Raw genomic sequence first — 57,671 nt, forward strand, 5'->3', positions numbered from 1 at the left:
GATGCGCAGATTTTGAAAGAGCGTTTTTATGTTCTGCGTAAGAAGTGCGGACAGTTCGTTCTATTTGTCGAAGAGAAAGACCTAAACGTGCGTGTGATTCTGAAAGACGTTTGATGGTTTCTCGAGATTTTGCTAAATCGGCTCCGCCATTAAACAAGTTATGACGAGCAACAACCATAGCTGTCAGTCGACCTTGAGATCCAGTTGTGGCGCTCATGTTCCGATCTTTTTCTCCTTCTAATTCCAAGGTAATTGTGGGAACAAGTTTCGAGCTGCTTTCTTTATTGGTGGATTCTGCAATTTGAACGTTACTTTTAGCAACCTTAATTGCGTTGTTGTTGTCGATAGCCATACGAACGGCCATTTCAATGGAATCAGGAATTAAATAAGCGGGGAGTTTAATGCGCTTAATTTGATCAGGTGCTTCCTTACCAACCACCTCAATAAATTTTGCTTTTGCAACTTCTAGATCAGATTGAATATTTGATTTCGTAACAAAAGTATCTTGTAAACGAGAGTCAACTTGATATAAATCCGAAATTGGAGCTGCGCCAGCTTGAACAATTTCTGCTACTTTTTCCTTCATGGATTGATGAAACCGAATGTTATTATCAGCAATTCGTAAGAGACGTTGCAGTCTGCGAATATCGATAGCTGCTGTGGCAGCATCTAGTATGGCTGTATCGGTGGTTATTCCAAGTGTTCCTCGGGCTTGTTGTTCTTGCGAGCGTGCACGAGCTACACGTGATGAAGTTGCATTCCCATCAAATAGAATCTGCCGAATGATAACAGAAGGGTCACTGCGGGTTGTGCTAATTGTTCCTGAGCTGGCAAGGGGGTTCAGGGAGTTAATACCAAAACTGCGGCGAAAATTGTCTCGTCCGACACTGGCACGTAAATCAACTGTGGGCATATATCCGGCTTTAGCTTGTGTAATAACTTCCTCGGCTGCACTTAAAGCTTGTTTGTCAGCATTGATGCTGGGTTGATGAGTTAATGCTTCTTTAATAATGCCTGAAAGACTACTTGCTGAAGACTTAATAGGTTGTTTGTATTGAGTTAGTGTATCGTGTGAAAAAGGGGAAATTTCACTCGCAATCTTATTTTCAGATTCTGCATTCGCAGCCTCATTACTCATTTTTGCCTTAATTGGGGAAGGGGGTGGTGGTAAGGAAGCCTTGCTCATCGGAGTATACCCAAGTATGAAAGACAAAGCAAAATAAGGCCCAATTTTTGTTAGACTTATTCTATTCATATCACTGCCTCTATATCCTCTTTTATATAATGATATCATTATATTAAAAATTTTATATATTTTTTTATCTAAAATTAAGATAGTTGAAACTTTTTGTGTGGTTTGATTGAGGGGTAAGGTATGATTAAGGGTGCATTTTTATGGCTAATGAACGCGAAACTGGGCCGAGAGAAAGTCTTAAGTATGGAGATGCTTTACTCCATTGCTTAGAGATTATATCGGGTTTGTTAAATTATCGCGTTTCCACGGAGTCTTTTAAAGCAGGTTTGCCTATTGGGCCAAAGGGATTTTCTCCGGCAATGTTATTGCAAGCCGCCGAACGGTTTAATTTTAAGTCAAAAATAGTCGCCCGTACACTCAATGAACTTTCTTCCCATTTATTACCTTGTATTCTCATGATGAGAGGAGGAAAAGCTTGTGTTTTGGTGGCCATAGATGAGTTTGTCGCTACAGTCTTTTTCCCGGAGGAAAAAAAAACACCCCAAACCCTACCAATTGAAGAATTAAGAGAACAATATACAGGTAAAATGATTCTTGTGGCTCATAAGCCATTGGAAAAAGAGGAATCAAGAGATACACCTCTCTCGTGGTTTTGGGATACCTTAAAAGTTTTTAGCTCAATTTATACTCAAGTTGTTTTGTCTTCAGCATTAATAAACCTTTTCTTATTGGCGGGCACATTATATGCAATGAATATTTATGATAGAGTATTGCCAAATAAAGCTTTTGATACATTACTAGTTTTGTCTATTGGTATATTTGTAATTTATTTCTTTGATTTTGCGTTGCGCATGATACGGGGATACTTTGTGGATATTGCTGGAAAAAATATGGATGTATTGTTGGGGAGCTTTTTATATCAGCGTATTTTAGGTTTACAATTTATCCACCGCCCTGCATCTGCTGGTGGACTTGCGCATTATTTAAAAGAATTTGAGGGGGTTCGAGAATTTTTTTCATCTACAACTATTGTCACTCTCGTTGATATTCCTTTTGCCATATTATTTTTGATTGCAATCGCTATGATTTCAATATCTATGGTCATGGTTCCTATTACAGCCATCGTTCTTATTTTGATTATTAGCTTTGCAATGCAACCGGCAATGAAGGGGTCCGTTAAGAATCTTCTATCTCAGATGGAATATAAGCATGGAATTTTGATGGAATCTTTGTCTGGGCTTGAAACGGTTAAATCTATGAATGCAGAAGGGAGAATGTTGCATAAGTGGGAAGAATCGGTTTCAGGAGCAGCTTTAGCTGCCAACAGAGTGTATTATATGTCGCTGCTTTCCTCTAATGCGATCTTTTTTATACAAAATGCGGCATACGTTTTTCTGATAGTTATCGGTGTTTATGAAGTTGCAGCAGGCACATTATCTGTTGGAGGTTTGATTGCGGCCACAATCCTAACCACGCGGGCAATTGCATCAATGGGAAGTGTCGTTGGGTTAACAGCACGCTTTAACCAAGCTTATGCTTCCTTAAAACTTCTTGATCTAATCGTAAATTTGCCGGCTGAGCGACCTCCCTCTATGCGATACATTCACCGCAACATTTTTGAGGGAGAAATTGATTTTATAGATGTAGAATTTGCCTATCCTGGTCAGAAATTAAAAGCGTTAAGAAATCTTTCTTTTAAAATTAAAGCTAGAGAAAAAGTAGCATTAATTGGTCGAATGGGTTCTGGCAAAACGACAATAGAAAAGTTACTCCTGGGGCTATATTACCCCAATTCGGGAACTATTTTAATTGATGGCATTGATATGCGCCAATTAGATCCCGTAGAAATTCGCTCTTCAATTGGGTACGTATCTCAAGAGATTTTCTTATTTAGAGGCACTGTTCGGGATAATATTGCTATTGGAAATGTGACAGCCGATGATCAGCAAATTTTGAGAGCTTCCAAACTTGCTGGTGTTGATGATTTTGTGCGTCAACATCCGATGGGGTATGATATGCCAATTGGTGAAGGTGGTTCTGGCTTATCAGGGGGACAGCGTCAATCTATTGCCATTGCAAGAGCCCTTCTTCATGACCCCTCAATCTTAGTTTTGGATGAGCCTTCGGCCTCTATGGATCCTGAATCTGAATTTTTGTTGATTAAACGCTTAGAAGAGCATATTCCTGAAAAAACTCTCATTGTTGTGACTCATCGTAATTCAGTTTTATCTTTGGTAGATCGTATCATTGTCATTGATCAAGGACGTATAGCAGCTGATGGTCCGCGGGATAAAATTTTAGAATTACTTGTTAAAGGATCTGTAACTCAAGAATCTCCTATAGAAGAAGAGGAGGCTGATTAATGTCGCTGCCTCCTGAACAAGATCTGGATTTTTTACCGCCACGAGTGGCTGCTCTTGTGCGTGTCGGTCACAAGAAAACATATTTGACTCAAAAAATTATTCTTCTCTTCTCTATGGTTTTTATTGTTTGGGCACATTTTTCTGAACTCCACGAAGTTACAAAGGGAACAGGTAGAATTGTTTCTTCGACTCATATTCAAACCATTAGCAATCTAGAGGGCGGTATTGTTAAGGAGATTTTAGTGCGCGAAGACCAGCAAGTTATGCAAGGTCAGGTTCTTGCTCGTTTAGATCCAACAATTTCTCACGCGAAATATATACAAGATACTGAAAATTACTATAGATTTTTGGCCACTTCTGAAAGATTACGTGCGCAAATTGCGAATAGAGAATCCTTTGTTCCCAGTCAAGACCTAATGATGAATGCACCGAATCTGGCTCTTCAGGAACAACAACGTTTTTTATCAAATAAGCTAAAAAAACAAAATGATATACAAATTGCGAAAAAAGATTTTCAAATCAAAAAACAAGAAGTTTATGAAACAAAAGCAAAATTAACAGATGCTCAGAAGCAATACGAATATGCTTCAGAGCAAGCTAAAATTGTAAAGCCACTTTATGAAAAAAAAATATATTCAAAAGTTGATTATATAAAAATAAGTAGAGATTTGGCTGAGCAGGAGGCACAACAAAAAGTATTGTCATCAAGTTTGAAACGGCTCACCGTATCCTTGGGACAAGCCAAAGATAAACTTACTCAAATTCAAATTCGCTATAAAAATGAAGACCTACTTGAACTTCGTGATGTTGAAGGAAGATTAGCCGAAGCGAGAGGCGCCCAAACTACAGATCGTGACCGTGTTATGCGTATGGAAATTCGGTCTCCCATTACAGGAACAATTCGTGATTTAAAAATACGCACTGTGGGGGGAACTGTCCAGCCTGGTGAAGCCATGATGGATATTGTTCCTTTAAACGATACATTGGTGGTTGAAGCTCAAATTGTCCCGGCAGATGTTGGTTTCATTAGACAAGGCATGGAAGCCACAATAAAAGTTACAGCTTTTGATTTCAGTAGTTATGGAGGACTTCAAGGGGTAATTGAAGACATTAGTGCAGACACAATTACAGATAAGCGAGAAGTAACTTTTTATCGTGTTTTATTGAAAACGAGTTCCAGTGTGCTTGTAAAAGATGGAAAATCTCATCCGATATTGCCAGGTATGCAAGTTGAAGTGGATATTTTGACAGGGAAGAAATCTATTCTTGCTTACTTCATGAAGCCGTTTACAAGAGCCCTATCAAACTCAATGACGGAACGTTAAGACTTATTAAAGGGACAGATCCTTCGTCATATAGCATTCATGCGATTTGGCATAATTATGTGGGAAAGCGTTTCATAACAAATCGATTGATGGTCCAAACTGTAGGAGGGTAAAGACCTATAGTGAGTAACATACCTGGAATGAGGGGTAAAATGCCTGTCCATTCATGTTTTACAAACGATATGAGAATTGCGTATATAAAAGCATCAACGACCACAAGTAGCCCAAACCCTGCCCAGATCCAGTGGAATCTTTGGTGATATAAGATTCGCTTTTGGGTCATGACAAGCATATAGGCAATAAGCAATCGTAAGGCTGAAAATCCAAGTGGGTAGGCATAAATTCCATCAAGAATTAAACTTATTAAAACCAATTGCTCAACAGGAAGTAAGTCTGATCGATAGAAAGACCAATAGTAAAGAATAATAAGAAGCGGTGTGGGATAAATTCCTATTTTTTGCCAAATGGGAAGAATCGTTAAACATAAAACCGAAAGCAGAAAGCAAAAAACAAGTAAGCGACGCTTCCACGTTTGCCAAAGCAATGATTCTTCATTAAATATCATAAAACTAAATCCAGAGTTTATAAAAGAAGGAAAATTTATTTCTCAATTCTGTCATAAGGAAATTCAAAGGCCAAGAAGAATTGTCACAAAAGAAGGTGTATCTTTGACGAAGGGACGGGCTTTTATAATATCACTTGTAACATGAGTGATGACAGCGACAGGAAGCCCCCGAGGAAAAATTCCCCCGTAGCCAGAAGTGATTAAGCGATCACCAACTTTGACTTTAACCTTAGCGCTCTTTTCAAGATGGATGAGTTGTAATTCAGGCCCATTCTGACCCGCAACAATGCCATGATCTTGAGTTGACTCCACTTCAACAGGAATGCGAGATGATAAATCTGTCAATGGCATAACACGAGCTGAGAGTGTTGAAAATCCTCCAACCTCACTGATTCTTCCCACCACACCTTCGGCCGTAATTACGGCTTGATCTTTGGTAATGCCTTCGCCAGCTTGGATGGTTAGCATTGTATTCATGCCATCACTAATTCGTCCAATAACTCGGGCAGAAATACGCTCAATTTTGGGGTCGGGAATAGCTTTGGCAAGTTGTTGAAGTTGTTGCTGGTCTAGAGTTTGCTGGCGTAATGTTTGTATGAGCGTCAGATATCGTTCATTTTCTTCCCGTAAAACTGTCACTTCCGTCCGTAGACTGTGGTGTGTACGCAAAACATCACTCCACGACGTAAGGGCTGTAAACGGTTGGCTGATAACATCAATAAGAGGTGCCGTAATATCCAAGAGCGCCGTGTTTAAATGTTGAACGGCCTTATTGTCCCGAATAGATAAAGTAAAAATGATTAGAGCACCTGCTAGAAAAGTAAAAAGTCCCAAAGGATAAGACGGTTGGCTTAAAGAAAGACGGTTAAGAAAAGTCGGATAGAGTGTAGATCTTGAGGGCTGCCGTTTCAGCGCTAGCGTTTTTAGTCCGGAAGGTGCAAATTTAGTCATAAAAAAATACACCTCTTGGTTAAACGAAGGTTTTTAGTGAGTTCTTTCGAATTGAATAACTTAAGCCATTCGCATGGGAAGAACTGCCCTTATAATAACGGACTCCCGGCTGACTTTAAAGAGTCTTTTTAAGAATAATTAAAGAATCTTAGTTGCATTTATTTGTGACATAACACCGCAAGAACTTTAGAGGGAGATGCGATGACCTTATTTTCTAACACATCAGCAAATTAAGAAAATTATGATTACAATTCCTGAAAATGCCAAAGCTTACATTATTCACAATTTCTAATACATACTTACCAAAACGTTTTGTAGGGTTTTAATTTCTTCTAAGGCATGTCCAGTGCCTTGAACAACGCATGTAAGAGGATTTTCTGCTACAAAAACCGGTAAACCTGTTGCCTGAGACAACACATTATCAAGATTTTTGAGTTGCGACGCTCCCCCTGTCATGACAATGCCACGATCCACAATATCAGCCGAAAGTTCCGGGGCGGTATTTTCCAGAGCAGTTTTAACCCCATGGATAATAGCGGCAACCACCTCAGTCATGCTTTCAGCAATTTGTTTTTGATTAATCTCAACTTCTTGGGGAACGCCATTAATTAAGCTGCGACCCTTGATACACATTTTGATTTCCTGGCTATTGGCACATATGACTGCGGATCCAATTTCCTTCTTTATTTTTTCAGCGGTGCTTTCTCCAATCAGAAGGTTATGAGTACGGCGGATATAGTTGATAATGGCTTCATCCATTTTGTCACCCCCTACGCGCACGGAACAAGCATAAACGATGCCCCCTAAGGATAATATAGCAACTTCTGTTGTGCCGCCCCCAATGTCTACAACCATGGATCCTGTCGGTTCTGTAACCGGCAAGCCAGCCCCAATGGCAGCAGCCATCGGTTCTTCAATCAAAAAAACACGACGACCGCCCGCACTTTCTGCAGACTCTTGAATGGCTCGTCGCTCCACGGCCGTTGAACCAGAAGGAACACAAATAATAATTTGGGGTGCTGCAAAACTACGTCTATTATGGACTTTACGTATAAAGTGTTTAATCATTTCCTCAGCGACTTCAAAGTCTGCAATCACGCCATCCCGCAAAGGGCGAATAGCTTGGATGCCGCCGGGTGTACGTCCCACCATAAGTTTGGCTTCTTCACCAACTGCTAGAACTTGCCTTTTTCCTTTGTTCATTGAAATCGCAACCACAGAAGGTTCATTTAGAACAACACCTCGACCTTTGACATAAACCAAAGTATTGGCAGTACCCAAGTCAATCGCCATATCAGCTGAAAAACTTCCCAAAAATCGTGACAGTATTCTCACTTTTGAAATCCTTCTATTCCCATGTTCATTTGTATATAGTTTTACGAGGAATAGGGGGCTGACCGCAAGTGTTTTGTCAGAAAAAGTATAGGGACTTATTCTAAATTTTTTCTCGAAATTTAAGGTCTTATCGATAGGAGGTCTCTTTAAGGAGAGGCAGGGAGAGTCCCTCGGGCAGCAACTTCATAATTTTTAAAAAGAATCATGTCAATAAGAGGTTCGAAATTCATCTTGACGAGGGGGATAATTTAACGTTAGCTCAGTTCTACAATTAAGTGCCCAAGATGAAATAAAGGAGAAAATTTATGACACACACACTTCCTAACTTACCTTATGATATCAATGCGTTAGAGCCACACATTTCCGCACAAACTTTGACTTTTCATCATGGGAAACACCACCAAACGTATGTTACAAATCTCAATAATTTGATTCAAAATACGGAATTTCAAGATAAATCTCTAGAAGAGATTATTTTTGCGACGGCGACGATACCTGAAAAGGCAGGCATTTTTAATAATGCAGCCCAAGTTTGGAATCATACGTTTTTTTGGAATTGTATGAAGCCTAGGGGCGGTGGACAGCCAACAGGTGAGTTGAAAATGCTTATTGAAAAAACTTTTGGATCCTATGAAACTTTTGCTGCTGAATTTAAACAAGCTGCTATAACACAATTTGGCAGTGGCTGGGCATGGTTGGTTGTTGAGAAGGGTAATTTGCGGATTATGAAAACCGCCAATGCTGATCTTCCTATGGTTCATGGGGCAACAGCTTTATTAACTTGTGATGTTTGGGAACATGCCTATTACCTTGATTATCAAAATCGCCGTCCAGATTATGTGGATACTTTTTTGACACATCTTGTAAATTGGGATTTTGTGGCGAGCCATTTGAATGCAAACTAATTTAATAAAATTATTCTGTATTCTGCCTTAAAAAATGAGAAGTAAAATAATCATGCACTCACAAAATTTAAAAGTAAGTCTTTGTGTGGGGTTGTTTTTCGTGGTGAATTTTGGGCCTACAATACTTCCGATTTGGGGGCAAGATCCAAAGATAGACATTGGGGAGATCGGTTCGGAAAGCCATTCGCAAACAACGTCAAGCCAGTTGGATGTTTCTCTTATTTCTGATTCGCGTGGGTCAATTTTAAGTTTTGATTGGGGCAAAAAAAAGCCAGCTCTGGCTGTTGTAAAAGAGTCTGTATGCCTTAAAAATGGAAAGTGGTGGATTGTTTTTGATGAGGGCGCCATACCGACACTTCCCGATTTGAATGAATACCCGATTACGGCAATTAAAAGCATTCAGATTATTCCCGTAAAAGATGCTGTCGTCTTACAAATCACAACAGATCCTGAATTTATGCCTGACATTGAAAAAGAAGGGGATAAGTGGCAAATCATTTTTAAACCACAACCCATAACGCTGAAGCATGAAGTGATTTTACAGTTTCCTCACTCTAAAGAGGAGGGATTCGTTGTTGAGTTAGAAAACTCAGGGAAGGAAGTTCGGTTTATCGATTCTACGACGGGGTATATTAACGTTATATTTCCAACCCTAAGAGTGGGCTTGGGAAGAGAGAAACATCAAACTTTTCCCGAATTTCATCTTTTAAGTTCGGCTCAAGGTATTGGTTTTCAGCTGGTAAAGGAGGATATGGCGCTCCAGGTCTCCTCTCATGCAATCAAGCTCTCCCATCCAGATGGTTTAGCAATTTCAGCTTCTGAAGACAGAGATCGGGTCCGTCCCGCAGTTGAATCTATCGGATTTTTTACAGATGCCCAAGATCTGGATTGGGTTGCGCGATGCCAAAAGATAAATGAAGAACTATTGGATTTACCCCACAGTCAACATGGTCCCGGTGAATTAGAAATAGCTTGGCTATTGTTGAGTTATGGTCGAATAGAAGAGGCAATGGGATATTTAGCTCATTTGGCCCAAGAGCGTCCTAGCATTACAGATTTGCCATTGTTCCACATGCTTCATGGCATGGGGAGTCTTCTTCTGAATCGCTTGTCAGAAGCTCAAACGCAATTATGGTCATTGCAAACTGAACCAGAAGCTCAAGTTTGGTTGTCGACGGTCAATGCTCTTCAACATTCTCATAACATTGCTATAAATTCTAAACGACTTCAAGAGCTTAGGGCTCGGTTTCAAGAAGCCAAACACCTGATTAAATCTTATCCAAAACCATTACGGCAACAATACGTGTCGATCGTTTTAATGGCGGGTATTGCGGTCCAGGACCTTGAAACTTTAAAAGCATTTCTTGAACAAGAATTAAGTCCTGAACATTCGAATCAACGAGAGGTTTATGAGCTCGCTCGAGCCAGAGTTTTGATGAGTCAGATAAAACCAGAAGCTGCCATGCAAATTTTGGGCGAATTGATGGAAAAAGCAACCTCTCCCCTAGTGCGGGCTATTGCTTGTTTTGATTATATATGTCATCGCTTGGAGACAAAATTAATGAAGCCAGAAGATGCGCTTTCACAATTAGAAGCTATTCGTCTCCAATGGCATGGAGGTTGGTTAGATCGTCAAATAGAAGCGTATCTTGTAAAGTGGCGAGCTCAGAAAAATTAAGACCCTCATTTGCCATTAAAATATTCCTTGACATTTTATTCTTGAATATTCATATCTTTAATTCAAAATCAATTGATGCGGATAAAAAAATGATAGGGCCTTCAAGCCATAAAAATAAAGAATTCCTCCTCTCTGTTATAGGGCGGACCATCTTTATTATGATTCCATCTAAATCCCTCAAGCGCAGCTAGCGCTATATTTTATTTTTTCATTAACACAATTTAGGTTAATTATTTTCCCCCTTCCCGGGAGATATTGTTATATATTTTTATTAGGAGATACTGATGTCGACAAGACACAAAGCTGACAAAATTGGCCTTTGGCCATTGACCTCTCTCGTTACAGGGAATTTGGTTGGATCTGGCGTTTATTTATTGCCGGCTACCTTAGCAATATATGGGACAATTAGTATATTTGGATGGATAGCCGCTTCATTGGGTGCGATCCTACTTTCCCTAGTTTTTGCTGATTTGAGCTCTCAGGAAACCAAAACGGGTGGTCCTTATCTTTATGCTCGGGAAGCTTTTGGAGACACGGTAGGCTATTACATTTGTTGGGGATATTGGTTTTTGACATGGATTAGCAATCCGGCTTTAGCCATTGGTGCTGTAGGCTATATCTCTGTTATTAGCGGGGGTTTGAGTTCTTTAACACACTTCATCCTTGAGGTTTGTATTGTTATCAGCCTGACAATTTTTAACCTCCTGGGTTTAAAGGTAACGGGACGTGCAGAACTATTCATTACGATTTTGAAGGTTATTCCCCTTTTGTTATTGCCCATTATTGGTCTTTGTTTCATAGATATTTCTACATTTTCTCATCATATCAATGTATCAGATAAATCATTTGGTGCTGCCCTCAATGCCGCAACTTTGGCAGCTTTGTGGTGTTTTGTGGGGCTTGAGACGGGAACAGTTCCGGCGGGTCAAGTTCATCAAGCCTCTCGTACAGTTCCTCAAGCAACTATTTTAGGAACTATCATTGCAGCAATCATCTATGTTTTGGGTGCTGTAGTTATTATGGGCGTTGTTTCGCCGGCAGATCTTTTGCAGTCAAAGGCACCATATGCAGATGCTGCGCAGCGCATCTTTGGTGGAGCTTGGGGTATGCCAGTGGCTTTGGCCGCAGTTATATCTTGTTTAGGGACGCTAAATGGTTTCTTAATTATTGTGGGACGTATTCCTTATGGGGCAGCGGAAGATGGGTTGTTTCCGAAATTTTTTACACAGACAACTCGTCATGGTACGCCTTATTGGGGGGTGTTGATTTCTTCACTTTGCTCTATTCCTATTTTGTTGCTGTCTTTGCAAAATACCTTAATGGAACAATTTAATTTCGTTATCGAAATCGCGGTAACATTGATTTTAATTGTTTATAGCGTCTGTGTGTTAGCCTATCTGAAGCTCTTGTTCCGCGATGGTAGAAACACATTTCCCAAAATTGCATTGGGTCTTGGAGCTCTTCTCTTTACCGGGTGGGCTATATGGGCAGCAAATTTTAAGATGGTATGTTTTTCATTGGTTATTCTTCTCTTGGGTATTCCGATGCGTTTGTGGATGACGCGGTCTCGGGCGAGTCTCAATCAAAATTGATTCTCCTTGTTTGTTCTGCTTTTTTGTCAGTGTATTGCATTGCATAATAAAATTATTCTAAAGTGAGCTAATAATTTTATAAAGAAGAAAGGCTAACATGAAACGCAATCTTTTCCTGAGTTCTTTTATAGCCCTTGCTTTTCTTTCTCTGTTTTTCTGGAAATCCCAGCGGGGAGAAATCGATTCATTTTCTCAAAAAGCCTCTCTATTTGCTGAACAGGGTAAGGTAACAGATTCTATTGTAAAATTGATGGGGCTGACGGGAATTCGCATAGAAGGAGACCCGATTCAAGCGGAAACTTCGTGGCCAGCACCACTCATATATCTTAAATCACGCAAATTAGATGATGTTGTTGCCGCGGTTCAGGGAAAAAGAGATCCTCGAATTTCATGGCTGGGCAATCCTAAAAAAGAGCGGTGGGAAGATGACAATACAAAGCCGGCTTTATCTCCAGCTCAGACTCAAGACATTATCAAAATATCTTTAGAGTCATTACGATTGGCCCCTCGGATTGATCCGGAAACTTCGGCTCATAATTCTCGGGGAATTTTGTTCTTAGGAGCAACATTGTCCCGAGTGCGTGATCGACTGGCATATTTAAATGATCAATATCGGTTACGCAAGTTGGCGCTGACTCTTCCCGTTTATATTTTAACAGGAGAAAGACCCCTTGATGAAAAGGTTGGAGAAACGGCTGCGAGCTTAACGAACTCGGACAATAAAATTATTCCTTTTCGTAAGGATTGGGTTTCATCTGGAAAGCCGGTAACTGATGAAGGGGAGATGATTAAGCTCGTATTTTCTCAGTCCCGCCATGAAGACCTTGAGATGAGTAACGTGTTTTATGTGTACTCCCCCAGAGGAAGAGAAAGAAGAGCGACAACAGAGAGTACCATTATCCAGTGGTTAAAGGAATTCCATCCTAAAGCGGGTCGATACGTTGCTATTTCTAATCAACCCTATATCTTTTATCAAGAAAGTGTTATTCGTCGTGTCCTTCTTCAAGCGGCTCGCGCAGATATTCAAGTGGACGTCATTGGGTCTGAAATAGAGCCTAAAGATAAGTCTCCTGATTTAGATACAGAGCAAGCTAAGAACCTGTTGAATAACATATCTCGTATTTTATATGAGCTGTTAGAAATAAAGAAAATTTGCAAATAAGGAATTTTGAGGTTTAAATTTTTTCCTTAAGAAGTTTTTCAATTCTTTGGGCTTCATCGAAGCTCTCATCAAGTCGGAATCGGAGAGTCGGAGTGAATTTTGACTTCAATTCTTTGCCAAGCTGATGTCGAATATATCCTGTTATCTCCTTAAGATAACTTATTGTTTCCACACGATATTGACCCCCTAAGGGCATAATGTAAACTGTGGCATTCTGCAAATCAGGCGACATTTGGACTTGCGTGATGGTCACGGAAGTTGGCAGTCCGGGTTCTGGAAACTCTGCACGTAAAAATAAAGTTGATAGAATATGACGCACTTCTTCACCAACTCGCAGTCGTCTATGGCTGGGGGCTTTGGGGGGGGTAAATAAACTATCTTTTTGTCGTGACGTCATTTTCCTGATTTTAGCCCTAAATTTGTCGGGCAATACTCTCGATTTCATAACATTCAAGGATGTCTTTTTCTTGAATGTCATTGTAATTTTCTAAAACAATTCCACACTCATAGGACTCTTTGACATCTTTCACTTCATCCTTAAAGCGCTTCAGAGACTTCAAGGAGCCTTCATGAATTACGACATTGTCGCGCAATAGTCTTATTTTCGCATCTCTTTTGACAAGGCCTTCAGTGACATAACATCCAGCAACTTTTCCAACTTTACTAATACTAAAGACTTGACGAATTTCAACAAAGCCTAAGAATTTCTCACGTAATGTGGGGGCAAGCATTCCGCTCATTATACCCTTCATATCGTCGATAACATCATAGATGATAGAGTAATAGCGAATCTCAACATTATCTCGTTTTGCTAATTCGCGGGCTTGTGGGTTCGTGCGGACGTTAAATCCTATGACAATTCCGTTGGAGGCTCTGGCTAAAGTGATGTCACTTTCATTAATGCCCCCTACACCGCCATGAAGAACCCGAATGCTGACTTCATTGGTAGAGAGTTTGCCGAGGCTAGCTTGAATAGCTTCTAAAGATCCTTGAACATCTGACTTAATAACAAGAGAGAGTTCTCGTACTTCTCCTGCGGCGATTTGAGTCATCATTTGTTCCATAGAATTTCGGGCGGAAGCCGCAGCTTTTGCATCTCTTTCCCGACGCTGACGGAATTCTGCAACTTCACGGGCACGGGCTTCTGTTTCGACAACAAAAAATTCATCTCCCGCGGAAGGAACGCCATTAAAGCCCAAAATTTCTGCAGGCATTGCTGGCGTAGCAAATTCAATTTTATGGCCGTGATCATTCACGAGTGCACGAACGCGCCCCCATTCTGTACCGGCAACAAAAATATCTCCAACTTTTAAAGTTCCACGTTGAATCAAGACTGTTGCAACTGTTCCTCGGCCCTTATCAATTTGAGCCTCAATAACGACACCCTCCGCAGATCGATTTGGATTTGATTTCAGATCCAAAACTTCTGCTTGGAGAAGAATTTTTTCTTCAAGAAGATCGAGATTTAACAATTTTTTTGCTGAGACTTCAACGGACAAGATATCTCCCCCAAATTCCTCGAGAACGACTTCATGCTGCAAGAGCTCAGATCGAACGCGGTCCGGGTTAGCATCGGGTTTATCCATCTTGTTAATAGCCACAACCATGGGAACTTGGGCAGCTTTGGCATGGTGAATAGCTTCAACAGTTTGTTCCATAATGCCATCATCAGCAGCAACTACGAGAATAACAATGTCAGTAACATTGGCACCCCGAGCACGCATCTCTGTAAAGGCAGCGTGACCAGGGGTATCGATAAACGTAATCTTTTGGCCGGACTTTAGGGTAACTTGATAGGCTCCGATATGCTGAGTAATACCTCCAGCTTCTCCACTTACCACATCCGTTTTACGTAAAGCATCCAGAAGAGAGGTTTTACCATGATCAACGTGGCCCATGACAGTGACAACAGGAGCCCGATGAACTAAGTCACCTCCTTCATCATCTGCGCCTCGAAGCCCTTGTTCAATATCAGCTTCTGAGATGCGTTTAAATTTATGTCCAAACTCACTACAAAGTAATTCCGCAGTGTCTGCATCAATGGGTTGGTTAATCGTGACCATCATTCCCAATTTCATCAAGGACTTGATGACATCAGCTCCTCGCACAGCCATTCGGTTTGCAAGTTCTCCCACATTAATAATGTCGGGAATGATAACTTCTCGAACAACTTTCAGCTGTTCGGTTTGTTCCATGCTTTGTTTTTGCTTTTGACGGGCGCGCCTTAAGGATGCCAGAGATCTGCCTCTGCTTTCTTCTTCTCCAGATAAAGCACGTGTTATGGTTTGTCGATTCAATTTACGAGGTTGCTCGAATTCCTTTTTTGCAACAGGGGCTTCGATCTTCTTTGCAGGAATACGGGTACCTGCTTTTCGACGATTTCCTCCGTCTTCATCTTCCTCATCATCGCTCACTTTTGAAGCAATTGGGGTATGAGGGCGTCCATCTGTATGGGTATCTGGCTTATTGGGCAAAGCGTCAGGTGTCATAAGAATCGGTTCAGGAGTTGATTCTGATGGCGAGGAAGCTTGTTTAGTATCTTTTCGCGTACGTTCTTCCTGCTGACGGTCTTTCAACTCATCCATTTGACGTCGCCATTCGGCTTCTTCAGCTTCCCGCCGCGTTCTTTCTTCCGTTTCCATGGCACCCACTTTTAGGGCATCTTGAACAACTTTTAGACGATTGATAAGTTCTTCTTCTGTTAAATGTTTCCCGGTAGGAGTTGTGTTTTTTAAAACTTCCTCAGCAGGCGACTCTTGAGCAGCTTGGACTTGAGGAGTTTCGATGGGCTTCTCTTCCACAACTTCGCCAGGCATAGGGACGCGTTTGCGCTTAACCTCTACAGCAACTGTCTTTGATCGACCATGAGAAAAGCTCTGTCGAACTTGATCAGACTCAACGACCTTTTTTACATCTAGTTTTTTACTTAAGGTCAGGGTTTTCTTTTTTTCTCCCTGATCGGTCGCTTTACTCATACTATTACTCACCTAAACATTCATGTTAATCAGATTGCGAATCTTTTTCATCTTCAAACCAATGGGACCGTGCTGCCATAATCATTTCATTTGCTTTTGCGAGGGGAAGATTCGACTTACCAACAATATCGACTAGCTCATCTCCTGCAAGATCTGCAAAATCATCTAAGGATTTTACGCCACTTTTAACTAACTTTAACAACATTTCAGAGGTTAAGCCATCAATATCCATGACTTCTTTGGATAAACCCAACTCTTTGCATTCTTCAAGAACTTTTACATCTCGTTGATCTAAATAAGTGAGGGCGCGACTTTGTAATTCTTGACTGATTTCTTCATCAAATCCCTCAATATTAGCGAACTCAGTGATGGGAACATAGGCAATTTCTTCAATAGTTGCAAAACCTTCTGATGCTAACAATTGACCAATCATTTCATCGACATCTAACGTTTCCATAAACAATTTCGTCCGATTTGCATGCTCTTCTGTGCGACGCGTTGTTTCTTCAGCTTCCGTGAGAATATCAATATTCCACCCGGTTAATTGAGACCCTAGGCGCACGTTTTGTCCACGACGGCCTATGGCGAGACTTAATTGTTCTTCTTCAACGACAACATCTACACGGTGGTTTTCTTCATCCAAAACAACCTTTATGATTTCTGCGGGGGCCAAAGCATTGACCACAAAAGTAGCTGGATTGCTAGACCAAGGAATAATATCGACTTTTTCTCCTTGGAGTTCGGATACGACAGCTTGTACACGACTTCCCCGCATACCTACACAAGCGCCGACGGGGTCAATGCTTGGGTCTGTGGTATAAACAGCAAGTTTTGCACGACTACCAGGGTCACGCGCAACAGCCTTAACTTCAATAATACCATCATAGATTTCAGGCACTTCTTGTTCGAACAGCTTCATCATGAATTGAGGATGGGTTCGGGACAAGAAAATCATAGGGCCTCTGGCTTCAGGACGCACATCTGCAATATAAACGCGAATACGATCACCAACGCGAAATGTCTCGCGCGGGATAGTGTCCTCACGTCGCAAGATGGCTTCCGTGCGGCCGAGATCCATCACAACATTGCCAAATTCTACGCGCTTAACCAAACCACTGATGATTTGACCAATGCGATCTTTATACTCAATATATTGCTGGGCACGTTCTGCATCGCGAACTTTTTGGAAGATAACTTGACGAGCGCTCTGGGCTGCTACACGACCGAATTCAATCGGAGGTAACATTTCTGTAAGAACATCGCCCACTTTGATTTTTGAATCTCGTTCTTTAGCTTCTGATAACAAAATTTCTGTCAACGGCTCTTGGACTTCATCCACAACCGTGAGGCATTTTTGAATATCAACTTCTCCCGTTGTGCGATCGATCACAGCCCGAATATCTCGATCCATACCATATTTTGCTTTTGCAGCTTTTTGAATGGCTTGTTCCATAGCGGCAATGACATCTTCCCGTTCGATTCCCTTTTCCCGGGCAACAGTTTCGGCGACGAGAAGAAGCTCATGACGAGGCTGATTGCTCATGTTCACTTCTGAAGATCTAAATTTTTGACTGGACACGATTTTAATCCTCTACGTAATCTTTATTTCACTATAATACTTTAAAGTCTATAAAAAGTCGTGCCGCCCGAATATTTTCCATCTCAATGGTTATGGGGGGTGACGTCTCTTCGGCGGCTTCTAATAAATCCAGAGTAATTCCATTCTCGCCGGCAGAAGTCAAGCGTCCCTGAAACCGCTTGCGCCCCTGAATAGGGTGATGGGTCGTGACAAGAACCATTTCCCCACAAAACCGTTGATAATCCTTAAGTTTAACTAAAGGCCGTTCCAGCCCCGGAGATGACACTTCTAATGTATAGGGGTCTTTGAGGGGATCTTGAACATCCAAAAGGACAGAAACAAGGCGACTTACGGTTGTGCAATCGTCGACTGTGATGGCGACCTCGTCTATACGCTCGATCATTATTTGTAAAACTTTCCGAATTCCTCCTGAAAGTTGAACACGTACGAGTGTATAGCCACGAGCTTGAAGAGGCTCTTCAATAATATTTTCAATACGTTTCAGTAAGTCCACGATCTTATTTATCCTTCTATTCCCAGTGGTTGGGGAAATAATAAAGGATATATGATCTTTAATCCCCAACGGAGAACTTGAACAAAATGTAGGTACTTTACGCCGAAAATTCAAGTGATTTATTAAAAAAAATCATTTACGCTAGTAAAAACGGGGGTATTATGTCAGAAAATTTCATTCTCCAAGACATTCAAGATCGTGTTGCCATCATTACCATGAACCGACCAGAAGCCCTTAACGCTTTGTGTCGAGAGCTTATGTCGCAACTTAAGCAGGCTTTAAATCAAGCTGAAAGTGATCCCAATATTGGGGCCATTGTCTTGGGGGGTACTGAAAAAGCTTTTGCAGCGGGCGCTGATATTCGGGAAATGAAAGATCTTTCCTTTGCCCAAATTTATTCAAATGACTTTATTGCCCTTTGGGAACATATTGCGAAGCTTCGAAAGCCTATCATTGCCGCCGTGTCGGGGTATGCATTGGGAGGGGGATGTGAGTTGGCCATGATGTGCGACATCATCTTAGCGGCGGACACCGCCCAATTTGGCCAACCAGAAATCACGCTGGGTACAATTCCGGGTGCTGGGGGGACACAACGTCTTACGCGTCTTATTGGTAAAATGAAATCCATGGAGATGTGTTTGACCGGCAGATTGATGGATGCTGCAGAGGCGCAACAGTGCGGTCTTGTGACTCGTGTCGTCCCAACGACGCATTTGAAAGAGGAGGCTCTAATTTTGGCTCAAAAAATTGCTTCTTTTTCTCAACCCGTTGTGCAGATGGTCAAGGAAGCGGTTCGAGCAGCTGAAAACTTGCCTCTGGATCAAGGTATCCGTTTTGAGAGACTTCTGTTTCACTCAACCTTTGCCCTAAGAGATCGACAAGAAGGTATGGCGGCTTTCTTAGACAAACGCAAAGCTATTTTTAAACACGAATGAAGAAGAAAATATGACATTTCGTATCGAAGTTTTTAGGGGCACTGAAACTGCTCCTTATATTCGGGCTCTTGCAGATATGCGCTTGGAAACATTTTATGAATTTCCTTATTTGTATGTGGGTAAACTCGAAGATGAGTTGGCTTATACTCAATTATATACCTTAACACCCCATGGGATTTTGGTCATTGCCTTTGAGGGAGAAACGATTGTGGGTCTTTATTCTGGCTTACCGCTAGATACCCCAGGATCTATGATGAAAGTTTGGTCCGATAAATTGAAGGAAGAAGGTATTATCCTTGAAAATTGCTTTTATGCCGGAGAACTTATCGTTAAGCCAGCTTTTCAAAATAAGGGGATTGGGTCACAGTTGATGAAGCGCCTTCTTCGCGAAGTTGATGAAAGGGGATTTAGAGAAATTATGGGTGTTACGGCCATTCGCCCTTTGAATCACCCTCTTCGTCCCCAAAAATATTTTGATACGGATACCATTTGGGGTAAATATGGTCTTGTTAAAAGCTCTATTATTTTGACAGGTGCTTGGTTGACACGCCAGTCTGATGGGACCGCCAAAGTCGAAGACAATCAACTCGCTTGTTGGCTGAGAAAGAAACCAAGCTAGGTTTTTAGGGCCGAATTTTCATAAGGATAAAGAAGATTGAAGACAATGACTCCAGCAAATATTGCAGAAATTTTCACGCGCCTTCAAAAACAAAATCCTCACCCTCAAACAGAGCTTTATTTCACCAATTCCTACACCCTTTTGGTCGCAGTAATTTTGTCTGCTCAAGCGACTGACGCTGGCGTTAATAAAGCCACGAAAAATTTTTTCCCAACGATTGATACACCACAAAAGATGTTGGCATTGGGATTGGAGGGGTTAATATCTCATATCAAAACCATTGGTCTGTATCCCACTAAAGCAAAAAACATTATCGCCATGTCGCAAATATTGGTAGATCAGTTTAAAGGACACATACCAGACACACGAGAAAATCTTGAGAGATTGCCGGGGGTTGGCCGTAAAACGGCAAATGTAGTTTTAAATGTTGCTTTTGGGGAGCCAACAATTCCGGTAGATACCCATATTTTTCGTCTGGCAAATCGATTACAAATTGCACCCGGCAAAACGCCAATCGAAGTGGAAAAGGCCCTTGAACGAAATGTGCCTGAAAAATTTCGTTTCCATGCGCACCATTGGCTTATTTTGCATGGGCGCTATATTTGTAAAGCCCGTTTACCTTTATGCCCTACCTGCATTCTTAAAGATTTGTGCCCCTATGAGCCCAAGACAAAGTCGTAACTATCCTCCTCACCTTTTTGCTGGGAGATTATCTATGTAGTCTTGTATTTGCTCTAAGGCCATTCCCAACATATTTTTATCTGACTCTTTGGTAATTCGTGAATGAACGGGTGTATTACTGAGATGAGAGCGCAAAAGACCCAGCATATGCGGCGGACTTACAATGGATAACTCATCAAATTTTTGGGTCTGAAAAGCCTCTTTTAACATAGAGACAATCTCTTTTGCAAAGTTATCCTTTTGAAGTTCATGAGGGTCAGAGTGGGGTTCATAAGCGTGTCGGGCAGGGGATGCACTTTCAAAGGAGCGGCCGGGCTTGTCATTCCCCAATTCATGGGAGGCTTTATGGGTGTGGCTAAGATGAAAAATTTCTTTGAGTTTGCCAAAGGGGGCTACCCTTTCCATGACACGGGCGTTACCACCATCCGCTAACAAAATCCAATTCATTTTCTTTAATGTAGCTGTCATATTGCTCTCCTTATTCGTTAGGTTTAAAACACATTTAGAAAAACTTGATCAACATCTTAGAGTACCTCATACTCCCCCCCACAATCAATGATTTGTTTTAATTTTTTATGTTATTTAGAATAGAGGGGAAGCCTTCTTTTTTAAAAATTTTTCATTATACCCCTAATGTCAATTTTAATATAAAGTATGTCGCGAAGGTGTTGTAATTCTGAGACGCGTTTCATTAAGTTCAGTACATTTAACCATAATTAAAATAAGAAACTATATTCTAAATAAATAATAATTTTATTGAATTATTTTGCTATATAATATAACTTACATTCAATTAAATGAAATTACTAAAAATTATATAAAGGAGAATTTACAATGAGAATTTTGTCATTTTTTGCGATTTTTTTGGGAATGCTTTCCCCAACATTTGCGACGGATAAGGCCGAGGAAGCAAGCAAAGAATCCACACTTACAACTGGGGCATATTTTACGGAATTTAAAGAAAATGAGTGGTATAAATCAGAATTATTTACGGTCGAGTACCAGTCTTCACGTAGCCAAAAAGCTTCGACAAATTCATTTTGTATTGCCAACATATTTAATACATCTCGGGGAGAAATTGCCTTATATCCAAGTGACGTAGAGCTTAAACAAATAGACTATTTTCTCGGAAAATTTAATGACTTAGGGAAAAATACAGCTCAGTACTTGTCAACATTAACCTATAAATACGTGCCGGCAAAAGGATCTTCCCCCGCATTCTTGATTATTTCTCGCGTTGACACACCCAGTGCTGCAATGGGTAAAGGATATTCTCAAGCCTCACTTAAGTATTTTTTAGACGATTTTGTTGGGAAACATACAAATATCAAGTATGTCATTTCAGATTTAAGGAATGGATCTTGCCAACATTTTTTCCCTAAGTATGATTTTAAAAAAGGAATTCCCCAAGAAATTGATGGTCCTGATGTTGCAAGCGAACAAATGAGACACCCCTATTTTTGGGAATGTTCTTCAGGGGATAAACAGATTATTGCCCCGCTTGAAGGCGCTCAATCAACTGCTGAACAGTAGGGACAAAACCATTGGCGTAGAAAGGATCTTGGGCGAATCGATAGGCCTGGTGGCCTGCAAACATTAATTGGTGATTTACATCATCACTATGGCTAATCGCTAGGAGGCTTTATCGATTGAGGCGTATGTTCCCTTCTTTTAGAGTGAACATCCTTATTTTCAAAGGGAAAAATAGATTAAACTTATATGAGATTAAATTTAGTTTATTACTTTTTAAGTAAGATATAGAGCGTGTAATGGTATAAAATACAGAAAATACATCTTTTATTTTAGAGATTGTATTTTTGTAAAATCATCGCCATATCTAATGTAGAATCAAACAAAATTAAAGGGCCTAGATATTTTCTAGACATATTTAAAACAAGGAGTGCCTTGATGAATTTTATAAAAATATATAGCTTCAGCTTGTCTTTATCGTTGGGATTATCCCTTATATTGTTTCCCAGTGTGTCCCATGCGGTAGAAAGCGTAAATGGGGCGGCACCTTCCCTCTCAATAGAACCGTCCTCGGGTGTAAAGCGAGTCAATCCGGCTTTATACACCGCTCGCCATAAAACAGGTGTTTGGTTGGGAATGGAACGTCTCACGGGAGAAGGATCAAGACTTAATTTTTGGAGAAATTGGGTGAGAAGTGAGTATGGAGGGGGGCTTGGAAAAGGATATCATTCTGATTATAAACGCAAATGGATGGACGCAAATGGACATCTCCCGGAAGGATACCCTAAATTTTTAGCAAGAGATCACAATTTAGATACGGGTTTGTATAGTTTTCAAAGAGCCTTAGGAAATGTTTCATTAATAGAAGAATTCTGGGTTGCTTTTGCCTGTCAAAACGAAATTCAGGATGCCGCAGACATTACAAACGATCAAATCGAAATGGTAGTCACGGTGTCCACAGACAGAGATGCTCCCATGGTGACCCATATGGGAATAAGTCGTTCATTTCAATACTTATTGAATGCCCTCAAAGTGCACGATAGAAGAGATCTGCTTGAATATATAGGGCCTGATAAATTTAAAGAGAGATATGGGCCCTGTTTGCCACAGGAAACGGATTATAAGATCCATAAAGATCTATCTCTTATAGTGCATTCATTTGCAGCGCAGGTTATGCTCGTTGAATTTCCTCATAAACTCTTCATGATTACGACCCCTGCAGAAGTTATGCGCAATATTTTTCTGAAAAAATTTCCAGGCCTAGCCTTTGAGGGTGATAATGTTCAAAAAGCATCAAAAGAACATTGGAAGTTAAATTATGAAGATAGAGATACTCAAGTATTACTCTCTAGCAAAATACAGGGTCGCATAGCAAAGTTATATGAAGAAAAATTAGATATAGGAGTTAAAATTCGATTATTAAAAGACAAAAAGGACCCTTCGAATATTTTAGAAATAGATAGCTTAAAATCGCGCTTGATTGAAATTCAAAAAGAGATTGATGTTTTGATAGAAGAAAAAGCTCATCAAGAGGCCAAAGAGATTCAGGAAGCATCTGAAGCTTTGCCTTTTGATATGACCACTTCGCCCATACGTCGAACAACATATCCAGAAAAGATTCTTCAAATTTATAATCCAGAACGCACTCACGTGGTTTATGAATATAATGAGACGCAAGAAAGAATTACAATTGGGGATTTGACATTGACTGGGGAAGAAACGCGTCGATTCTGTTGGTTTAATGGTGGAGACATGGTTTTAAAAGACCATAACCCATTCGTAACGATTTTGTTAAAAGACCTAGCTCAATATTTCAACCAGTAAGCTTGGGGAACAAAGTTCCCCTCTTTATTGACCCGCTTGAAGGCGCTCAATCAACTGCTGAACAGTAGGGATAACCCCTTTAGTATAAAAGGGGTTAAAATATAGAGAGTATAATATTATAAAATACATATTTAATTTTAATTTATTTTAATTTATATTGTTCTGGAAACGTGTTGGGTATTCTATATTATATATTCGCGAGAAATCATGATAAAAGTTCTGTCAATAATCGCCATTCTCATCAAGATAATTCCCTCCTCATTTTGCATAGATGAGCGGGTTCAAGTCCCCATTAAAGAAACTTCGCTTACGAAAGGGCATTATTTTAAATCATATGACAAGGAAGAGGAGGTGTGGTTTTGTTCTGAAACATTTTTGGTAGAGTACCATTCTGCGCGTCTTAAATTATCCTCTTTCAGTTCATTTCTTCACGCAAATATTTTTAATACAAATGCTGGAGAAGTTGCCCTATATCCGGGAAATGTTGATAAAGAAAAAATAAGTTATAATGCAAAAAGGTTTAACGACTTTGAGGGTGAGGCTGCTGAATACTTATCTACCCTTACCTATGAATATGTTCCTGCAGAAAACTCATTTCCTGCTTTTTTAATTATTATCCACGTTAATACCCCTCAAGCCTATACAAATAGAGGGTATTCTCAAACTTGTCTTCAATATTTTATGACGCAATTTGTTGAAAAGCACACATACATTAACTATGTGGTTTCTGATTTGAGACATCATGCGTGTAGAAGTTTTTTCCCTAAATTTAACTTTAAAGAAGGATTGCCGGACACATTGAAAGGCGCCAAGAAAGACGTAATGACCCATCCTTACTTTTGGGAGCGTGTCAGCGACAATAAACAGATTAAAGACCCGTCTGCAACCGCTCTACCAGCTGTTGGACAGTGGGAACAAATCCCTGTGCATAAAAGGGATCCTGGGCGAATCGATAGGCCTGGTGGCCCGCAAACATTAGCTGATGATTGACGTCATCGCTATGGCTAATGGCTTGTAAAGTTTTTTGAATACAATAGGATCGAGGGTCAGCTTTGCGATGAGTTGATCCTTCTTCATTTTGAGCCCAGTTGCTGAAATTACAGGCTGATAAACATCCCATACAATTAATTTGATCCGTTAGAATTTCATTTTGTGTTGAGGGTGTGACAAATATTAGGGTAGAGTCTGGGGTGCGCATCGCATCCACATATCCAGCTTTTACCCAGGATTCAGCTTGTTCTTTGTCATGGTTTGTTAAATAAACAAGTCGTCCGCGTGCGCCTACAGGGAAGGGTTCTGTGTGTTCACCTACCGCTGCAATGCTATAAGCAACCTGGCGTTGCGATCTGGCTTCGAGGTCAAGCAAGAAATCATTGCGAACAGCGGATGAATAAAAGCCTGTCGGGCTAAAGCGATTGAGACGGATGTCCCCTTCTTTTAAGGTGAATAGCTTTTTTTTCCAAGCATCAGAAATCGGGCTTTCTTGAGTCAAAAGAGGCCGCGTCCCAAATTGGAAAGCGATGGGTCCAATTTCAGGGTTATCTAACCAGTCTTGCCACTCACTTAAACACCACACCCCGCCGGCCATGAAAATAGGTGTATTTTCAAGACCGCACTCCCGCATAGCGGCTCGCAGTTCGATAACACGGGGTAAAGGATTTTCAGGGTGATCCGGATGTTCGCTGTTGGACAAACCATTGTGACCGCCTGCAAGCCAAGGATCTTCATAAACAACTCCACCAAGAGAATCCGCAAAGCGATTATAGGCTCGCTTCCATAAAATACGAAACGCGCGAGCCGATGAGACGATGGGATAATAATGAACCCCATAATGAGCACAAATTTCTGCGAGTTTATAGGGCATACCTGCGCCACAGGTAACACCGTGGACTAAGCCTTTGACTTGGGAGAGTACGCCATGCAAAATAGGTTCCACAGCCCCCATTTCCCATAAAACATTCATGTGGATACGACCCATACCATTGGAGCGCTCATAGGCGATTTTTGCTTGAGTGATGCCACCTTGAATTGAGTATTGTACCAACTCCTCATGACGTTCACGTCGTGTTTTTCCGTGATAAACAACAGGAATGATATTTCCGTTGCTGTCATGGGCATCCGCATTCACAGCTGAAAATGTACCCACACCGCCCGCGGCAGCCCAAGCGCCTGAACTTTCTCCATTAGAGACAGCAATACCCTTACCACCTTCTACGAGAGGAAGGACTTCTCGACCTGAGATAATAACATTTTTCAGTGGCTTCATAACAGACGCTCCAAATGCATGAATGGTGCCGGATCTCAATCTTATAAGACCCCAAAGATACTCATTGTTTATTAGCTGTATTTTTTAGGAATGGCAAGATTAAGTTTGTTCTCTTCGTTGAGAAAGACACATCCTTCAGGATTATCTAGCTAGGGAACGCTTAGTTCTGGCCCGTTTTGGTTTTTGAGTATATCTACGGGGCCCCTTGGTGAGTTGTTCCAAGATTTGATTAATCGCTCCGTCGTTTAAAGCTTGTTGTTGAGGAGATGAAAATTCCTTTGCAACAATCGTTTTAAAAGTATCAGTGGTTTTTGCTGCGACTTTCTCTTGAAGAGTTTGAATAGCCGTGCTTCGCATACGATCAATCATATTTTCTACGGTTTGCTGGCGGGTTGCAATTATTTTATTAATATCTTGCAGGGCTTCTTCTTGCAGTATACGAGCTTGTTCTTCCGTACGCTTTGTTAAGGCGTCGATTTCTTCCAATATTTCTTCATGGTGGCGCTGTTCTTCGCGCAAAGCCTGCAGAGCTTCTTCTTTAGCTTTTGTTGCTTCTTCAAGCGTTTGGCGGATTGTGGCAATTTTGTGATCGAGGGTAGCTATGGATTTACGGTAACCAAGCCGATAGGCAATTCCCATAAATATGACAAAGCTCACGCATACAATGACTGCTGGATCCATCAGGAGCTTTTCCCTTTTTTAATGACATATTGCACATTTTTTTTGGCTTCTGCTGCGGTAAGAGTTTTCCCCAAAATGCGAAGGGAAGTCGTTTTTACAACTTGTGTAACTAAGGGTTCGATATTTTCAATGATGCCTTGTGTTTCATTTTCCAAGTTATCTCGAAAGGTTTTTGTCTTTGATGCGAGTTCTCCTTCTAAAACCGCGATACGACTGGCTTTTTGATGATGAATTTCCTGCAAGATTTGATGGAGTCTGACATGCGCATTCCCTCGGGCTTGAGCAAGACGGTCCAAATTTTCTTGTCTCAAAGTTTCACATGTACTTATCAAAGTTTTTGCTTCATTCCAATCTTCTTGGATACGCTGCTCTCTGGTTTCTAAGACGGCTGCTAAACGGGGGACAATATGCAGCCGCATCACGATACATAAGAATAAAAAACACAACAGTAGCCAAAAAATTTGCGTGGGAAATGTGGTGACGTCAAATTGTGGCATGGAAAGACATCTCGTTAATTTTGATATGCCAAATTAATTTATTGAGTCTATTTTGACAAAATAATTAATGCGGTAACGAAGGCTAATAGAGCAATGGATTCGGTTAATGCAAACCCAATTAATCCCACCTTCATTACATCATCTTTTGCGGAAGGGTTGCGAGCGATGGCGGTAATAAGGTTCGAAAAAATATTTCCCAGCCCAATTCCAACACCCAACAATGCCAACATTGCCAAACCTGCCCCAATCATTTTCGCTGCTGACATGTCCATTTGTTTTCTGCTCCCTTTAGAAATTAAAAGTTATGTTCTAAATTTAATGTAAATTTAAAGCATCATGCAAGTATATACACGTTAATATAGTAAAGATGTAGGCTTGAAGTAAAGCGATCAAAAATTCAAAGCCGGTAATAGCGACATTCATTGCGACGGAAATTAAGGCGACGGGAAAAAAAACAGTTCCCGCGAGCGCAATCGCAAATCCCGCGAATAGTTTTAACATGGCATGACCGGCAATCATGTTGGCAAAAAGTCGAATGGATAAGCTTACGGATCGGGTTAGATACGACATAATTTCTATGGGCACTAATAAAGGCGCAATAAGAAGGGGGATATTTTCAGGAAAAAATAGACGGAAAAATCGCCACCCATGTTTGGCGAAACCTATGCAGGTGACAGCAAGGAGAACCATGACGGCCAAGGAAAATGTGACAATTATGTGGCTCGTAAATGTAAAACTGTAAGGAATCATTCCCAACATATTTCCGGTTAATATGAACAAAAACAGACTGAAAATATAAGGAAAGTAAGATAAGCCGGATTTTCCGGTATTTTCGCGGATCATGTCAGAAATAAAAGTATACAGAGTTTCGCTGATAATCTGACATCTGTTGGGAATAAGGGCCCGCGAGTTAACGGATAGAGAGAAGAAGGCAATGATGGTCAGAGTTGTTAGGACCATGAGAAGAGATGAATTCGTAAAAGATACATCCCACCCTGCCAATTCTAGGTGTATCAAGGGATTTATTTTAAATTGGTGTAAAGGATCAACCATCCTTTTCCTCTTTTTGAGAAGAGAGAGTTTTGGCGTCTTGTGGCCCCCATAAGCCCAGTATGCGAAAAATGTTTAGCATTCCAGCAGCTGCGCCCAAAATAACCATGACCACGATACCCCAGGGTTGTGTACCTAATATTTGATCTACAGCATACCCTATCACGAGGCCGACGAGAATCCCTGACGTAAATTCAGTCCCGACTCGAAAAGCAAACCCGATCCCGGATTGAGGAAAAAACGGTTTTTTTAAAAGAGGTTGAGGAGGTTTCTTGCTCATACACTCATCTTTCTGATTGCTACGCATATTTTTTAAAAAAAATAATTTAGTCAACATCATTGTGGCAAAAAAAGTTGGGGAAAGATATACCCAACTTATTTGACTTTTATATATTTTGATTTATCATTCTTGTCCAAAGGGATGAGAGATTAAATAGTGACGGATGGCAGAATTTTTACGCTGATTCCTCCAAAGGGTTTGTTGAAACCGTATATTCGCTTCATTCATAAATTCTATCCAGGTTTCATATGTTTCTAAATTTGTAGGAATGACCATCTTTGTTTTTCCGTCGTCTTCGTTGTGAATTTGTTCTTCAAGAATCAGAAAATCTTGTAGAATTCCAAAGTCGTCCGAATCTGTATCATCAGGATAAAGAATTAACTTCGATACATAGTGATTTTGACAGAAGATAAATAGCTCTTTCATGATTTTCATTTGAAACTGTATCAAGATAATCGCGTAGAGGGTTTCATCTTCCCATATATAGGTGTTTAATAATTCGTCTGAAATCTGGGGGACATGGCACACGACTCTTCCGGGTTCCATAGTATGTTGCCCGTCTTCAATTTCGAGAGTGAGGTCGCACGTCAAGTAGTGCGAGGTATCCCGCGCTTCCATAATATAAAGATTGTGACCGCTAGTATAAACTGTTGCTGCAAAGGGGGTAGGAGGTAGTGACATTGTTGGCTCTTGTACCGGGGGCTCTTGGATTGGATTGGCTTGATAAACTAATTTTAACATCTTTGTTCCTCCGTTTATGGATACATGTATCCATTTAGAAACATACAAGAGATACATGTGTCAATTGTAAATTTGCTATAATTTATATATTTTTTTAAAAATTAAGGATATGAGCCAGTTTATGGGAAAAATTAAATTGGGATTTTGAAGGATAATTATTCAAATAAACTGAAAAAAGAAAAATTGGAATGACAGCGGGGTCTTAACCCTTTTTTAATGAAAAATCAACGGGGTTTGAAACATGTTGAATAGGAAGGTCTTGAATAAGTTCGAAAAGATGCCAATGTCGTGTGACTTGCGCAATCGAGTAAGCCTCTATTTCTTCAATGAGAGGTAAATTAGTCGTCTCATTGGTGCTTAATGTACAGGCGGTAATTTTGCGACTATTTGATTTAAGGACTCTTCGCAGATATTGTTGCCCTGTAGAGCTTTCAATGATACAGACATGCCCACAGAGTAATGAAAATTGTTTTTCGTTTGTTACTTTTTGACCCCCAACGATATCACCCTTGTTGTAAAATGGCGCCATCAAAGCATCAGGAATTGTCAAAATAATAGAAGAAGGGTTGTTTTTCTTGAAATAAACAATTTCATTTTGAATGTTAATATTATCATTGAGCACAAGGTCTTTGTTCTCAGTCAGATCTGCTTCTTTTCCGTAATATAGAAAGTCGAAGCTGACATCTATTCCTGCAAACAAGAATATGCGAGAATATTCCCGAGCTTTTTGGATGGGGAGCTCTCTTATCCCCAGTTCGAAGGATTTTAATGTATGCTCACTAATGTTGACTTCCCTTGCAAATTGCGAGCGTGTGAGGCCTGTTTGCTCCCGAAGTGTGCGAAGTCTATTGCCTCGTTCAAGTGTTTCATCTGTTTTGTGCATAAAACCATACTCTAAAATAAAAGGTGAATACAATGAGTTGATTGCAATGAACACCCTATAAAGTTAAATATTAATAAATTATTTTACGCCCACCTATGGAAATAATTTTTAAGGCAAAATTGGTAAAACTAATGAATTTTATTTATTAGCATTGCACAAATTCTGCTATTTTTCACTCCAAATTATTTACAAGATATATTCTAAATTTTAGGGATTATCTTTAGCGTAGGCTACACCCCTATAAGGCATTTTTAAAATGGGATCGAAGGTAAGATTCCCTGCGCTATCCTCTAACTTTTCAAAGTGCCGCACCCCGTAAAGGTATGCTATCGTCATGGGTATTGTAATAAACCAAAGTCCATAGGGGCCAAAATAATTGCCCAAATAAACCATGCCAAACGTTATTATAGCATATATAAGAGCTCTTGATAAGGCGAACAAAAAGCTAGCTAAAGTAAAACGTTTATATATGGGCAAATAACAAATAAAAACAGCTTCAGCCGGAACGCTATCTAAAGTTAAAAGGAGTATAAGAGCTTGTAACATAAATACGTGCACAGAGCTATTTATGTTTAAAATCAGAAAAGGTAAGGCAAGCATTAACAAAAATGTCATGCTACCACGGGTTTTAAGGATTTTTAAAGGATGAATTTTTGTGCTGAGAAAAGTTATAGAAACCAGAGGAAGTAGAAAATAAATAGACAAAACAAGGTTGTGTTTGATGATTCCTGCTGGCTCATACCCATAATCATTGATGAGCATGGGATTGAAATAGATGTATCCCAAATAAAGGAATAAGGGCCACCCACAAGATATTGAAAAATATGAAAATAGCGTTTTGAAATCTACGCTTTTTTTCCAAGTATGGAGAGATTTGTGCGAAGTCTTAGACGGCTGAGTAAAGTCTTCATGACGCTCATCTTCAGACAGGTCTTTATTTGCTTCTGCAAGACCTTCTTGGAGCTGTTGTCTTTTCAATTCAAGAAAATCAGGCGTTTCACGAAGACGTGTGCGCGCAACGGAGCCTACAACAGCAATCACGGCTCCAATCCAAAAAGCTAGTCGCCAATTCATATAAAAGGAGGTCACGAGAGTCGAAATTCCAAGAGCCACAGTTGTTCCAATTGAAGCGGCAATGGTTACAAAAGCTACGGCAGGATAAGAGGCTGGGCGACGAACGCTTTCAGCTACATAAATTTGTGCACCAACAATTTCGCCCATTGAGGACATTCCTTGTGCCATTCGGCAGATAATCATTATCCAGGTCGCTGTTATCCCTATTTGCGCATATGTAGGAAGATTGGCCATAAGAAGACAAGAAATAGACATAATGACGGTTGTTATAACAATGGTGGACTTTCGGCCGATTGTATCTCCCATCCAACCAAAAATTATGGCACCCACGGGTCTAAAAATAAAAGTTGAGCAAAATGCACATGCGGTGAGCAGGGAAGCTGTATGAGGGTCAGTTCTGGGAAAGAAAAGATCATTTAGGAGAACGGCCATATGGACATACAGCATGAGATCAAAGTACTCGAGAAAAGTACCAATTTGTAACAAACCAATTGCTTCTTTTTGGTCGCGGCTCAAAGAAGAAAAAAGTCCCATGATTTTCTGCCCCTCCACCCTTAAAGGTTTTTTTATACCACTATGAGTGATTCAATTTACTATCTCTGTCAACTCTAAAATGAAATTTTTAACCAAATTATCTATTTTGTTTTGATAATTATGCGCAAATATTTTGTATTCAGTTTTAATCTAAATTTGATAAGTTGCCTGTGAAAAAATAAGATACAATTTTAGGGAATTTGTTGAACCTATTCCTTCAGACTCTTTAAAAAATAAACAAAATTCTTTTATCAAATAGGTATGGCTATTTTTCCTGGTTTTAACCTTCCGTTAAGACCGCTTCTTCTAAACTAATTTATAGAGAGGTCAGGAAACAAATTATTTCAGGAGAATCTATAGTGATTTATACATTAAAATCCGCAGGTCCCAAGATTGAGGTCGACATGAAAGGTCGCTTAACTTTTGCGGATTATAGCAGCTTTCGTGAAATTACACAGATTGTTACAGATAACAACAGTAAATGTTGTTTGTTTGATTTGACGGAACTTGAATTTATAGATTCAGCAGGCTTAGGAATGCTTTTGATTGCACGAGATAAACTACACTCTGTAAACGGAAACGTTATCTTAAAAGGTGCTCAAGGCCAAGTTAAGAAAATGCTCGATCTTGGGCGTTTTGATAGTCTCTTTAACATAGAGTAAAATTGATGCCATCTGTACCTTCTGAAAAACTCGAAAAAAATCAAACAAGTTCCGACTCGTTTGTAAAGACTATAAAAAAAACCTCTGGGAAAGGTCCAGCTTTGGCAAAGCGCGCAGCTTTATTTGATGTCAGTCCAACCACTCAAGATTTGATTGATGCGATTCAAAATGACAATACGCTGCTGATTGAAGATACAAATTTAAAGAGAGGGTTGCTTGGATTTGAAGCTGCCCCCGGTGAGCTTGCTTTATCTCTCACAACTTTGACAGCCTATATTATAGATATTATTGCTGTTATGGATCATTTCCTCTTGCATAAAACTTATTTGCATCCTGTTTTGTGTGAGCAAATTTTGACCTCTACTCATGAAGTCGTCACAAACGCTATTCTCTGGAGTAACTTGGAAGTCGATTGCCCCAACAATCGCCAAAAATCATTAAATTTCTGTGATTTAATTAAAGATCGAATGAAGAATAAGATTTTAGCTCGCAGATTATTGAAAGTGAATGTTCACATAAATCCAGAAGCTGTGGATGTGGTGGTTATTAGCTCTGGAAAGGGTTTTGACTGGCATCAAGCTGTTACAAAAATTTCGAGTGATGTGCAAGGCTTAGCAATCATCCATTCCTTTGCTGATGAAATTATTGCAGAAAACGAGGGGAAAATCCTTAAGCTCCGCTTCTACACTTGAGGAACATCATGCTGAATAAGCACCAAAATGTAGGGCAGAGAAATGCTGCCTTTTATGATAGTCGCATTTTGGTTGTAGACGATGCGGCTTTAAACCGAGAACTCATCTTTAGTTACTTAGAAAGCGCAGGCTTTAAGAATTTAGAGGTCGCGAAAGACGGCAAAGAGGCCTTAAGTAAAATTGATACTTTTTTACCCGATTTAATGATTTTGGATTTAATCATGCCAGAAATGGGGGGAATTGAAGTTATAAAAGCCTTGCGCAGTAGCCAAAAGAACCACAACTTGCCGATTATCGTGCAAACTTCCATAAGCGAACCCGAAGAAAGAATGGATGCGTGGGCATCGGGCGCAAATGATGTAATTAGCAAACCCATTCACCGTCTTGAACTTCTCTCCCGAATTAAAGTTCAATTGGAAAATTCTGTTCTCTTACAAGAATTAGAAGATTATCATACGTTGGCTCAAGAAGATATTGATCAGGCTTTTGAAGTTCAAAAATCTCTTTTACCCTCTCCTGATTTTATTCAAGACTTAGAAAATCGTCATGGAATTAAAATCGATTCTCTCTTTGTGCCATCTCGTTTTCTAAGTGGGGATGTTTGGGGTATTCTTGATATTGGTCCAACGCAATTGGCGATCTGGATTTGTGATTTTTCAGGAAAAGGGATTCGTGCAGCCTTACATACCTTTCGTTTGCATACCTTGATTCAAGAATTTAAGCATTGCGCAGATGATCCGGGAGAAATAATTGATGCGTTAAATAGCCGCCTTATTCGCTTTATGCCTTCTGGACAATTTTCAACATTTTTGGTTGGGGTTATCGATTTTAAAACAGATACATTTACCTACACATCCGCCAGTGCAACACACCCCTTAGTCTATTTTCCCAAAGATAAAAAATTCGAGGTAGGCGATGGAACAGGCGTACCGTTAGGTGTTATCGATCGTCAAAGTTATCCTTTACGAACAATGTCTTTTCCGAAAGAATCCTCCCTGGTTTTATATAGCGATCTTTTGTGGGAATTTAAGGCTGTGCCAGGCGTATTTTTAGATGTGTCAAACCTGGATAATTTTGCCAAAGAATTAAACGGTCAAGGTTTAATTAAAACCGTTCGCCAACAAGTATCTTTATTAGGAGAGCCATCATTTTCTGACGATCTCACCCTCATTGAAGTAAGTCGTTTATCGCAAGGAAAAACTATTCATGAACCTAAGCTTTAAAAATTTTATTTTTAGAGATATTTTTCTTTATTTTTCTATTGCCATCGTCGTATGTCTGACCACGATTTTATTTATTACGTCCTCGAGCTACGGGATTATCAGAGCACATGATCTTTCCGAGTCGCGTATCCTTGTTGATAATGCATTTGACAACGAAATAAAAAAGCTATCTCGTCTCACGAAGGGCTATGCAAAAGGAAATCTTGCTTACTATAATTTAGTCCTGAAACCCAATAAACAATGGTTCAATGAGAATATATCTCTCGATTTAGAGAAGAATTTTGGCATTGATTTTACGGCTGTTGTGGATGGGGAGGGTAAAATTATATTTATGAATAGCCAAGATGAAAATATTCGTCAAAACATGCCTTCCTTTCAAAAGTCATTTCAATCGCTGATTGGTGGACTGACTCAAAGCAAGGGAAACAATGAATATCACGAGATGATCAAATACAAAAATATCCTATATATTTCAACAATTTCTAAAATTAATAAGTTCAGTGAGGCTTCAAATTTAAATAACTTAAAACCCAACTATCTTATTCTTAACCAAACTCTGGATGAAGCATTCTTTCAATCCATGAGCAGTACCTTTGGGATACGTAATTTACATTATGTTAAACAAAGCGACCAGCGTTTATTAGAAAATTATCAACACTTGCCTTTAAAAGAAAATAATAAAGTTATAGGGTATTTGGCATGGGTTCCTAAAAATACAGCTGATTCAGTTTTATATCGTCTTTTGCCAACAGGAATTTGTGTGACCTTGCTTCTTTGCGTCATCGGTATTTTAATGACGCGCAATGTGACTAATGCAGCGGCTTCTTACGAGGAAGTTATTAAACAATTAGTAAAGACGTCTCATCATTTAAAGGATGCCAAAGAACTAGCGGAAAAATCAAATACCGCAAAATCAAAATTCTTGGCTACGATGAGCCATGAAATTCGTACACCCATGAATGGAATTGTGGGAATGACAAGTTTATTAAAAGAAACAGAGTTAAATCCTATTCAAAGCAATTATGTGAATACAATACAAGTTTCGGCTGACGCTTTGATGAATATGCTGAGTAGTATTTTGGAATATAGTAAACTCGAGTCTGGTCAAATTGAAATCTATGAGAAGCCCGTGAATATTCGTGCTCTGATTCAGGAGGTACATGGACTTCTTCTACCTGTCGCATTACAAAAAAGGTTAAAATTTGATACTCTTTTGAGTCACCCGGTACCGGAAAATGTTAAAACTGACCCGGTACGCTTACGTCAAATTTTGCTCAATTTAACAACCAATGCCTTAAAATTTACGAACAATGGCCATGTACAAATAAATGTTTCAACGGCACCCTTGAGCGATACCCGTCAAGAAATGATGTTCGAAATTATTGATTCTGGAGTTGGTATTTCCAAAGAAGATCAGGTGAAAATTTTTGATGATTCCTTTTCAGAAAATAACTTGCTTCTAACACGTGCAGATGGATCAGGTCTGGGTTTAAATTTTGTGAAAAGTTTGGTTCATTTAATGGGGGGGAAACTGGGCGTTAAAAGTGAAGTTGGCTTGGGGAGTACGTTTTGGTTTAGTGTCCCAGTTGATATTATATAGTGCTGTGAGAGTTGATTTTTTCTTTCAAAATTAAGTGTGTAACCCTATCTTGAAACCCCAAGGTTTCCGTCAAATTTTACCATTTTTCTTGCTATATTATAAAATTTCCTGTATATTCAATATACTCAGCTACGAGTCGGGTAATCTTATTAAAGTCATACATTATCAAATAACATCAAAAAAAGGAGAAAATCCTTTTTCATTAGTCAAGGAAATATAAAATGACGCATTCAATTACACCAAAAGTTGTGTGGACTTTTATTTTTAACTCCCTGCGACCTTTCCCCGCGGCAATTACGACAATGGTTTTGATGTCTGTTGTGTGGGCGGTAGATCTTTCTTTGCGACCTTATATTCTTAAGGTTATTTTAGATCGACTGGCAGATAATCCAAAAGCAGAGGTATTTTCTTATCTAGCTTGGCCTGTCTTTTCTTTTCTTCTGCTTGCCTTTTTGATGCCAACAGTATCTCGTTTTTATGGTTATTTTGTGGAAATAGAAATGATTCCGCGTCTTCGGCAGCAATTATCGCAAACCGCTTTTGGAAGTTTTTTAAAGCAATCTCATGGTTTTTTTCAAAACCAATTTTCGGGGAGTTTAGGGAATAAAATCAATGATTTAAGTACAGATATACCGGATTTAGTCCAAACAGTTATTGACCGATGCTTTTCCACAATTCTGGCCCTTATCGTTGCCATTATAACCCTTTGGACTGTGAATACACGTTTTGCGTTGCTCATGGGAGGATGGACCCTAATGTTTTTTTTAGGTAGCCTTTTCTTTTCCAAGAGGTTGGTGAATTTGTCAGATGTCTGGTCAGAATATATATCCAAAATTACGGGACAAATTGTTGACTCTTTATCAAATATTTTGTCAGTTCGCTTATTCGCTCGTTCCCATCAAGAGGCATTGCGATTGGAACACTCCTTTGATAAAGCTGTTAGTGCTGAAAAGCAGCTTCAATGGACCTATTTCTGGATATGGTTTATTTATGGGTATTCCTTTTTCTTGGCTCAAGGCTTCAATATCTATTTTTTGATGAAAGGGTATCAAGAGGGCATTATTTCTGTGGGGGATTTCGCACTGGTTTTGACTATTAATATTGCCATTGTAGAATTTTTATGGAATGTCACAAAAGATTTTTCCCAATTATCAAAATCCTTGGGGAAGATTACGCAAGCTTTGCGGACAATTACCTTACCTGTTGAGATTGTTGATCATCCTCAGGCCCGTAGTCTCCAAGTTACAAGAGGGGAAATAGAATTTAAAGATGTGAAATTCCATTATAAAGGGACAAGTCCGCTTTTTGATAAGAGTTCAATCGTTATTCGGGCGGGCGAAAAAGTCGGTTTGGTTGGTTTTTCGGGCAGCGGTAAAACGACGTTTGTGAATTTAATCTTAAGAATGTTTGACGTGAGTTCTGGTCACATTTTTATTGATGGCCAGGATATTCGAGAAGTGACTCAAGATTCATTACATCAAGCCATTGGAATGATTCCTCAAGATCCTTCTTTGTTTAACCGTAGCCTAATGGAGAATATTCGATTTGGTCAAAATTACGCAACGGATGAGGATGTTAAAATTGCTTCAAAAAAAGCTTATGCCCATCTCTTTATTAAGGAACTGCCAGAAAAATATGACACGTTGGTGGGGGAGCGCGGCGTTAAATTATCCGGCGGTCAACGTCAGCGCATTGCTATTGCCCGTGTTGTTTTGAAAAATGCACCTATTCTCATATTAGATGAAGCAACATCCCAGCTTGATTCTCTGACCGAAACTTTAATTCAAGATAGTATTTGGGATCTTATGCAAGGAAAGACGGCCTTAGTTATTGCCCATCGTTTGTCTACACTGTTGAATATGGATCGCATTCTTGTTTTTGATAAAGGTAAAATTGTTCAAGATGGCACGCACCAGCAGCTTTTGGAACAAACGGGTTTGTATAAAACCTTATGGGCAGCTCAAGTTGGCGGTTTCTTACCTGAAGACAAAAAGCCCAAGTAATATTGTTAGGAACAAATTCATCTATAAACCTTGATTTTACTGGTATTTTCGTCTTACTCATGAGAATGATGATTGAGAAACTTACATGATAAAAAAGAACGTTAATATCTATGACTGACTCTTTACCCCAACAAAGGTATATTTGGGGGCGTCGCCAATCGCGCCCCTTAAAAGATAACCAACACCGAGCTTTAACTGAATTATGGCCTCAGGTCTCTTTGGAATTGCCCCAAAATTCACTTCTTAATCCGGTTGATATATTCCCCTCGACCGTTGAAGATTTATGGCTAGAAATTGGATTTGGTGGCGGCGAACATCTAGCGGCACAAGCCGCTCTTCATCCCGCTATTGGATTTATAGGGTGTGAGCCATTTGTTAACGGTGTGGCCTCTTTGTTGGTCCATATTCAAGAGCAGGGGCTTTCAAACATTCGTATTGTGAGAGATGATGCGCGGTTGTTGGTTGCCCGAATACCCCCTCAGTCTGTGGGACGCATTTTTGTCTTGTTTCCAGACCCCTGGCCTAAAAAACGTCATAATAAACGGCGCATTATTCAAAAAGAAATGGTCACTGCTTTGGCAAGAATTCTACGGTCAGATGGTGCCCTTTTTATGGCAACAGATGATGAGGGGTATGCTGTCTGGATGCAAAAAGTTATGGCGGATCATCCCGCATTTGAGTTGGATTTAGAGGGTCGAAAAAATGTTTATGAACGCCCCGAAAGTTGGCCAAATACGCGTTATGAACAAAAGGGAATTACCCAAGGGCGAGCCCCGGTCTATTTGGTATATAAGAGAAAAGTTTCTTGATACCTTTTAGAAAACTTCACCCTTGTAATTAAAGATTTATTTTTCTTTCTTCCTATATTTTGGATTGTAATGGGGAATAATTAAAAGAATAAGGGCTAATAAAGTGGTTAAGATAGAGACCATATAAAATTCAAAAGAAACCGCAAGACCAATAGCAGACGTGCACCAAACCATTGTGGCCGTCGTTAGGCCTCTTATGGTCCCGCCATCTTTAATAATAATACCGCCCCCTAAAAAGCCGATGCCCGTTACGATTTGAGCGGCAATACGGCCTGGGTCTCCATGACTAATATGAAGAGACAAAAGACCAAAAATGCAAGAGCCCAAGGCAATAATACCAAAGGTTCGGATGCCGGCCTCATGGCCTTTATATTCTCGCTCTAAGCCAATAATGGAGCCGAGAAGAGTTGCTAAAAATATTCGACCCATAAAATAAAAAGTATCTGAATTTATTAATTCCATTTTGCACCTGCTTCTGTATGGACTTGCCGTTCCTAAAGTATGGGTGAAAGAATAGATTTAGGGAGTGAAATTCATAAATTTATTCTGATTCAATTCCCCTAAAAAGTGTCAGTCAATTCTTTACCCCTTTATTTTGTAAGGGAAAATAGGCAAAGTAAATACTTTTATTAAAATTCAATTAATATTTATTTTAATGATGATTTTTGTATAAGTGGGGGGAATTGAAAGAAATTATGATTACAAATATCTGACGATAAGTTCTGAAATAATGAAGAAAAATAAGAATGAAAATGGGCTTTCGGGACTGTCTATTTCCTGAAAGCTTTTTGCAAACATTCAGATATCAACTTGATTTAATTCTTGACTGATAACACTTTCCTACAAAATAGGAGCGTGTACCCTCGCATATCTTTCTCTCGAGATTTCGCGAGTGCCACTGGCCATATTAGCAGCTGGTAGAGGATCCATCACCGGTATTGGCTCAAAGTTATGATTGTATTCTACCAGAACATAACCCTGATTGTCGCAATAGTCCTGGCACCAATTTTTTTGCAGTTCTTGAATGTTGACATCACGTGTTACAGGAATTTGAACCGGATTTTGAAAGTCGCCCCGGGAAATTTCGATTAAATCTAATTCTTGCTCGTAGGCTTGTCGACCAATGGCAGAAAAGGATTTTTCAAGAGTTTTGTAATAAATATAGGAAAGCCGTTTATTGGTAAACAACACAAAGCTCCAGATATTCTCTGGAAAACGAGAACTGGATTCTGATAGTTTCGCAGTTTCTTTGGTGTTGATATGCTTAAAAAGTTCATCATAGTTTTTAAACAAACCAATAACGGTTTTATCTGTTCCAAAAATTTGAATCATTTCCGAGGTCTCCTTGTTGAACTCCTCTTAATGGAGAGTTTTTCTCAAAGCATGTTCATCATGACATTTAAAAGCTTTGGAACTTCTATGTTTGACTAAGAGTTTGCAAAAAGATCACGCTAGGGATAACCAGCAATTTTTCCAGCAAGGAAAACACAAGCGAGCTTCGCCAAAAGAACCCAATGTTTCAATCATTAAATTAAATCGTTTGGGCACTTTCATGATCTTAGATTAAGTCTTACTTAATCAAGAGTTCTTAAGCTTTATATTTTTTTCAGCTTATCAGGTTTACTTGTTTCATTTTTAGTTATCAATGTATACCTGTGTCTATTATTATGTGGGGATAAGTATCCAACTGTCAACCAAAAACAAAAAATTTTTTAGTTTAGTCAAGGAAACGGCGGTTGTTAAAGGATAAATAAATAAGGGGATCAAAAAAAGATTTTTTCTTAATAAAATATTAAGAATTACCAAATTTTTAAGTCTGCGAATGCTTTTCGAATAGTAGGAGACTTTAAAAACTTTTAAGCCTTAACCACATTTTCTTTCGAACCCTTAACGCGCATTGTGGCATTACGGGTATCAATTACCAAGGGGCTATGGGTTACCAAAAAATCATAATCTATATCATCATGATCTGTACAAATGAGGACTGCATCATAAGAATTTAAGGTTTCTTTCGTCCAAGCAATTGATTCTTTGCCATTAATGACGGGGTGCTCGCGGGATTTATGGACGATGGGAACAAACGGATCGTAGTAGTCTACATGCGCGCGCTTGTTATGTAAGGCCTCAAAAATCGCTAAGGATGGACTTTCGCGAATGTCGTCGACATTTTTCTTATAAGCCATGCCAATAAGGAGGATACGTGAGCCGCTTAAACTTTTGCCAAATCGCATATCCAGAGATTCGCGTAATTGATTGATGACGTAATCCGGCATGGCTGTGTTAACTTCACCCGCAAGTTCAATAAAACGTGTGGAAACTCCATATTCACGCGCTTTCCAGGTTAGATAGAAGGGATCAATGGGAATGCAATGCCCCCCGAGGCCAGGTCCGGGATAAAAAGGCATAAATCCAAACGGTTTTGTCTTGGCGGCGTCAATAACTTCCCAAACATCAATCCCCATTTCAGAATAAATAATCTTCAGTTCATTAACCATGGCAATATTAATACAGCGAAAGATATTTTCTGTTAGTTTTACAGCTTCTGCTGTAGAGGTTGAGGAAACTTCAACCACTTTGGGAACAATTTGACTATATAAAGAAACAGCTAACGTTCGAGAGGAAGAATCATCCGCACCCACAACTTTGGGAATACTGGAAGTTGCATATTGCGGATTGCCAGGATCTTCGCGCTCCGGCGAATAGGCGACAAAGAAATCTGTGCCAGCTTTAAGGCCCCCGCGTTCTAAAATAGGGATAATCAATTCTTTTGTTGTTCCCGGATACGTTGTCGATTCTAGAACGATAAGCTGCCCTTTGCGCAGATTTGGCAGAATGGTTTCGGCAGTGGCAATCACATAACTCATGTCCGGTTCGCGATGACGGGTTAATGGTGTGGGCACGCAAATTAATATCGCATCCATGCGGCTAAGATCTTGGGAGTTGTGGGTCGGTTCAAAGCGCTTTTGTTTGAGTAAATTTTCCAAACAATCTTGGGGAAAACTCTTAATATAAGACGTCCCCTCTTTCAAAGTGTTTACGCGGGTTTCGTCCACATCAAAACCGATGACGTGAAATCCTTGATCCCCTAAGGCTTTAACCAAAGGTAACCCTACATAGCCTAACCCCATTACCCCTACAATAGCTTTATGGGTGAGAAAGGCTTGATTCAGCGTGTCGATTGATAGAGATGACATGAAAGTCCTTGAGATTGAATAGAATAACGATGACTTTTTTTACCGGAGTTGAGGGTAAATTACAAGTGGCAGATCAATATCTCAACTTATAAGTTTGATTCGTCATGATTAGGGCAATGGTTCAAATAAAGCCTCAAGATCTTCAGGTGTGATTGCCCCGCTACTGGTAGTTGTGCCATCAAAGACGCCCGCAAAAAGAGCGGCTTTATGGTGCTGCATATCGAGAATCTTTTCTTCAACCGTCCCCACGGTAACCAATTTATAGACGAACACGGGTTTATCTTGACCAATGCGGTAGGCGCGATCAGTAGCTTGATTTTCGACAGCCGGATTCCACCAAGGGTCATAGTGGATGACCGTGTCGGCAGCGGTGAGGTTTAATCCGGTGCCGCCCGCTTTTAAGCTGATTAAGAACAAAGGAACCTTACCAGACTGAAAGTCATTAATGGGGGTTTGTCGGTCTTTGGTTTGGCCAGTGAGAATGACATAAGGAATTTTTAGTTTTTTTAATTCAATTTCAATTAGGGCGAGCATACTTGTGAATTGCGAGAAAAGGAGAATCTTGCGATTTTCCTCAATCATTTCTGGCAACGTATCAATTAAGAACTGTAACTTGGCAGATTCTTTTACATTTTTAGCGGAATCAATTTTTAAAAGACGAGGATCACAACACACTTGGCGCATTTTTAAGAGCGCATCTAGAATAACAATTTGGCTGCGTTTTAGGCCTCGTTCCTCAATTTCAACTTGTATTTTTGAGTGCATGGCTAACCGCACAGATTCGTATAAATCTCTTTGGGTGGGGAGAAGCTCAATATGTTGAATGATTTCTGTTTTTGCGGGGAGCTCTGAGACAACTTCCTCCTTTGTTCGACGCAACATGAAGGGATGAACACGGCGTGTGAGGGCAAGCTGACGATCTTTGTCTTGTCGTTTCTCAATCGGTTTTCGGAATGTTTGGGTGAACTTCTTATTATCTCCTAAGAATCCGGGCATGAGAAAATGGAACAAGGACCAAAGCTCTCCGAGATGGTTTTCCATAGGCGTTCCGGTTAAACATAACCGATGCTTGGCTTGTAATTGTTGAACAATACGGTGCGCCATCGTATTCGGATTTTTAATCATTTGCGCTTCATCAAGAATAAGTAAATGATATTTATAAGCTAAAAGAATGTCTTTATCTCGCGACAAAAGCGGATAAGTCGTGAGAATTAGATCATTATTTCCAATATGTTCAAAATTTGTTTTGCGTTCGTTCCCTTGGAGAATAAGAACCTTTAAGGTAGGTGCGAAGCGGGCGGCTTCCGATTTCCAGTTGGTCATGAGGCTGGTAGGCGCGACTACCAGCACAGGATCTTGCATGCGGCCGCTTTCTTTTTCAACAATGATGTGCGCAAGCGCTTGAATGGTTTTTCCTAGTCCCATATCATCAGCCAAAATACCGTTGAGATTATGGTCGCGTAAGAATTGCAGCCAGCTAACCCCATCTTCTTGATAGTGGCGCAACGTGTCTTTAAAACTTTCAGGAAGGGTGACTTTTTCTATGGTTTTGAAATCCCGCAACTTATTCCCAAGTTCACGCAATTGATTAGAACCGAACCACCGGAGTTGGCTCGCTGCCATGGCATGTTCAAGTTCAGCAAGTTGCGCAGATTGCCAGGTGGATAGTCGCAAATGCCCTTCACTGGTTAAGGCATTAAAGTCGTAGAGTTCGATGAGAGTTCGCGCAATAAATTGAATTTTCTTGGCTGGTATAGGTAAATAGCGACCATCATCTAATTGAGTATAAATCATTTCTGAATCGCTGAGTTCGTCGTTTTCGACGGTTGTACGAACATTGGGATTGCGCAACAATCTCACAATATGTGGCAAAATATTAATGCGCTTCCCTTCAATTTCAACACCCATTTCCAGGTCAAACCAATCAATACTCGTGGTGGTTTGATTATCAATGTTCGCATACCATTCCCCAATATTTTTAATGGGCTGAAAAGGAAAACTGGGGTCTGTTTCAATCAGCCACCCTTCACTGCGAAGTTGCGGGAAAATTTCTTCTGTCATTTTCATGGCCGTTTGAATGATCAATTCATCGGTTACCAAACCCAAACTGCCTGGTGTTTTGGCATCAAAAATGAGATTGCTCATCTCAAGACTAAACGGATCGATTTGATGAGCGAAATCGCCTAATTTTTTCCATTGTTTGAGGAGAGGATGAGATAAAAATTCTTGTTCGGCATTACTATTGCGGGCAATGACACTGGACTCAACACTTTCTGTCAGAGGCACTTTTCCTTGTGTATAAGCAAAAGAAAGGTGCACCAGGAATTTTTTCTCATCTTGGGTTATAGACCACGGGCGCACTTTAAAGCGCACCGTATTTGTCATGATACGAAATATTGGTGTCGGAATTTCGTCTGTGCTCTTGGTTGCAGACCGGGGCGTAATCGGGGCAGAGTGTTTCGAGACGGCTTCAATGAGAGTTGCGGCTACGTGTGGACAATTATGGTCCATGGGGCAAGAACAATATCCATCAACGATAAAGTTGCCCTCTTTAAAACTGACAATAATATCTGTGCTGTAAGTATTTTTCTCAGTTTCTTGAATGGTAGATTTATATTTCCAATGCCCATATTTATCGTGACCAACCTCAAGACGCGTCACGCGATTCTCTTTCTGGTAGACGCCCCCTTTTTCAAAAAGTTGGGGATCAAAATCCTTTTCAATATCAGTTAAAGTGAAAAACGGCGTTGATTTCATAGATATAGATTTCATCACTTTTCATAGGCTCAAAAATTGAAGAACTATAATAGATAACAGTTATTTTAATAATTAAGCAAGACAAAAATTAATTTTGAGAGAAGTTTATACGTAAGACAACATTTTTAGATTTGCCATAACGTGCTTTGGAAAATATAAAACTCTCTAGGGCGGCTGACAAATTAAATTATTATCGTGTTGGCCATTTGATGGTTGGGAGAAAGGAAGGCAATACAATTATTCGCAATTCTTTTCTTTAATAACAAATAATTGAATCAGATTTCCCAGTTCATGTTTGTCACGGCATATCGCGGGGTAATGTCTCTTTGAGCGCATAGATTTTGAAGTAATGTCGGTGTATTTGCCGTCAATTTATAATCGTCAAGAAGGTCTTCATGGTGAATGCCGCTCATAACAAGAACGCCATCGATATGGTAAGATTGCGCGCCTTTAATATCTGTTGTTAAAGAATCACCGATGGCTAAAATGCGAGAGGTAGGGGTGCCGTCCAACAATTTCAGGACAGGTTGATATACAGCTGGGTAAGGTTTGCCGTGATAAAAAACATCGCCGCCCATTTCCTCGTAACGGTGGGCAACGCCGCCGCTGCATAAAATAATTTTCCCGTTGTGAACAACGACACGATCCGGATTTGCGCACAACATGGGGAGCCTACGCTCACGTCCCTTATTTAAAATCTCCTCATAGTCATTGATGTGTGTATACTCCGCACCGGTCATTAGGATAAAATCTGCTTCATCAGGCGTGCTGGCTTTTTCATAAGGCAAGCCATCGTACATAGGATGATGAAATGCTGGTCCAATATGATAGAGGCGTTGACCCAAACGTTGATGCCAGGCGTCCGGTCGATTTTTTAAGCCCTGATGCGTATCTTCACCGGAAGTATAAATGTGCGTATACAAATCTCGAGGAAGTCCCATTTCTGCCAAATGGGCTTCTGAGGCAAAGACGCGACGCGGAGAGTTAGATAACAAGAGAGTTGTTTTTTTTAAGTCTTTTAAATTTTTCAATGTTTCGAGAGCATGAGGGTACGGCTTAATGCCATTATGAATGACGCCCCATAGATCTATGATAAAAGCATCGTAATGATCAATGACATCTTTAATGCCGGTAATAAATTGGGAATGCTGGAATGGGGACATCGTAAAAGTACTCTTTTCACAAAATTAAAAAAACGTTAGGGGAAATTACCCTTTTGCGTCAAGAAGATTGTCAAATTCCCCCCTTCTCTATGTGGGGGGGAAAGAACATTGTGTTTTCTATAAGACATCCCATATATAAGAGGAAAGGAGCATATGATGAATCAAACACAAAGCGAAACATTAAATTCTGTTCAAACAATAAACCTTCGCGAGCTCATCAAAAGTAAACTGCCCCCCAAATTTGTGGGCGCCCTCTTTATGCTTCTTTGGGCTTTAAGTTTTAGTACAGCGATGGCATTTGCCAAGACCCTTTCTCCTGAAGTTGATAGTGTTATGGTGATGTTTATGCGTTACTTTTTTGGATTGGTATTTTTTACCCCCTTTATTATTCGTGCGGGTACCAAAGGATTTACCACTTCAAGACCCCTCCTTCATTTGATTCGTGTTGTGGCATTGGGAATTGCCGTCAGTTGCACTTATTTCACTTATCGAAAATTACCCTTAACTCTGGCAACATCTATTGGCATGTCGGGGCCTTTATTTACAACTGTGCTGGCCATGATATTTTTGAAAGATCATATTCGCTTTTCAAAATGGATGTTAATTATTTTAGGATATGTTGGCGTCATTGTTGCGGTGCGTCCCCACGAATTAACAATTAATATTGGTGTGTGGACAGCTCTTTTGGCCAATTTGTGTGCGTCGCTTTCTCTAATTTGTGTAAAACTTCTCACGCGCACAGAAAGTACATTCACCTTGATGCTTTATGCGAATACAGCCACTACATTTATTGCTAGCCTTGTGGCTTTTGTGGTGTGGGAAACGCCATCACAACCTGATCTTCTGACTCTTGTGGCTGTGGGAGGATTTGGTGTTTTCTCTCAGTATTGCAGTGTCACGGCCATGCGACATGCAACACCTTCTTTTCTGGCACCATTTGAATATACGCGAATTTGTTTTGCTATTCCCATTGGGTATATTTTCTTTAATGAAATTCCCGATCTGGGAGTCATTTTGGGAAGTTTGATTATCATATGTGCAACTTACGGCTTGACGCGCATTGAGCAAAAGTAATGTCATAAGGGATTTGTAAAATTTAAAAAACCTCTCCCTTTGTGCTTCCCAAGGGGAGAGGAAATCATATTACTGATTGACAGCGATGCTTGATCGTAAAAGGTTTTTCGTCAAATATCCTTCTACATGTGTTCGCAGTTCAGCTAATTGTCCTGCGAAGAAATGATCCGCCAAGGGAACCATACGGTAGTCGATATTAATGCCACGTTGGAGTTGAAGTTTACTCACTAAATTTGCAACAGAAGTATGGGGAACGATGTCGTCCTTCTCCCCTTGCAAAATTAATCCGGGTACTGGACAAGGAGCTAAGAAACCAAAATCATAACGATCTGCTGGGGGGCTAATGGAAACGAATCCCTCTAATTCAGGACGACGCATCAGAAGTTGCATGCCAATCCACGCTCCAAAAGAAAATCCTGCAACCCAGCATGCGGAGGCATTGGTATTATTGGCTTGGAGCCAGTCAAGAGCGGATGCTGCATCATTGAGCTCTCCTTCCCCATTATCATAAGTTCCTTCGGACCGTCCAACGCCGCGGAAATTAAAACGAAGGGTGTTGAATCCACGTTCTGCAAAACTTCGGTAGAGAGCGTAAACAACTTTATTGTTCATCGTTCCGCCATGTTGGGGGTGGGGATGTAAAATGACTGCAATCGGTGCCCCATCTCGATGGGTTTGGTGATAGCGTCCTTCAATGCGCCCAGCGGAACCATTAAAAATTATTTCTGACACAACGTTTCCTCCTCCCCTTAGATTTTAGGGGCCTTATATAGAGTGGCCCACAAAACAATACTTGACCAATTTAGTCGGAATAGGTATTTCTAGTTCTAGATGTGGATCCATTCCTCAAAATTGGTATCGATATAAAATATAACGATATCGCAAGAAGTGTAACATGGCTTTTCAAGAACAGCTATGAAAAACGAAAGAGATTTTATGCGTTTAAGCACAAAAGCACGATATGCGGTAACAGCAATGGTCGATGTGGCTTTAGAGGAGGGCTCTGGGCCTGTATCTTTGACGACTATTTCCAGTCGCCAAGAGCTTCCTTTGGCTTATTTAGAACAGCTTTTTGGTAAGTTGCGAAAAGCGGGCTTGGTTAAAAGTAGTCGTGGTTCCGCAGGGGGATACGCTTTAAATCATAAAGCTCAAGATGTCTCTATATTAGATATTATTTCAGCAGTGGACACTCCCTTGAAGGCAACGCGCTGTGAACATGAGTCGGCTAACGGCTGTCGTGCAACGGGAGAACGCTGTATCACCCATGACTTATGGGATGAGTTAGGAGCCGTCGTTCAATTGTTTTTGGGTCGAGTCACTTTGGCGGATGTTTGTGAAAATCGCATTGCCGGTATGGGGCGATTTGGAATGTTTATGGATCTCTCTTCCAGCAAAGATCAGCGTGTTGCATGAGTTTGTATTTGGATTACAATGCAACGGCTCCGTTGTGTGAGCAGGCCAAAAAAGTGATGATTGAGGGAATGGATTGGTCTGGGAATGCTTCGTCGGTCCATCACTTTGGGAGACAAGTTCGTCAGAAAATTGAAGAAGCCCGCCAAAATATTGGTGATTTTTTTCAAGTGAAAGCGGGAGATGTTATCTTTACGAGTGGCGCAACAGAAGCCAATCACTTATCTCTTTGCGGGTTTGAGGGGCGCGTAATCGTTTCTGCAATTGAGCATGATTCAATTGATCAAGCCCGTCCAGATAGAGAAGTTTGTCCGGTTGGCCCCAAAGGTACTATCGATTTAAATGCTCTGGAGGTTTTATTACAATCACAGGAAGGTCCTGTTCTCGTTTCGATAATGGCTGCAAATAATGAAACAGGCACGATTCAACCTATAAAAGAAGTTGTGGCCCTTGCGAGAAAGTATAACGCTTTTGTCCATTGTGATGCGGTGCAAGCTATTGGAAGAATACCTTTGTTATGGAATGGAATTGATCTCTTTTCTGTTTCTGCCCACAAGTTGGGGGGGCCCCAAGGTGTTGGAGCATTGATTATGAGAACGGACATGCCTTTAAAAGCACAGTTACGGGGTGGGGGCCAAGAGCGATCGTTTCGATCAGGAACGGAGAATTTTTTGGGCATCTTAGGTTTTGCGGCTGCCGTGATGGCGATAAAAGAGCAAAATTGGAATTTTGTTAAGACTTTGCGAGACAGACTGGAAAGTCAACTGAAGGATCAATGTTCGGATGTCATATTTTTAGGTCATGAGGCCCCGCGCTTACCGAACACTGCAGTTATTGCAATGAAGGGTGTGAAAAGTGCAACGCAAGTTATGAATTTTGATTTAGCCGGGATTGCTATCTCTGCGGGATCGGCTTGCTCATCTGGTAAAGTAAAACGCTCTCGTGTTTTGGCCGCTATGGGGATTGCAGAAGAATTGGCTGCTTGTTCTGTCCGGGTTAGTCTTGGGCCTACGAGTTCAGAAGAATTGATCGATCGATTTGTGGATGTTTGGCTAAACATATATGAGCGAGCTCAGGCAAAATGATAAATGATTTTAGGGTTTTTGGAGACAAAAAAATATGACACCGTCACAACAAATATATTTAGATTATCAGGCAACGACCCCATGTGATCCCCGTGTTGTCGAAAAAATGCTGCCTTATTTCACGCAGATATTTGGCAATCCTCATTCTCGAAATCATCCCCATGGCTGGATGGCTGAAGAAGCGATTGAAAAAGCCAGATCTCAAGTTGCTTCTCTTATTCAAGCCGATCCACGGGAAATTATTTTTACCAGTGGCGCAACAGAGTCAAACAATTTGGCGATAAAGGGCGTGAGTGATTTTTATAAGGATACAAAAAATCATATTATTACGTGTGTTACCGAACATAAATGTGTCTTAGATAGCTGCCGGCATTTAGAAGAGGATGGTTTCAAAGTCACTTACCTTCCTGTCCAACCGAATGGATTAATTGAATTGAATGCCCTTCGAGCTGCAATTCGTCCCGAAACCATTTTGGTTTCAATTATGGCCGTAAATAATGAAATTGGTGTGATCCAACCTCTCAAAGAAATTGGGAAAATATGTCGCGAAGGTGGTGTGTTTTTTCACACGGACGCCGCTCAAGCTGTCGGTAAAATTCCTTTAAATGTTGAAGAAATGAATATCGATCTCCTTAGTATTTCTGGGCATAAAATCTATGGACCGAAGGGCATTGGGGCTCTTTACGTTCGTCGCAAACCACGTGTTCGTCTACAAGCGATTATTAATGGTGGAGGACAAGAACGAGGGATGCGCTCCGGAACTCTTGCAACACCTCTATGTGTTGGTTTAGGGGAAGCTTGTGCAATTGCCCAAGAGGAAATGGCCATGGAATCAGAACGACTTACGGGCTTAAGTGCTCGCCTTTATCACGGATTGACGAGCCAATTGGCTGATGTACAGTTGAATGGTGAGGGGGCCCCCCGCATTCCCGGCAATCTCAATTTAAGTTTTGCTTATGTTGAAGGGGAAGGCTTAATGATGGGCATTAAAGATTTATCTGTTTCTTCCGGTTCAGCATGTACTTCTTCTTCACTTGAGCCTTCTTATGTTTTACGTGCTTTGGGTGTGCAAGAAGAAATGGCTCATACCTCAATTCGTTTTGGAATTGGCCGTTTTACTACAGAAGAAGAAGTCGATATTGCGATTCAAAAAGTTGTGACAGCTGTAAAACGGTTGCGCGAAATGAGCCCTTTGTGGGAGATGGTCCAAGAGGGCGTAGATTTGAAAAATATTAAATGGTCAGACCACTAATTTAAAGGAGAGAGAAAATGGCTTACAGTCCTAAAGTGATTGATCACTATGAAAACCCGCGCAATGTTGGTGCGTTTGATAAAAGCGATGCCTCTATTGGAACTGGGTTAGTTGGCGCGCCTGCTTGTGGTGATGTTATGAAATTGCAAATTAAAGTGAATGAAGACGGCATTATTGAAGATGCAAAATTTAAAACCTTTGGGTGCGGTTCTGCTATTGCTTCCAGTTCTCTTGTTACAGAATGGATTAAAGGAAAAAGCTTGGCTGAGGCCCAAGCTATTCGCAATACAGAAGTTGCTCAAGCTTTAGCTCTGCCTCCCGTTAAAATTCACTGTTCAATTTTAGCAGAAGATGCTGTGAAAGCAGCCATTGCAGATTATCAGTCCAAGTCTGAAACCAGAAAATAAGCAGCAATATAAGAGAGAAATCATGACACGAGCCGCTCCTCTTACAATAACGGATTCCGCTTTTGAGCGCGTCAAGGCTTTATTAGCAGCTCGAGGAAAACCGTCTGTTGGTATCCGCATTAGCATTCGCACAAAAGGATGTTCGGGGCTATCTTACTCAATAGAATATGCCGACGAAAAAAATCCGTTAGATGAAATGATGGAACAAGAAGGAATCACGATTCTTATTGATCCCAAAGCAATCCTCTTTATTTTGGGAACAGAAATGGATTATGTGGAAGAAAAAATGCAATCTGGTTTTGTTTTCCGAAATCCCAATGAGAAAGGGCGGTGCGGTTGTGGAAAATCATTCCATGTTTAAGGATCTTCAAAATCCTTTTGAAATTTTAGGGATGGAAGCGACATTTGATGTTGACCAAACTGCGCTTGATGCTGCTTATTTTGCCCGCCAATCCTTAGCCCATCCGGATCGCTTCATTCACCATTCTGAACCTGAACGCCAGGCGGCAACAGCTCAAGCTTCTTCCCTAAACTCTGCTTATGAAACCTTAAAAAATCCCACTTTACGAGCAAAAGCTCTTTTGACTTTGAAGGGGATTGAGATTCAAGGGGAAGAGGGAAAATCAGTTCAAGATCCTCAGGTTTTAGAAGAAATGATGGATTTGCAGGAAGCTGTTTTTGAGGCACATTCTCCACAAGATGTCAGCCGGATTGAAAACCAAATTCAAGATCGTTACCTTCAAGTTATACTCTCTTTTGGGCAGGCTCTTCAAAAAAATCTCAATCGCGAATTGCCGGGGCTTTTTTTACGGTTGACGTATTTATCAAAATTGAAAGAGGATTTAAAAGTGCGCCAAACCCAAGCCTCACTAAAAATGCTGTAGGGAGGAGAACACCTCACATGTTGCTGCAAATAACAGAGCCCATATCCACCCTCGTTCAAGAAAAACTTTCTCAAGCTGTAGCTATAGGCATTGATTTGGGAACAACAAATTCTGTTGTCGCTTATTCGCAAAATCAAAAACCATTTGTTTTGCAAGATGCGCAAGGGGTCAGTTTACTGCCGTCGGTTGTGGCTTATTTGGATGGGACCGCACCGATTGTGGGCGAAAAGGCCATCGACTTAATTGAAGAAATGCCAGACTGTGTGGTGACATCTTCAAAGCGCTTGATGGGACGTTCAGGTTCAGAAGTTGCTGAGATAGCGGGAAATTTTGTACACATAATGACAGATCAAGACTCTCAGGACAAAGTGGTGAGATTGATAATTGGTGGCCAGGTCAAAACGCCTATTGAAGTTGCAGCAGATATTTTACGTGAACTAAAAAATCAAGCTGAAGTTGCCTTAAAACAGCCTATTGAAAAGGTCGTTATAACGGTGCCGGCTTATTTTGATGAAGCTGCACGGCAAGCGACTAAAGAAGCTGCAGCTCTTGCGGGTTTGCAAATTATGCGCTTGATTAACGAGCCTACGGCTGCCGCATTAGCCTATGGTTTAGATCACGGGATCGAAGGAATCTACGCTGTTTATGATTTTGGAGGGGGAACATTTGATTTCTCTCTTTTGCGCATGACAAAAGGTGTGTTCCAAGTGCTGGCAACAGGAGGTGATGTTGCCTTGGGCGGCGATGATATTGATCGACTTATTTTAGAATATCTCCGTCACATGTCGTCTGGAATTGAGCTCCCGACCAAATCTTATAAACAAGCCTTAAAAATAACGCGAGAAATAAAAGAATACTTATCGCACCAGGAAAGAGGGATGTGGGCGCTGCCCGGCGGAAACGAGTGTCCGTTAGATCGTCAAACATTAGAACAATTAGCAGCCCCACTTGTTGAAAAAACAATTGATATTTGTCGTCAAGTCTTAATAAGTGCAGATTTAAAACCCAAAGATATTCATGGTGTTATTCTAGTCGGCGGCGGAACTCGAATGCCGTTAATTCAAGAAAGAGTATCTGAATTCTTTGAACAAAATCCTTTAACAAATCTGAACCCTGATGAAGTCGTTGCTTTAGGGGCAGCTTTACAAGCAGAGGCTTTAACTCACGGATCTGAAACATTGCTTTTGGATGTAACCCCATTATCATTAGGTATAGAAACTATGGGGGGGCTGGTTGAAAAAATTATTCCCCGCAATACACCTATACCCGTAAGTGTTAGTCAAGAATTTACGACCTACCAAGATGGGCAGACGGCCATGAAGATTCACATCCTACAAGGGGAACGTGAATTGGTGGAGCATTGTCGTTCTCTTGGAGAATTTAATTTAACGGGTATTCCGCCTATGACAGCAAATGCGGCCAGAATTGCTGTAACATTTCAGGTTGATGTGGATGGGTTATTAACGGTCTCTGCTACGGAGAAAACAACGAATATCAGCCAAGAAGTAACTCTAAAACCGTCTTATGGATTGACGGAAGAAGATTATGTGCGCATTTTGCGTGAAAACGTGGTTCATGGACAAAAAGACATTAAAAATCGTCTTTTGATCGAAGCCAAAGTTAAAGCGCAGCAGTTGCTCCATCAATTGGATAAGGCTATTAAAGTTGATGGCGATTTATTGACAGCCATAGAACATAATAATCTTCTTCAAGCTATGGAAGCTTTAGAGGAACGCTTGACAGATGGAGACCAAGACGCCATTGTAAAACGACAAAAATTGTTGGAGTCTATCAGTGCACCATTTGCGACACGCCGGGTAGAACGCTTGGTTGGAGAAGCGGTAACTATTTCTTCCCCACCAGAGAAGTAAACAAATATATTGGAGTTTTAAGACAATGCCAAAAATGACATTTATAACCCCATCAGGTGGTCGCGTTGATGTAGATGCACCGGTTGGCCTATCAATTTTAGAAATTGCTCATCGTAATAAGGTGGAGTTAGAAGGCGCTTGTGAAGGATCGTTGGCTTGCTCGACGTGCCATGTCATTGTGGAGTCGGACTGGTATGAACTTCTTAGTACTGCAACAGAAGATGAAGAAGATATGCTGGACCTTGCCTTTGGATTGACACAAACTTCTCGATTGGGGTGTCAAATTATAATGACAGATGAACTTGATGGCCTGGTGGTTCGCTTGCCGAATGCAACCCGGAACATGATGGTTTAGATGAATTGATATTTTCAGACATCCTACTTATTTAAAAGAAGGTATGTTTACGTTATTCTTTCTTATTTTAATCAATAACAAAGGAACGATAATGAAATTCGTATCTTGCTTCTTAAAAGTTATGATTTATTCTATAGCAATCATATTTACGGAAAATGCAGGGTTAGCAATAGATCAATTTCATGAAACAAGTCCCCTTTTGGATTCCAAAAAAGGAGTCTTTGAACTTCATCAAGTTCATGCGCAATCAGCTCGCATACCTGTTTGGCCCCTGGAGCAAAATGTTCCCCTAAATTTAAGTTATTTAAATGTAGGAAAACTAAGGGAAGATTGTGACAAAGAATTTCAAAAATTATATGGTAATAATGCCCTAACGCCTTACAAGGTTGGTCTATTCTGCGTAATGAATTTATCATTAGCCCCTTTTACTCTGGCAAGTTATACTTTACAACCAGGCATGTTTTATGTCTTTGCAAGTGCGTTTAATGAGAGTGAAACCACTGTACATATTCTCAATGAAGACATTGTTTTTGCTGAACAAGCGATTATAGATAAAATAATAGGGGTGCACACATTTGGTGTACATCTTACTGCCGTGCCCATATCATCCCCTTTTATGTCTAAAGTTATTGTGATTGGGGAGAATACGTCTTTGGAGAGTCAAACAAAAGAAGCCATTCTCATAAAATTTCGTCAGTATCAACAAGAGAAAAAGAACATTAAATTGAATACTCTCTTAATTCCTCAATTCTGCTGCTTCCTAGAAAATCCTGCAGCCTATGAAGAAAATCTTAAGCTTAAAAAGGTTGTTTTTGTTCGAGAAGAAACACTATCGTTGAAAGCAGAATTTTCTGAGGCACAACTTGCAAAATCTTAGGAGAGTCTTTGCTTCCTTTTTCCATTCAAAATAATATTCATTCTCTCTTGAAAGGGTTAGATTCAAAAGATCCTTTCATAAAGGCTCGTGCGGAACAATCAGAGAAATATCGCGCAGTTGGGGGGCAAATTAAACCCGGGTTTGCTTCTCAAAAAGAGGCAATTGCCTATATTATGTCACGATTCCCCGCAACTTTTGCAGTTGTAGAGACCATCTTATCGACCCTACCGTTAGAAGATATTCAATCTGTTTTAGATTTAGGTGCGGGACCGGGAACAGGTTCTTTGGCAGCAGCGCTTCGTTGGCCCTTGTGTCAACACTTTCAGCTTGTTGAAGGGGATGCATATATGAATAAATTGTCGCAACAAATTCTTAAAAATATTCCGGAAATTATAAGCCAGTCATTTTCATATTCTCCCGAAAATCTTTTGCGCTACCCTTTTAAAGATACACACGATCTCGTGATCTTATCTTATGTTTTAAACGAACTTTCTTCTCAAAATCAAAGTCTTATCGTGAAGAAAGCTTGGGAGAAAGCCACAAAAGGACTGGTAATTGTTGTTCCGGGAACACCCACTTGTTATCAGCAATTAATGATATTACGAGATTTATTAATTGAGATGGGGGCGTTTATTGTCGCCCCCTGTCCTCATCATGAAGATTGCCCCCTTCCAAAAGGTGATTGGTGTCATTTTTCAACACGGCTTTCTCGGTCATTGGCGCATCGCGTTATCAAGGATGTTTCTTTGCCTTATGAGGATGAAAAATATAGTTATCTTATTGCCTTGCGAGAAGCTATACCCCGGACGGGTACAAGGGTCATTCGCAAACCGCTGAAAAGGTCTGGTCATGTAATACTTGATTTATGTACGTCGCATGGTCTTCAACGACAAACATTGTCCAAACGAGACAAAGATTTATATAAGAGGGCAATTGAACTGGCTTGGGGAGAGAGTTGGGAGAGTGAGTAAAACAACTCTTTTCAAGGCAGAATTGCGTTAGGTCCTGAATAAGTTGTAAACAACGCAAAATTTTGGTATAGTATATTTTGGTGCTGCTGGGTTTGATGGGGTTACATCCCCGGACCCTAATTAACTTCTCGGAGGCTGTCCCTACCAAAGCCGTGGTTTTGGCATATGGTTTCCACCTGCTTGTCAGGTCGCGAGAGGATCAAAATTCCGCCGGCTCAAGTGGCACCAATTTTTATTTTAAATTCCTTATTCTTCTTTAAATATTGTCATTTTTTACGATTATTTAAAAAGTAAACCTGTATATATATAAAAAAAAAGAGGACTATGGAAAGCCCCCTTAAATACTAATTTTATATTTTTTATTAAAAAAATTGCTTAACCTACCGAATTAGTCATGAATATAAATAGGCAATCCTGCTTTTTTAAGATCTTGTTCAGCTTTTTTAATTTCATCTTCTGAAATAGAAACTTCTGGATGGGAATTTTTATATTTTTGAAGGGCCACACTTTTGATTTGAGAATTCAAACAATGGGGAAAAGGCGTTGATATTTCAGGTTCTAAGTTTATCCCATGTAGGCAGCTTGGCATGTCAAGAATTCTCATCATTCCTGGGTTTTTTTTATCATCCTCACTAAGGCTTGCCCAATTGTTTTTGAGTGTTCGTACATAGTCAGCAAGGCTAAATCTTTTAAAACTCATAGATCTGTATAGCCATTCAGGTAAGCTATCATTCATTGCTGATGGAGGGAGGTTAAGATCAGAAAAAACGGTGCCTGATGATCCTATAGTAATAAGAGAGCGTAAATCCACAACCCCATAAAATTTATTTCCGCCCGCAATTTCAATATTGACTAAACCATAGCGCTTAGGAAATGAATGAATTTGTCGAGTTTGAACCCCATCTTTTGCAGCTTCGAGAGTGATACATATCGTGTCCATTGGGGCTAGAGGGCCTTCATCTATACCAGGAATGTTAGGAAAAATTCGGAATGTGGCTGGTGAAGTGTAGCCATTTCTCATTTCTAAGTTTGAAGAGTTAGGGTTTTCTTGTGTGCCGTAAGCATAATTTGTGCTGACGAGCGATATGAAAACCATCGCTCGAATGAGTAAGTAATGCATGTTAAAATCCTTTAGAAGAGGGTTTGAGTTATAATTTTTATTAATCAAATGCAATATAATATATTTTACTTATTTATAAAACTAAAAATTATAGTTTGAAGTTCCTGTTTATATAATGTTTTTAAATGTAAATTTAATTTATTAGCTCCAGGGTCTTATCCCTAATTCTCTTTTGACAAATTTTACTTTTATAAAATTTGTGTTAGTCCAAATTTGAGCGATTCCTTCTTTTTTCAAAGTATAACGGTCAATTAAAATTTTTGGGAGATGTCCCCACTCTCTACACTCTCGCCATGCATAACCCGTTGTGATCAGACAAGGGTGTTGGCACATTTCTTTCGAAATAGGTAAATTATAATCTGAGGAACGAATCATAAGACAGTTTCCAAGGTGCACCTGATCTTGCGTCCATTCCTTTTTTTGTGTTAACCCCAATTCTTTCATCCAATGATTTGCATAAAAACTACCCTTTTTCAGGTTTGATATATACAGAACATCCCTTAGAGAATAAGCAATGACGGACCCATCACCGCTCGCATAAATTGTAGGGGAATTTTGAAAAAATAGAATGATACAAGCCGTTCCACA

Annotated in this window: 54 protein-coding genes and 1 other RNA gene (2 of these 55 cut by a window edge); 29 read left to right on the forward strand and 26 right to left on the reverse strand. The window is 40.2% G+C overall.

The genetic code is table 11. The annotated features are described in order from the left end of the window. Positions 1–1,294 carry the 5' portion of a hypothetical protein gene (locus FJX03_05810; protein ID MBM3633200.1) on the reverse strand. 443 nt of this gene lie to the left of the window's left edge, so the window shows 1,294 of its 1,737 coding nt (coding positions 1–1,294); it begins with the start codon at positions 1,292–1,294; the stop codon falls past the left edge of the window. 101 nt (positions 1,295–1,395) lie between these two features. Here FJX03_05810 and FJX03_05815 point away from each other — a divergent pair, with 101 nt between their 5' ends. Further along, positions 1,396–3,558, forward strand: a complete 2,163-nt coding sequence (locus FJX03_05815) for a type I secretion system permease/ATPase (GenBank protein MBM3633201.1) — start codon at positions 1,396–1,398, stop codon at positions 3,556–3,558. Further along, positions 3,558–4,883, forward strand: coding sequence for an HlyD family type I secretion periplasmic adaptor subunit (locus FJX03_05820; protein MBM3633202.1), 1,326 nt, complete (start codon positions 3,558–3,560; stop codon positions 4,881–4,883). Before FJX03_05815 ends, FJX03_05820 begins: the two co-directional genes overlap by 1 nt. A gap of 55 nt (positions 4,884–4,938) precedes the next feature. Here the strand turns inward: FJX03_05820 and FJX03_05825 are convergent, their stop codons facing one another. From FJX03_05825 to FJX03_05835, 3 genes are all read right to left on the reverse strand, one after another. Then, entirely contained in the window at positions 4,939–5,448 is a 510-nt protein-coding gene (locus FJX03_05825) for a hypothetical protein (protein ID MBM3633203.1), read from the reverse strand. Between the two features lie 63 nt (positions 5,449–5,511). Further along, entirely contained in the window at positions 5,512–6,399 is an 888-nt protein-coding gene (mreC, locus tag FJX03_05830; protein ID MBM3633204.1) for a rod shape-determining protein MreC, read from the reverse strand. 288 nt (positions 6,400–6,687) lie between these two features. Continuing rightward, a complete protein-coding gene (locus FJX03_05835; protein MBM3633205.1) occupies positions 6,688–7,728 on the reverse strand; it encodes a rod shape-determining protein in 1,041 nt (346 codons plus the stop codon). A 311-nt stretch (positions 7,729–8,039) separates the two neighbouring features. Here FJX03_05835 and FJX03_05840 point away from each other — a divergent pair, with 311 nt between their 5' ends. From FJX03_05840 to FJX03_05855, 4 genes are all read left to right on the forward strand, one after another. Continuing rightward, positions 8,040–8,639: a superoxide dismutase gene (locus tag FJX03_05840; GenBank protein ID MBM3633206.1), complete on the forward strand. Its 600-nt coding sequence runs from the start codon at positions 8,040–8,042 to the stop codon at positions 8,637–8,639. A gap of 52 nt (positions 8,640–8,691) precedes the next feature. Further along, complete coding sequence (locus FJX03_05845; protein MBM3633207.1) at positions 8,692–10,317, forward strand: hypothetical protein; 1,626 nt, start codon at positions 8,692–8,694, stop codon at positions 10,315–10,317. A gap of 284 nt (positions 10,318–10,601) precedes the next feature. Beyond that, positions 10,602–11,909: an amino acid permease gene (locus tag FJX03_05850; GenBank protein MBM3633208.1), complete on the forward strand. Its 1,308-nt coding sequence runs from the start codon at positions 10,602–10,604 to the stop codon at positions 11,907–11,909. Positions 11,910–12,006: 97 nt separating this feature from the next. Then, the gene (locus tag FJX03_05855) at positions 12,007–13,071 is read left to right on the forward strand and encodes a hypothetical protein (GenBank protein MBM3633209.1); all 1,065 of its coding nucleotides are present in this window, start codon (positions 12,007–12,009) and stop codon (positions 13,069–13,071) included. 13 nt (positions 13,072–13,084) lie between these two features. Here FJX03_05855 and rbfA read toward each other — a convergent pair whose 3' ends face one another. The 4 genes from rbfA to FJX03_05875 all read right to left on the reverse strand — a co-directional run bounded on the left by rbfA (position 13,085) and on the right by FJX03_05875 (position 18,262). Beyond that, a complete protein-coding gene (gene rbfA, locus FJX03_05860; GenBank protein MBM3633210.1) occupies positions 13,085–13,549 on the reverse strand; it encodes a 30S ribosome-binding factor RbfA in 465 nt (154 codons plus the stop codon). Beyond that, positions 13,485–16,046, reverse strand: coding sequence for a translation initiation factor IF-2 (gene infB, locus FJX03_05865; protein MBM3633211.1), 2,562 nt, complete (start codon positions 16,044–16,046; stop codon positions 13,485–13,487). The genes rbfA and infB overlap by 65 nt, the downstream gene beginning before the upstream one ends. Before the next feature lie 25 nt (positions 16,047–16,071). Beyond that, positions 16,072–17,589: a transcription termination/antitermination protein NusA gene (gene nusA / locus FJX03_05870; protein ID MBM3633212.1), complete on the reverse strand. Its 1,518-nt coding sequence runs from the start codon at positions 17,587–17,589 to the stop codon at positions 16,072–16,074. A 67-nt stretch (positions 17,590–17,656) separates the two neighbouring features. Continuing rightward, on the reverse strand, positions 17,657–18,262 hold the full coding sequence (locus tag FJX03_05875) for a ribosome maturation factor RimP (GenBank protein ID MBM3633213.1): 606 nt from the start codon (positions 18,260–18,262) through the stop codon (positions 17,657–17,659). A 38-nt stretch (positions 18,263–18,300) separates the two neighbouring features. Here FJX03_05875 and FJX03_05880 point away from each other — a divergent pair, with 38 nt between their 5' ends. The 3 genes from FJX03_05880 to nth are packed head-to-tail and all read left to right on the forward strand — an operon-like array spanning position 18,301 to position 20,374. Next, positions 18,301–19,074, forward strand: coding sequence for an enoyl-CoA hydratase (locus FJX03_05880; GenBank protein ID MBM3633214.1), 774 nt, complete (start codon positions 18,301–18,303; stop codon positions 19,072–19,074). Between the two features lie 10 nt (positions 19,075–19,084). Further along, complete coding sequence (locus FJX03_05885) at positions 19,085–19,693, forward strand: GNAT family N-acetyltransferase (GenBank protein ID MBM3633215.1); 609 nt, start codon at positions 19,085–19,087, stop codon at positions 19,691–19,693. A 45-nt stretch (positions 19,694–19,738) separates the two neighbouring features. Continuing rightward, positions 19,739–20,374: an endonuclease III gene (gene nth, locus FJX03_05890; GenBank protein ID MBM3633216.1), complete on the forward strand. Its 636-nt coding sequence runs from the start codon at positions 19,739–19,741 to the stop codon at positions 20,372–20,374. 9 nt (positions 20,375–20,383) lie between these two features. Here nth and FJX03_05895 read toward each other — a convergent pair whose 3' ends face one another. Further along, positions 20,384–20,842: a host attachment protein gene (locus FJX03_05895; protein ID MBM3633217.1), complete on the reverse strand. Its 459-nt coding sequence runs from the start codon at positions 20,840–20,842 to the stop codon at positions 20,384–20,386. Between the two features lie 366 nt (positions 20,843–21,208). On the opposite strand from FJX03_05895, the gene FJX03_05900 reads away from it, so the two are divergent. Together FJX03_05900 and FJX03_05905 are read left to right on the forward strand one after the other, a co-directional pair. After that, complete coding sequence (locus FJX03_05900; protein ID MBM3633218.1) at positions 21,209–21,907, forward strand: hypothetical protein; 699 nt, start codon at positions 21,209–21,211, stop codon at positions 21,905–21,907. A gap of 375 nt (positions 21,908–22,282) precedes the next feature. Next, entirely contained in the window at positions 22,283–23,668 is a 1,386-nt protein-coding gene (locus tag FJX03_05905) for a hypothetical protein (GenBank protein ID MBM3633219.1), read from the forward strand. 868 nt (positions 23,669–24,536) lie between these two features. Here FJX03_05905 and FJX03_05910 read toward each other — a convergent pair. From FJX03_05910 to FJX03_05950, 9 genes are all read right to left on the reverse strand, one after another. Further along, positions 24,537–25,934 (reverse strand): nitronate monooxygenase, encoded by a 1,398-nt coding sequence (locus tag FJX03_05910; GenBank protein ID MBM3633220.1) that lies wholly within the window; start codon positions 25,932–25,934, stop codon positions 24,537–24,539. Positions 25,935–26,075: 141 nt separating this feature from the next. Beyond that, positions 26,076–26,615 carry a hypothetical protein gene (locus FJX03_05915; protein MBM3633221.1) on the reverse strand — a complete coding sequence of 180 codons (540 nt, stop codon included), beginning with the start codon at positions 26,613–26,615 and terminating at the stop codon, positions 26,076–26,078. Then, a complete protein-coding gene (locus FJX03_05920; protein ID MBM3633222.1) occupies positions 26,615–27,112 on the reverse strand; it encodes a hypothetical protein in 498 nt (165 codons plus the stop codon). Before FJX03_05920 ends, FJX03_05915 begins: the two co-directional genes overlap by 1 nt. A 47-nt stretch (positions 27,113–27,159) precedes the next feature. Beyond that, positions 27,160–27,384 (reverse strand): F0F1 ATP synthase subunit C, encoded by a 225-nt coding sequence (locus tag FJX03_05925; GenBank protein ID MBM3633223.1) that lies wholly within the window; start codon positions 27,382–27,384, stop codon positions 27,160–27,162. Positions 27,385–27,427: 43 nt separating this feature from the next. Further along, positions 27,428–28,165 (reverse strand): F0F1 ATP synthase subunit A, encoded by a 738-nt coding sequence (locus FJX03_05930; protein ID MBM3633224.1) that lies wholly within the window; start codon positions 28,163–28,165, stop codon positions 27,428–27,430. Further along, the gene (locus FJX03_05935) at positions 28,158–28,502 is read right to left on the reverse strand and encodes a hypothetical protein (protein ID MBM3633225.1); all 345 of its coding nucleotides are present in this window, start codon (positions 28,500–28,502) and stop codon (positions 28,158–28,160) included. The genes FJX03_05930 and FJX03_05935 overlap by 8 nt, the downstream gene beginning before the upstream one ends. Before the next feature lie 63 nt (positions 28,503–28,565). Beyond that, positions 28,566–29,183, reverse strand: a complete 618-nt coding sequence (locus FJX03_05940; GenBank protein MBM3633226.1) for a hypothetical protein — start codon at positions 29,181–29,183, stop codon at positions 28,566–28,568. Between the two features lie 202 nt (positions 29,184–29,385). After that, positions 29,386–30,066, reverse strand: a complete 681-nt coding sequence (locus FJX03_05945; GenBank protein MBM3633227.1) for a helix-turn-helix transcriptional regulator — start codon at positions 30,064–30,066, stop codon at positions 29,386–29,388. Between the two features lie 207 nt (positions 30,067–30,273). After that, the gene (locus tag FJX03_05950; GenBank protein ID MBM3633228.1) at positions 30,274–31,674 is read right to left on the reverse strand and encodes an MHS family MFS transporter; all 1,401 of its coding nucleotides are present in this window, start codon (positions 31,672–31,674) and stop codon (positions 30,274–30,276) included. Between the two features lie 404 nt (positions 31,675–32,078). Here FJX03_05950 and FJX03_05955 point away from each other — a divergent pair, with 404 nt between their 5' ends. The 6 genes from FJX03_05955 (at position 32,079) to trmB (ending at position 38,663) form a co-directional block, all read left to right on the forward strand. Next, the gene (locus FJX03_05955; GenBank protein MBM3633229.1) at positions 32,079–32,336 is read left to right on the forward strand and encodes an STAS domain-containing protein; all 258 of its coding nucleotides are present in this window, start codon (positions 32,079–32,081) and stop codon (positions 32,334–32,336) included. Between the two features lie 5 nt (positions 32,337–32,341). Beyond that, positions 32,342–33,028, forward strand: a complete 687-nt coding sequence (locus FJX03_05960; GenBank protein ID MBM3633230.1) for a hypothetical protein — start codon at positions 32,342–32,344, stop codon at positions 33,026–33,028. Positions 33,029–33,036: 8 nt separating this feature from the next. After that, the gene (locus FJX03_05965; protein ID MBM3633231.1) at positions 33,037–34,251 is read left to right on the forward strand and encodes a fused response regulator/phosphatase; all 1,215 of its coding nucleotides are present in this window, start codon (positions 33,037–33,039) and stop codon (positions 34,249–34,251) included. Beyond that, entirely contained in the window at positions 34,235–35,851 is a 1,617-nt protein-coding gene (locus tag FJX03_05970) for a hypothetical protein (protein MBM3633232.1), read from the forward strand. The genes FJX03_05965 and FJX03_05970 overlap by 17 nt, the downstream gene beginning before the upstream one ends. Before the next feature lie 221 nt (positions 35,852–36,072). Continuing rightward, positions 36,073–37,854 carry an ABC transporter ATP-binding protein gene (locus FJX03_05975; protein ID MBM3633233.1) on the forward strand — a complete coding sequence of 594 codons (1,782 nt, stop codon included), beginning with the start codon at positions 36,073–36,075 and terminating at the stop codon, positions 37,852–37,854. A 110-nt stretch (positions 37,855–37,964) separates the two neighbouring features. Continuing rightward, the gene (gene trmB / locus FJX03_05980; protein ID MBM3633234.1) at positions 37,965–38,663 is read left to right on the forward strand and encodes a tRNA (guanosine(46)-N7)-methyltransferase TrmB; all 699 of its coding nucleotides are present in this window, start codon (positions 37,965–37,967) and stop codon (positions 38,661–38,663) included. Between the two features lie 36 nt (positions 38,664–38,699). Here the strand turns inward: trmB and FJX03_05985 are convergent, their stop codons facing one another. The 5 genes from FJX03_05985 to FJX03_06005 form a co-directional block, all read right to left on the reverse strand. Next, positions 38,700–39,092 (reverse strand): MgtC/SapB family protein, encoded by a 393-nt coding sequence (locus FJX03_05985; protein ID MBM3633235.1) that lies wholly within the window; start codon positions 39,090–39,092, stop codon positions 38,700–38,702. A gap of 411 nt (positions 39,093–39,503) precedes the next feature. Further along, positions 39,504–39,995, reverse strand: coding sequence for a hypothetical protein (locus FJX03_05990; protein ID MBM3633236.1), 492 nt, complete (start codon positions 39,993–39,995; stop codon positions 39,504–39,506). Positions 39,996–40,519: 524 nt separating this feature from the next. Then, on the reverse strand, positions 40,520–41,857 hold the full coding sequence (locus tag FJX03_05995; GenBank protein ID MBM3633237.1) for a nucleotide sugar dehydrogenase: 1,338 nt from the start codon (positions 41,855–41,857) through the stop codon (positions 40,520–40,522). Between the two features lie 108 nt (positions 41,858–41,965). Further along, positions 41,966–44,242, reverse strand: a complete 2,277-nt coding sequence (locus FJX03_06000) for a DEAD/DEAH box helicase (protein ID MBM3633238.1) — start codon at positions 44,240–44,242, stop codon at positions 41,966–41,968. A gap of 647 nt (positions 44,243–44,889) precedes the next feature. Continuing rightward, a complete protein-coding gene (locus FJX03_06005; protein MBM3633239.1) occupies positions 44,890–45,777 on the reverse strand; it encodes a TIGR01459 family HAD-type hydrolase in 888 nt (295 codons plus the stop codon). Positions 45,778–45,930: 153 nt separating this feature from the next. On the opposite strand from FJX03_06005, the gene FJX03_06010 reads away from it, so the two are divergent. After that, positions 45,931–46,851: a DMT family transporter gene (locus tag FJX03_06010; GenBank protein MBM3633240.1), complete on the forward strand. Its 921-nt coding sequence runs from the start codon at positions 45,931–45,933 to the stop codon at positions 46,849–46,851. Positions 46,852–46,920: 69 nt separating this feature from the next. On the opposite strand, the gene FJX03_06015 is transcribed toward FJX03_06010, so the two are convergent. Further along, the gene (locus FJX03_06015; GenBank protein ID MBM3633241.1) at positions 46,921–47,583 is read right to left on the reverse strand and encodes an alpha/beta fold hydrolase; all 663 of its coding nucleotides are present in this window, start codon (positions 47,581–47,583) and stop codon (positions 46,921–46,923) included. Positions 47,584–47,787: 204 nt separating this feature from the next. Between FJX03_06015 and FJX03_06020 the strand changes: the two genes are divergently transcribed. The 11 genes from FJX03_06020 (at position 47,788) to ssrS (ending at position 56,193) form a co-directional block, all read left to right on the forward strand. Beyond that, the gene (locus FJX03_06020; GenBank protein MBM3633242.1) at positions 47,788–48,264 is read left to right on the forward strand and encodes an Rrf2 family transcriptional regulator; all 477 of its coding nucleotides are present in this window, start codon (positions 47,788–47,790) and stop codon (positions 48,262–48,264) included. Then, positions 48,261–49,346, forward strand: a complete 1,086-nt coding sequence (locus FJX03_06025; protein MBM3633243.1) for a cysteine desulfurase — start codon at positions 48,261–48,263, stop codon at positions 49,344–49,346. The genes FJX03_06020 and FJX03_06025 overlap by 4 nt, the downstream gene beginning before the upstream one ends. Before the next feature lie 34 nt (positions 49,347–49,380). Further along, positions 49,381–50,598 (forward strand): IscS subfamily cysteine desulfurase, encoded by a 1,218-nt coding sequence (gene iscS, locus FJX03_06030; GenBank protein ID MBM3633244.1) that lies wholly within the window; start codon positions 49,381–49,383, stop codon positions 50,596–50,598. A 17-nt stretch (positions 50,599–50,615) separates the two neighbouring features. Beyond that, a complete protein-coding gene (gene iscU, locus FJX03_06035; protein ID MBM3633245.1) occupies positions 50,616–51,005 on the forward strand; it encodes a Fe-S cluster assembly scaffold IscU in 390 nt (129 codons plus the stop codon). Positions 51,006–51,027: 22 nt separating this feature from the next. Further along, a complete protein-coding gene (locus tag FJX03_06040) occupies positions 51,028–51,366 on the forward strand; it encodes an iron-sulfur cluster assembly accessory protein (GenBank protein MBM3633246.1) in 339 nt (112 codons plus the stop codon). Beyond that, positions 51,278–51,889 (forward strand): Fe-S protein assembly co-chaperone HscB, encoded by a 612-nt coding sequence (gene hscB, locus FJX03_06045; GenBank protein MBM3633247.1) that lies wholly within the window; start codon positions 51,278–51,280, stop codon positions 51,887–51,889. Before FJX03_06040 ends, hscB begins: the two co-directional genes overlap by 89 nt. Before the next feature lie 17 nt (positions 51,890–51,906). Next, on the forward strand, positions 51,907–53,760 hold the full coding sequence (gene hscA / locus FJX03_06050) for a Fe-S protein assembly chaperone HscA (GenBank protein MBM3633248.1): 1,854 nt from the start codon (positions 51,907–51,909) through the stop codon (positions 53,758–53,760). A gap of 25 nt (positions 53,761–53,785) precedes the next feature. After that, positions 53,786–54,115, forward strand: coding sequence for a 2Fe-2S iron-sulfur cluster binding domain-containing protein (locus FJX03_06055; GenBank protein MBM3633249.1), 330 nt, complete (start codon positions 53,786–53,788; stop codon positions 54,113–54,115). Positions 54,116–54,206: 91 nt separating this feature from the next. Next, on the forward strand, positions 54,207–54,992 hold the full coding sequence (locus FJX03_06060) for a hypothetical protein (GenBank protein ID MBM3633250.1): 786 nt from the start codon (positions 54,207–54,209) through the stop codon (positions 54,990–54,992). An 8-nt stretch (positions 54,993–55,000) separates the two neighbouring features. Then, on the forward strand, positions 55,001–55,963 hold the full coding sequence (locus FJX03_06065) for a hypothetical protein (GenBank protein ID MBM3633251.1): 963 nt from the start codon (positions 55,001–55,003) through the stop codon (positions 55,961–55,963). Positions 55,964–56,040: 77 nt separating this feature from the next. After that, a non-coding RNA gene (gene ssrS, locus FJX03_06070) (6S RNA) lies at positions 56,041–56,193 on the forward strand. Between the two features lie 158 nt (positions 56,194–56,351). On the opposite strand, the gene FJX03_06075 is transcribed toward ssrS, so the two are convergent. Continuing rightward, entirely contained in the window at positions 56,352–57,083 is a 732-nt protein-coding gene (locus FJX03_06075) for a hypothetical protein (protein MBM3633252.1), read from the reverse strand. Between the two features lie 141 nt (positions 57,084–57,224). Beyond that, a protein-coding gene (locus FJX03_06080; protein MBM3633253.1) for a ComEC/Rec2 family competence protein crosses the window boundary here: on the reverse strand, positions 57,225–57,671 show its end. 1,569 nt of this gene lie beyond the right edge of the window; the window shows 447 of its 2,016 coding nt (coding positions 1,570–2,016); the start codon falls outside the window, past its right edge; the stop codon is at positions 57,225–57,227.

This window comes from Alphaproteobacteria bacterium, from assembly GCA_016870095.1.
In the GTDB taxonomy this organism is placed as follows: Bacteria; Pseudomonadota; Alphaproteobacteria; order Paracaedibacterales; family VGCI01; genus VGCI01.

Excerpts from the sequence above, each read along its gene's own strand:
- nth (MBM3633216.1), top strand. The coding sequence starts at position 19,739 with ATGACTCCAGCAAATATTGCAGAAATTTTCACGCGCCTTCAAAAACAA.
- FJX03_05990 (MBM3633236.1), bottom strand. The coding sequence starts at position 39,995 with ATGATTCAAATTTTTGGAACAGATAAAACCGTTATTGGTTTGTTTAAA.
- FJX03_05975 (MBM3633233.1), top strand. The coding sequence starts at position 36,073 with ATGACGCATTCAATTACACCAAAAGTTGTGTGGACTTTTATTTTTAAC.
- FJX03_05985 (MBM3633235.1), bottom strand. The coding sequence starts at position 39,092 with ATGGGTCGAATATTTTTAGCAACTCTTCTCGGCTCCATTATTGGCTTA.
- FJX03_06005 (MBM3633239.1), bottom strand. The coding sequence starts at position 45,777 with ATGTCCCCATTCCAGCATTCCCAATTTATTACCGGCATTAAAGATGTC.
- mreC (MBM3633204.1), bottom strand. The coding sequence starts at position 6,399 with ATGACTAAATTTGCACCTTCCGGACTAAAAACGCTAGCGCTGAAACGG.
- FJX03_05970 (MBM3633232.1), top strand. The coding sequence starts at position 34,235 with ATGAACCTAAGCTTTAAAAATTTTATTTTTAGAGATATTTTTCTTTAT.
- hscA (MBM3633248.1), top strand. The coding sequence starts at position 51,907 with ATGTTGCTGCAAATAACAGAGCCCATATCCACCCTCGTTCAAGAAAAA.
- FJX03_05815 (MBM3633201.1), top strand. The coding sequence starts at position 1,396 with ATGGCTAATGAACGCGAAACTGGGCCGAGAGAAAGTCTTAAGTATGGA.
- nusA (MBM3633212.1), bottom strand. The coding sequence starts at position 17,589 with ATGAGCAATCAGCCTCGTCATGAGCTTCTTCTCGTCGCCGAAACTGTT.
- FJX03_06020 (MBM3633242.1), top strand. The coding sequence starts at position 47,788 with ATGCGTTTAAGCACAAAAGCACGATATGCGGTAACAGCAATGGTCGAT.
- FJX03_05820 (MBM3633202.1), top strand. The coding sequence starts at position 3,558 with ATGTCGCTGCCTCCTGAACAAGATCTGGATTTTTTACCGCCACGAGTG.
- FJX03_05925 (MBM3633223.1), bottom strand. The coding sequence starts at position 27,384 with ATGGACATGTCAGCAGCGAAAATGATTGGGGCAGGTTTGGCAATGTTG.
- iscU (MBM3633245.1), top strand. The coding sequence starts at position 50,616 with ATGGCTTACAGTCCTAAAGTGATTGATCACTATGAAAACCCGCGCAAT.
- FJX03_05915 (MBM3633221.1), bottom strand. The coding sequence starts at position 26,615 with ATGGATCCAGCAGTCATTGTATGCGTGAGCTTTGTCATATTTATGGGA.
- FJX03_05945 (MBM3633227.1), bottom strand. The coding sequence starts at position 30,066 with ATGCACAAAACAGATGAAACACTTGAACGAGGCAATAGACTTCGCACA.
- FJX03_06060 (MBM3633250.1), top strand. The coding sequence starts at position 54,207 with ATGAAATTCGTATCTTGCTTCTTAAAAGTTATGATTTATTCTATAGCA.
- rbfA (MBM3633210.1), bottom strand. The coding sequence starts at position 13,549 with ATGACATTCAAGAAAAAGACATCCTTGAATGTTATGAAATCGAGAGTA.
- FJX03_06055 (MBM3633249.1), top strand. The coding sequence starts at position 53,786 with ATGCCAAAAATGACATTTATAACCCCATCAGGTGGTCGCGTTGATGTA.
- trmB (MBM3633234.1), top strand. The coding sequence starts at position 37,965 with ATGACTGACTCTTTACCCCAACAAAGGTATATTTGGGGGCGTCGCCAA.
- FJX03_05885 (MBM3633215.1), top strand. The coding sequence starts at position 19,085 with ATGACATTTCGTATCGAAGTTTTTAGGGGCACTGAAACTGCTCCTTAT.
- FJX03_05920 (MBM3633222.1), bottom strand. The coding sequence starts at position 27,112 with ATGCCACAATTTGACGTCACCACATTTCCCACGCAAATTTTTTGGCTA.
- FJX03_05955 (MBM3633229.1), top strand. The coding sequence starts at position 32,079 with ATGAAAGGTCGCTTAACTTTTGCGGATTATAGCAGCTTTCGTGAAATT.
- FJX03_05905 (MBM3633219.1), top strand. The coding sequence starts at position 22,283 with ATGAATTTTATAAAAATATATAGCTTCAGCTTGTCTTTATCGTTGGGA.
- FJX03_05910 (MBM3633220.1), bottom strand. The coding sequence starts at position 25,934 with ATGAAGCCACTGAAAAATGTTATTATCTCAGGTCGAGAAGTCCTTCCT.
- hscB (MBM3633247.1), top strand. The coding sequence starts at position 51,278 with ATGTGGAAGAAAAAATGCAATCTGGTTTTGTTTTCCGAAATCCCAATG.
- FJX03_06075 (MBM3633252.1), bottom strand. The coding sequence starts at position 57,083 with ATGCATTACTTACTCATTCGAGCGATGGTTTTCATATCGCTCGTCAGC.
- FJX03_05845 (MBM3633207.1), top strand. The coding sequence starts at position 8,692 with ATGCACTCACAAAATTTAAAAGTAAGTCTTTGTGTGGGGTTGTTTTTC.
- FJX03_05840 (MBM3633206.1), top strand. The coding sequence starts at position 8,040 with ATGACACACACACTTCCTAACTTACCTTATGATATCAATGCGTTAGAG.
- iscS (MBM3633244.1), top strand. The coding sequence starts at position 49,381 with ATGACACCGTCACAACAAATATATTTAGATTATCAGGCAACGACCCCA.
- FJX03_05880 (MBM3633214.1), top strand. The coding sequence starts at position 18,301 with ATGTCAGAAAATTTCATTCTCCAAGACATTCAAGATCGTGTTGCCATC.
- FJX03_05825 (MBM3633203.1), bottom strand. The coding sequence starts at position 5,448 with ATGATATTTAATGAAGAATCATTGCTTTGGCAAACGTGGAAGCGTCGC.
- FJX03_05950 (MBM3633228.1), bottom strand. The coding sequence starts at position 31,674 with ATGGGACTTTTTTCTTCTTTGAGCCGCGACCAAAAAGAAGCAATTGGT.
- FJX03_05850 (MBM3633208.1), top strand. The coding sequence starts at position 10,602 with ATGTCGACAAGACACAAAGCTGACAAAATTGGCCTTTGGCCATTGACC.
- FJX03_05940 (MBM3633226.1), bottom strand. The coding sequence starts at position 29,183 with ATGTTAAAATTAGTTTATCAAGCCAATCCAATCCAAGAGCCCCCGGTA.
- FJX03_06025 (MBM3633243.1), top strand. The coding sequence starts at position 48,261 with ATGAGTTTGTATTTGGATTACAATGCAACGGCTCCGTTGTGTGAGCAG.
- infB (MBM3633211.1), bottom strand. The coding sequence starts at position 16,046 with ATGAGTAAAGCGACCGATCAGGGAGAAAAAAAGAAAACCCTGACCTTA.
- FJX03_05930 (MBM3633224.1), bottom strand. The coding sequence starts at position 28,165 with ATGGTTGATCCTTTACACCAATTTAAAATAAATCCCTTGATACACCTA.
- FJX03_06000 (MBM3633238.1), bottom strand. The coding sequence starts at position 44,242 with ATGACAAATACGGTGCGCTTTAAAGTGCGCCCGTGGTCTATAACCCAA.
- FJX03_06010 (MBM3633240.1), top strand. The coding sequence starts at position 45,931 with ATGATGAATCAAACACAAAGCGAAACATTAAATTCTGTTCAAACAATA.
- FJX03_05995 (MBM3633237.1), bottom strand. The coding sequence starts at position 41,857 with ATGTCATCTCTATCAATCGACACGCTGAATCAAGCCTTTCTCACCCAT.
- FJX03_05935 (MBM3633225.1), bottom strand. The coding sequence starts at position 28,502 with ATGATGTTGACTAAATTATTTTTTTTAAAAAATATGCGTAGCAATCAG.
- FJX03_06040 (MBM3633246.1), top strand. The coding sequence starts at position 51,028 with ATGACACGAGCCGCTCCTCTTACAATAACGGATTCCGCTTTTGAGCGC.
- FJX03_05965 (MBM3633231.1), top strand. The coding sequence starts at position 33,037 with ATGCTGAATAAGCACCAAAATGTAGGGCAGAGAAATGCTGCCTTTTAT.
- FJX03_05900 (MBM3633218.1), top strand. The coding sequence starts at position 21,209 with ATGAGAATTTTGTCATTTTTTGCGATTTTTTTGGGAATGCTTTCCCCA.
- FJX03_05960 (MBM3633230.1), top strand. The coding sequence starts at position 32,342 with ATGCCATCTGTACCTTCTGAAAAACTCGAAAAAAATCAAACAAGTTCC.
- FJX03_05855 (MBM3633209.1), top strand. The coding sequence starts at position 12,007 with ATGAAACGCAATCTTTTCCTGAGTTCTTTTATAGCCCTTGCTTTTCTT.
- FJX03_05895 (MBM3633217.1), bottom strand. The coding sequence starts at position 20,842 with ATGACAGCTACATTAAAGAAAATGAATTGGATTTTGTTAGCGGATGGT.